This is a genomic window from Rhizobium leguminosarum bv. viciae (genome assembly GCF_012276115.1).
GTDB classification, from domain to species: domain Bacteria; phylum Pseudomonadota; class Alphaproteobacteria; order Rhizobiales; family Rhizobiaceae; genus Rhizobium; species Rhizobium leguminosarum_T.
The window spans coordinates 1-56721 of sequence record NZ_WIEU01000023.1; the positions used below are offsets into that span (position 1 = coordinate 1).

The 56721-nt window shown below is 60.7% G+C and carries 56 protein-coding genes and 1 tRNA gene (1 of these 57 only partly in view); 33 read left to right on the forward strand and 24 right to left on the reverse strand.

What is annotated here, in order from left to right:
- The 3 genes from GFM02_RS28545 to GFM02_RS28555 form a co-directional block, all read right to left on the reverse strand.
- Window positions 1–182 (reverse strand): hypothetical protein (locus GFM02_RS28545; RefSeq protein WP_205930513.1); only part of this gene is annotated, 182 nt, incomplete at its 3' end.
- Between the two features lie 382 nt (window positions 183–564).
- Complete coding sequence (locus tag GFM02_RS28550; protein ID WP_168323519.1) at window positions 565–1167, reverse strand: DUF6538 domain-containing protein; 603 nt, start codon at window positions 1165–1167, stop codon at window positions 565–567.
- 66 nt (window positions 1168–1233) lie between these two features.
- Window positions 1234–1309: transfer RNA gene (locus GFM02_RS28555), tRNA-Ile, on the reverse strand.
- Window positions 1310–1508: 199 nt separating this feature from the next.
- Between GFM02_RS28555 and GFM02_RS28560 the strand changes: the two genes are divergently transcribed.
- A complete protein-coding gene (locus GFM02_RS28560; protein ID WP_168323520.1) occupies window positions 1509–1877 on the forward strand; it encodes a response regulator in 369 nt (122 codons plus the stop codon).
- A gap of 100 nt (window positions 1878–1977) precedes the next feature.
- Here the strand turns inward: GFM02_RS28560 and GFM02_RS28565 are convergent, their stop codons facing one another.
- From GFM02_RS28565 to GFM02_RS28575, 3 genes are all read right to left on the reverse strand, one after another.
- Entirely contained in the window at window positions 1978–2181 is a 204-nt protein-coding gene (locus GFM02_RS28565) for a hypothetical protein (protein WP_131664653.1), read from the reverse strand.
- The gene (locus tag GFM02_RS28570; protein ID WP_003541559.1) at window positions 2178–2843 is read right to left on the reverse strand and encodes an acyl-homoserine-lactone synthase; all 666 of its coding nucleotides are present in this window, start codon (window positions 2841–2843) and stop codon (window positions 2178–2180) included. The genes GFM02_RS28565 and GFM02_RS28570 overlap by 4 nt, the downstream gene beginning before the upstream one ends.
- A 157-nt stretch (window positions 2844–3000) precedes the next feature.
- Window positions 3001–3726, reverse strand: coding sequence for a LuxR family transcriptional regulator (locus tag GFM02_RS28575; protein WP_168323521.1), 726 nt, complete (start codon window positions 3724–3726; stop codon window positions 3001–3003).
- Window positions 3727–3849: 123 nt separating this feature from the next.
- Here GFM02_RS28575 and GFM02_RS28580 point away from each other — a divergent pair, with 123 nt between their 5' ends.
- Both GFM02_RS28580 and GFM02_RS28585 read left to right on the forward strand, forming a co-directional pair.
- Window positions 3850–4044, forward strand: coding sequence for a hypothetical protein (locus GFM02_RS28580; RefSeq protein ID WP_017961375.1), 195 nt, complete (start codon window positions 3850–3852; stop codon window positions 4042–4044).
- 337 nt (window positions 4045–4381) lie between these two features.
- Window positions 4382–6307 (forward strand): DUF5054 domain-containing protein, encoded by a 1926-nt coding sequence (locus tag GFM02_RS28585; protein WP_168323522.1) that lies wholly within the window; start codon window positions 4382–4384, stop codon window positions 6305–6307.
- Between the two features lie 18 nt (window positions 6308–6325).
- Here GFM02_RS28585 and GFM02_RS28590 read toward each other — a convergent pair whose 3' ends face one another.
- Window positions 6326–6565 (reverse strand): DUF2934 domain-containing protein, encoded by a 240-nt coding sequence (locus GFM02_RS28590; RefSeq protein ID WP_163883496.1) that lies wholly within the window; start codon window positions 6563–6565, stop codon window positions 6326–6328.
- A gap of 25 nt (window positions 6566–6590) precedes the next feature.
- Complete coding sequence (locus tag GFM02_RS28595) at window positions 6591–6797, reverse strand: hypothetical protein (RefSeq protein ID WP_017961372.1); 207 nt, start codon at window positions 6795–6797, stop codon at window positions 6591–6593.
- 360 nt (window positions 6798–7157) lie between these two features.
- Here GFM02_RS28595 and GFM02_RS28600 point away from each other — a divergent pair, with 360 nt between their 5' ends.
- Complete coding sequence (locus GFM02_RS28600; protein WP_168272149.1) at window positions 7158–7541, forward strand: hypothetical protein; 384 nt, start codon at window positions 7158–7160, stop codon at window positions 7539–7541.
- A 220-nt stretch (window positions 7542–7761) separates the two neighbouring features.
- The gene (locus GFM02_RS28605) at window positions 7762–8175 is read left to right on the forward strand and encodes a DUF4174 domain-containing protein (RefSeq protein ID WP_131639542.1); all 414 of its coding nucleotides are present in this window, start codon (window positions 7762–7764) and stop codon (window positions 8173–8175) included.
- Window positions 8176–8238: 63 nt separating this feature from the next.
- On the opposite strand, the gene GFM02_RS28610 is transcribed toward GFM02_RS28605, so the two are convergent.
- Window positions 8239–8949, reverse strand: a complete 711-nt coding sequence (locus GFM02_RS28610) for a GntR family transcriptional regulator (RefSeq protein WP_065280732.1) — start codon at window positions 8947–8949, stop codon at window positions 8239–8241.
- A gap of 266 nt (window positions 8950–9215) precedes the next feature.
- Between GFM02_RS28610 and GFM02_RS28615 the strand changes: the two genes are divergently transcribed.
- The 7 genes from GFM02_RS28615 (at window position 9216) to GFM02_RS28645 (ending at window position 15769) form a co-directional block, all read left to right on the forward strand.
- Window positions 9216–10304, forward strand: a complete 1089-nt coding sequence (locus tag GFM02_RS28615; protein ID WP_168323523.1) for an ABC transporter ATP-binding protein — start codon at window positions 9216–9218, stop codon at window positions 10302–10304.
- 54 nt (window positions 10305–10358) lie between these two features.
- A complete protein-coding gene (locus tag GFM02_RS28620; RefSeq protein WP_131639539.1) occupies window positions 10359–11657 on the forward strand; it encodes an ABC transporter substrate-binding protein in 1299 nt (432 codons plus the stop codon).
- 163 nt (window positions 11658–11820) lie between these two features.
- The gene (locus GFM02_RS28625) at window positions 11821–12735 is read left to right on the forward strand and encodes an ABC transporter permease (protein ID WP_168323524.1); all 915 of its coding nucleotides are present in this window, start codon (window positions 11821–11823) and stop codon (window positions 12733–12735) included.
- 1 nt (window position 12736) lies between these two features.
- Complete coding sequence (locus tag GFM02_RS28630; protein ID WP_151519562.1) at window positions 12737–13558, forward strand: ABC transporter permease; 822 nt, start codon at window positions 12737–12739, stop codon at window positions 13556–13558.
- Between the two features lies 1 nt (window position 13559).
- A complete protein-coding gene (locus GFM02_RS28635; RefSeq protein WP_168323525.1) occupies window positions 13560–14294 on the forward strand; it encodes an aspartate/glutamate racemase family protein in 735 nt (244 codons plus the stop codon).
- A gap of 221 nt (window positions 14295–14515) precedes the next feature.
- Complete coding sequence (locus tag GFM02_RS28640; RefSeq protein ID WP_168323526.1) at window positions 14516–15013, forward strand: heme-degrading domain-containing protein; 498 nt, start codon at window positions 14516–14518, stop codon at window positions 15011–15013.
- Between the two features lie 132 nt (window positions 15014–15145).
- The gene (locus GFM02_RS28645) at window positions 15146–15769 is read left to right on the forward strand and encodes a DUF2799 domain-containing protein (protein ID WP_168323527.1); all 624 of its coding nucleotides are present in this window, start codon (window positions 15146–15148) and stop codon (window positions 15767–15769) included.
- A 9-nt stretch (window positions 15770–15778) separates the two neighbouring features.
- Here GFM02_RS28645 and GFM02_RS28650 read toward each other — a convergent pair whose 3' ends face one another.
- Entirely contained in the window at window positions 15779–17038 is a 1260-nt protein-coding gene (locus GFM02_RS28650) for an AGE family epimerase/isomerase (protein WP_168323528.1), read from the reverse strand.
- A 272-nt stretch (window positions 17039–17310) separates the two neighbouring features.
- Here GFM02_RS28650 and metH point away from each other — a divergent pair, with 272 nt between their 5' ends.
- The 3 genes from metH to GFM02_RS28665 all read left to right on the forward strand — a co-directional run bounded on the left by metH (window position 17311) and on the right by GFM02_RS28665 (window position 22024).
- Window positions 17311–21084, forward strand: a complete 3774-nt coding sequence (gene metH, locus GFM02_RS28655) for a methionine synthase (protein ID WP_168323529.1) — start codon at window positions 17311–17313, stop codon at window positions 21082–21084.
- A gap of 308 nt (window positions 21085–21392) precedes the next feature.
- Window positions 21393–21626: a type II toxin-antitoxin system Phd/YefM family antitoxin gene (locus tag GFM02_RS28660; protein WP_020050887.1), complete on the forward strand. Its 234-nt coding sequence runs from the start codon at window positions 21393–21395 to the stop codon at window positions 21624–21626.
- The gene (locus GFM02_RS28665) at window positions 21623–22024 is read left to right on the forward strand and encodes a type II toxin-antitoxin system VapC family toxin (RefSeq protein WP_020050886.1); all 402 of its coding nucleotides are present in this window, start codon (window positions 21623–21625) and stop codon (window positions 22022–22024) included. The genes GFM02_RS28660 and GFM02_RS28665 overlap by 4 nt, the downstream gene beginning before the upstream one ends.
- A 3-nt stretch (window positions 22025–22027) precedes the next feature.
- Here GFM02_RS28665 and GFM02_RS28670 read toward each other — a convergent pair whose 3' ends face one another.
- Together GFM02_RS28670 and GFM02_RS28675 are read right to left on the reverse strand one after the other, a co-directional pair.
- Window positions 22028–22792: a GntR family transcriptional regulator gene (locus tag GFM02_RS28670; RefSeq protein ID WP_020050885.1), complete on the reverse strand. Its 765-nt coding sequence runs from the start codon at window positions 22790–22792 to the stop codon at window positions 22028–22030.
- Window positions 22789–23673, reverse strand: coding sequence for an N-acetylglucosamine kinase (locus GFM02_RS28675; RefSeq protein WP_168272138.1), 885 nt, complete (start codon window positions 23671–23673; stop codon window positions 22789–22791). Before GFM02_RS28675 ends, GFM02_RS28670 begins: the two co-directional genes overlap by 4 nt.
- 526 nt (window positions 23674–24199) lie before the next feature.
- Here GFM02_RS28675 and GFM02_RS28680 point away from each other — a divergent pair.
- The 5 genes from GFM02_RS28680 to GFM02_RS28700 all read left to right on the forward strand — a co-directional run bounded on the left by GFM02_RS28680 (window position 24200) and on the right by GFM02_RS28700 (window position 29545).
- Complete coding sequence (locus tag GFM02_RS28680; RefSeq protein ID WP_168272137.1) at window positions 24200–25459, forward strand: ABC transporter substrate-binding protein; 1260 nt, start codon at window positions 24200–24202, stop codon at window positions 25457–25459.
- A gap of 222 nt (window positions 25460–25681) precedes the next feature.
- The gene (locus GFM02_RS28685; protein WP_168272136.1) at window positions 25682–26629 is read left to right on the forward strand and encodes a carbohydrate ABC transporter permease; all 948 of its coding nucleotides are present in this window, start codon (window positions 25682–25684) and stop codon (window positions 26627–26629) included.
- A gap of 9 nt (window positions 26630–26638) precedes the next feature.
- A complete protein-coding gene (locus tag GFM02_RS28690) occupies window positions 26639–27478 on the forward strand; it encodes a carbohydrate ABC transporter permease (protein ID WP_017961350.1) in 840 nt (279 codons plus the stop codon).
- A complete protein-coding gene (locus GFM02_RS28695; RefSeq protein ID WP_168272135.1) occupies window positions 27475–28533 on the forward strand; it encodes a Gfo/Idh/MocA family oxidoreductase in 1059 nt (352 codons plus the stop codon). The genes GFM02_RS28690 and GFM02_RS28695 overlap by 4 nt, the downstream gene beginning before the upstream one ends.
- A gap of 10 nt (window positions 28534–28543) precedes the next feature.
- Window positions 28544–29545 (forward strand): ABC transporter ATP-binding protein, encoded by a 1002-nt coding sequence (locus GFM02_RS28700; RefSeq protein WP_017988986.1) that lies wholly within the window; start codon window positions 28544–28546, stop codon window positions 29543–29545.
- A 73-nt stretch (window positions 29546–29618) separates the two neighbouring features.
- Here the strand turns inward: GFM02_RS28700 and GFM02_RS28705 are convergent, their stop codons facing one another.
- The 6 genes from GFM02_RS28705 to GFM02_RS28730 all read right to left on the reverse strand — a co-directional run bounded on the left by GFM02_RS28705 (window position 29619) and on the right by GFM02_RS28730 (window position 35110).
- Complete coding sequence (locus GFM02_RS28705; protein ID WP_168272168.1) at window positions 29619–29924, reverse strand: NIPSNAP family protein; 306 nt, start codon at window positions 29922–29924, stop codon at window positions 29619–29621.
- A 195-nt stretch (window positions 29925–30119) separates the two neighbouring features.
- Window positions 30120–31181 (reverse strand): ABC transporter ATP-binding protein, encoded by a 1062-nt coding sequence (locus tag GFM02_RS28710; RefSeq protein WP_168272134.1) that lies wholly within the window; start codon window positions 31179–31181, stop codon window positions 30120–30122.
- A 12-nt stretch (window positions 31182–31193) separates the two neighbouring features.
- Window positions 31194–31982: an ABC transporter permease gene (locus GFM02_RS28715; RefSeq protein WP_026265357.1), complete on the reverse strand. Its 789-nt coding sequence runs from the start codon at window positions 31980–31982 to the stop codon at window positions 31194–31196.
- Complete coding sequence (locus tag GFM02_RS28720; protein ID WP_003561109.1) at window positions 31979–32872, reverse strand: ABC transporter permease; 894 nt, start codon at window positions 32870–32872, stop codon at window positions 31979–31981. Before GFM02_RS28720 ends, GFM02_RS28715 begins: the two co-directional genes overlap by 4 nt.
- A gap of 71 nt (window positions 32873–32943) precedes the next feature.
- Window positions 32944–34047, reverse strand: coding sequence for an ABC transporter substrate-binding protein (locus GFM02_RS28725; RefSeq protein WP_020050875.1), 1104 nt, complete (start codon window positions 34045–34047; stop codon window positions 32944–32946).
- Between the two features lie 190 nt (window positions 34048–34237).
- On the reverse strand, window positions 34238–35110 hold the full coding sequence (locus GFM02_RS28730; protein WP_020050874.1) for a MurR/RpiR family transcriptional regulator: 873 nt from the start codon (window positions 35108–35110) through the stop codon (window positions 34238–34240).
- A gap of 179 nt (window positions 35111–35289) precedes the next feature.
- Between GFM02_RS28730 and GFM02_RS28735 the strand changes: the two genes are divergently transcribed.
- The 6 genes from GFM02_RS28735 (at window position 35290) to GFM02_RS28760 (ending at window position 42918) form a co-directional block, all read left to right on the forward strand.
- Complete coding sequence (locus GFM02_RS28735; RefSeq protein WP_168272167.1) at window positions 35290–36060, forward strand: N-formylglutamate amidohydrolase; 771 nt, start codon at window positions 35290–35292, stop codon at window positions 36058–36060.
- Between the two features lie 119 nt (window positions 36061–36179).
- On the forward strand, window positions 36180–37730 hold the full coding sequence (locus tag GFM02_RS28740) for an amino acid permease (RefSeq protein WP_168323530.1): 1551 nt from the start codon (window positions 36180–36182) through the stop codon (window positions 37728–37730).
- A gap of 145 nt (window positions 37731–37875) precedes the next feature.
- On the forward strand, window positions 37876–39240 hold the full coding sequence (locus GFM02_RS28745; protein ID WP_168272133.1) for a glutamine synthetase family protein: 1365 nt from the start codon (window positions 37876–37878) through the stop codon (window positions 39238–39240).
- A 201-nt stretch (window positions 39241–39441) separates the two neighbouring features.
- Complete coding sequence (locus GFM02_RS28750) at window positions 39442–40827, forward strand: aldehyde dehydrogenase family protein (protein ID WP_168323531.1); 1386 nt, start codon at window positions 39442–39444, stop codon at window positions 40825–40827.
- A complete protein-coding gene (locus tag GFM02_RS28755; protein ID WP_168323532.1) occupies window positions 40824–41975 on the forward strand; it encodes an iron-containing alcohol dehydrogenase in 1152 nt (383 codons plus the stop codon). Before GFM02_RS28750 ends, GFM02_RS28755 begins: the two co-directional genes overlap by 4 nt.
- A 229-nt stretch (window positions 41976–42204) precedes the next feature.
- Window positions 42205–42918, forward strand: coding sequence for a ParA family protein (locus tag GFM02_RS28760; protein WP_168288012.1), 714 nt, complete (start codon window positions 42205–42207; stop codon window positions 42916–42918).
- Window positions 42919–42991: 73 nt separating this feature from the next.
- Here the strand turns inward: GFM02_RS28760 and GFM02_RS28765 are convergent, their stop codons facing one another.
- Complete coding sequence (locus GFM02_RS28765; protein WP_168323533.1) at window positions 42992–44392, reverse strand: L,D-transpeptidase family protein; 1401 nt, start codon at window positions 44390–44392, stop codon at window positions 42992–42994.
- A gap of 359 nt (window positions 44393–44751) precedes the next feature.
- Between GFM02_RS28765 and GFM02_RS28770 the strand changes: the two genes are divergently transcribed.
- The 3 genes from GFM02_RS28770 to GFM02_RS28780 all read left to right on the forward strand — a co-directional run bounded on the left by GFM02_RS28770 (window position 44752) and on the right by GFM02_RS28780 (window position 46418).
- Window positions 44752–45591 carry an aldose 1-epimerase family protein gene (locus GFM02_RS28770; protein ID WP_168323534.1) on the forward strand — a complete coding sequence of 280 codons (840 nt, stop codon included), beginning with the start codon at window positions 44752–44754 and terminating at the stop codon, window positions 45589–45591.
- Window positions 45592–45662: 71 nt separating this feature from the next.
- Window positions 45663–46001, forward strand: a complete 339-nt coding sequence (locus tag GFM02_RS28775; RefSeq protein ID WP_017961334.1) for a TIGR01244 family sulfur transferase — start codon at window positions 45663–45665, stop codon at window positions 45999–46001.
- 72 nt (window positions 46002–46073) lie between these two features.
- Window positions 46074–46418 carry a RidA family protein gene (locus GFM02_RS28780; RefSeq protein ID WP_131639520.1) on the forward strand — a complete coding sequence of 115 codons (345 nt, stop codon included), beginning with the start codon at window positions 46074–46076 and terminating at the stop codon, window positions 46416–46418.
- Between the two features lie 143 nt (window positions 46419–46561).
- Here GFM02_RS28780 and GFM02_RS28785 read toward each other — a convergent pair whose 3' ends face one another.
- Genes GFM02_RS28785 through GFM02_RS28800 form a run of 4 tightly spaced genes read right to left on the reverse strand, consistent with a single transcriptional unit; the run spans window position 46562 to window position 51394 of the window.
- The gene (locus GFM02_RS28785; RefSeq protein ID WP_168323535.1) at window positions 46562–48220 is read right to left on the reverse strand and encodes a thiamine pyrophosphate-binding protein; all 1659 of its coding nucleotides are present in this window, start codon (window positions 48218–48220) and stop codon (window positions 46562–46564) included.
- A gap of 13 nt (window positions 48221–48233) precedes the next feature.
- Window positions 48234–49436, reverse strand: a complete 1203-nt coding sequence (locus GFM02_RS28790; RefSeq protein ID WP_168323536.1) for a CaiB/BaiF CoA transferase family protein — start codon at window positions 49434–49436, stop codon at window positions 48234–48236.
- 39 nt (window positions 49437–49475) lie between these two features.
- Window positions 49476–50432, reverse strand: a complete 957-nt coding sequence (locus GFM02_RS28795; RefSeq protein WP_168272126.1) for a DMT family transporter — start codon at window positions 50430–50432, stop codon at window positions 49476–49478.
- Between the two features lie 32 nt (window positions 50433–50464).
- Window positions 50465–51394 carry an alpha/beta fold hydrolase gene (locus tag GFM02_RS28800; RefSeq protein WP_168323537.1) on the reverse strand — a complete coding sequence of 310 codons (930 nt, stop codon included), beginning with the start codon at window positions 51392–51394 and terminating at the stop codon, window positions 50465–50467.
- 159 nt (window positions 51395–51553) lie between these two features.
- Here GFM02_RS28800 and GFM02_RS28805 point away from each other — a divergent pair, with 159 nt between their 5' ends.
- The 4 genes from GFM02_RS28805 (at window position 51554) to metF (ending at window position 56152) form a co-directional block, all read left to right on the forward strand.
- Window positions 51554–52312 (forward strand): ribonuclease T2 family protein, encoded by a 759-nt coding sequence (locus GFM02_RS28805; RefSeq protein ID WP_168323538.1) that lies wholly within the window; start codon window positions 51554–51556, stop codon window positions 52310–52312.
- Window positions 52313–52410: 98 nt separating this feature from the next.
- Window positions 52411–54060, forward strand: a complete 1650-nt coding sequence (gene ettA, locus GFM02_RS28810; protein ID WP_011652822.1) for an energy-dependent translational throttle protein EttA — start codon at window positions 52411–52413, stop codon at window positions 54058–54060.
- 162 nt (window positions 54061–54222) lie between these two features.
- Entirely contained in the window at window positions 54223–55248 is a 1026-nt protein-coding gene (locus GFM02_RS28815; RefSeq protein ID WP_020050858.1) for an ArsR/SmtB family transcription factor, read from the forward strand.
- Between the two features lies 1 nt (window position 55249).
- Window positions 55250–56152 carry a methylenetetrahydrofolate reductase [NAD(P)H] gene (gene metF / locus GFM02_RS28820; protein WP_168323539.1) on the forward strand — a complete coding sequence of 301 codons (903 nt, stop codon included), beginning with the start codon at window positions 55250–55252 and terminating at the stop codon, window positions 56150–56152.
- Window positions 56153–56632: 480 nt separating this feature from the next.
- Here the strand turns inward: metF and GFM02_RS28825 are convergent, their stop codons facing one another.
- On the reverse strand, window positions 56633–56721 hold the 3' end of the coding sequence (locus GFM02_RS28825) for a DMT family transporter (RefSeq protein ID WP_168323540.1). The gene runs 817 nt beyond the window's last position; 89 of the gene's 906 nt are visible here — the last part of the coding sequence; the start codon falls outside the window, past its right edge; the stop codon is at window positions 56633–56635.

The window sequence follows — 56721 nt, forward strand, 5'->3', positions numbered from 1 at the left end:
CGACGTGATGCGGTGCTGCGCAGCCGAAATGGCTCCGCACCGCAACCCGCCGCTACCGAACCAACAACAGCAACCAAAAACCGCTGGAGCGAACTCAAAACTGGATAAAACTTGGGGGCAAGGTCAAGCTTACCTTCGATCTTTCTATTAATCCGGTCGACAGTGTCGTTATAGTTAGCCATTGCGTTCTCTCCTAGTGTGAGTCACTATTAATTCAATCTTCAGGCGATAATAAAGGTTAAGGTAAAATGATTTTTCCAAAAAGAATAGGCGTTTATTGGAAGACGGAGACTTTCATCGGCTTTAGCGACAGAGCGAGAACCGTAACGATAAAAGAAAACGCGGTGTCTATTATGCTAAGGCTGTAACCTTTTTGGGGACATCACCACATATGTTTGAATTTTTTGAATACCGTGGAGCAACTGAGGTAAATAAGTTCTACCTGTCTGCTGCTGATGTCGAGCACTATCTAAAAAAGGCGATTTATACAGCATAGCGGACATGGATACAGAGAAGTTGCTCTACGGAAACTCGGACACATCTCCACGGTAACGCTGCTGTTATTTATATACCAAATCCGGGCTGGGCCATCTCTGCGATGGATGAAGCTGGGCCGGTATCGAAATCATAACGTTGCAACGACTTGTCGTGAGCAAGAACTGCCTTCAAGAAACCATGGAACGACAGCTTCATTTCCCGGTCTAGCCAACCGTATTCCGAACTGCCTTCTTTTATGTCGAGGTCGTACTTCTCGATGAAGCGGGCCAAAAGATCATCATCGGATTTGACGAGGGAGAGCGGAGCATCTGTTTTCCTTGCATGCTTGGCGACACGCTTGCTGGTCTCGTAAGTCTGTCTATCCAACTCGCTCAGAGGCCCAGTATCGTTCATCTCGGCCTTAGCATCGTTCAACAACTGGCGAAAATGCTCAGTCAGTACGCTTCTCAGTTCCTCGTGCCGCATCCCGTATGCAATTCCATACTCGTTCAATCGTTCGCCTATCTGGCTCAGAGAACGGGACAAGCGCAATGCTTTTCGTGGGTCGCGGGTCTGTAGAGAAAGCTTGAGCGTAGATGCTTTTTTCTGTGGATGTAGCTGCTTTGGTATGGGCCAACGCAGATAGAAAACGCCGCACCGCGACTTTACGAGATAGACCGGATTGAACAAACCAATGTTCCCCTTGGATGTTTCCCCAAGAAAAACTGGTTTCTAAGTCATTGATTTTAAACGGAATGGTGGGCCCGGAGGGACTCGAACCCCCAACCAAGCGGTTATGAGCCGCCGGCTCTAACCATTGAGCTACAGGCCCTTGGCGCCGTGTCCGGCGCTTGGGTGCCGGGGCAATGGTTCCCGCAGCACGGTTTCCGCTCTAACGCAAATCCGAGGGAGCCACAAGCGGGGAGCGCACGCATCTGTGGACGATGCATAATTCGTGGGCAGCCACTGGAACCTTCTGGCGCGGGCTACACTTACTCAAGTCACATTCCGCATGAAGAGGGCGATCGCAGATGGTGGCTTTGAACAGTGCCGTGGTGCTCATCGTGGAGGATGAGCCGCTGATCCGGTTCAATATCCTCGATGTGCTGGAGGATGTCGGTCATGTGGCGCTGGAGGCGGCCAATGCCGACGAGGCTCTGGTGGTGCTGAAGGGCAGGCAGGATGTCGATATCCTGTTCACCGACGTCAACATGGCCGGTTCGATGGACGGTCTCCAGCTTGCCAAGCGGGTGAGGGCGATGCGGCCGAATATCGGCATCATCATCACCTCGGGCATGGTGCGGCTCGATCCGATGGCGCTGCCCGCCAATACCGCCTTCCTGCCGAAGCCTTATCTGCACGACACGCTGATTTCAACGATCGATACGCTGATGACGTAAACACGCCGCGCAGCCGCAAAACGGGGACTGTTTTTGCGGCTGCGCGCGAGGCGCCGGGAGACTTGCTCGTCTTCAGGCGGGGCGGAGGGGAACCACACCCTCAGCTGAAGCTGCTCTTCAGCGCCTCGTTCTCGTGATGGGCCTTCTTCTCGTAGATCGTGAACAGCGCCATCGAAAGGAGATAGGAGAGGAAGGGATCCCCTATCTGCGTGGCGATGTCGCGGGATGCGAGAACATGGCGCTCCAGCGCGCCGATATCCTTCTGCATTGCGGTCTGCGGGGCGGTTTCAGCGAGGCGGTTCATGCTGCCATCTCCAGGAATTGAGTCACGACCGAGCGGGCCGGCACGTGCCTGACATAAAGGGGTAGGGTGAGGCCGAGGGCGGCGCGCATCTTGCGCAGCACCCGGTCCGATACTTCGAAGGCGCCGCAGCAGACGGGGTATTTGCCGTAGCCGTCTGCACGGCCGAGTTCTTCCACTTCGGCGCCGGCGCGCTTGTAGACGCGCTTGAGGTAGGGCTCGTAGTTGGAAATCATCGTATGGATGCCGTGATCGAGCGCGCATTCGCAAAGCGCAAGCAGCATCATGGAGAAGGCGCGACCGGCATCGACATTGGAGAAATCCTTGGCGATCGCCTCCTCGTCAATGCACATGCGCGTGCCTTCCCAGATGCCGGGGGCGATAAGATTGGCGGCATCTGGAAAAGTCTCGCGGAAGACGTCGTAGAGAAGGGTCGGGCCGGTCGTCGGCATCAGGCGCATCCCGCCATAGAGGCGGGTGCGGCTATCGTTGCACCAGACGAGATAGGCGGGGGCGAGCGAATCGTAGCTGTCGCGTTCGTAAGGGCCGATGACGGGAACGTCCCAGCCGAGCGTATCGGCGAAGACCTTCTTGCGCAGGCGAAACATCTGGTCGAGTACGGCAGCGTATTTCTGATACTCATGTGCCTGAATGATAACGAACATTTTGCCCTCCAGCGTTTTCAAGTTCGTGGAAAGCACAATGGTTCAAGCGGGCCGGTTCGGAAATTCCCTCAGATGGGCCCCCTCAAATGAGGGGGGCAGAGCATGTCGCGCAAAAGTGTGCAGCGGTTTTGCGAGAACGACATGCGCCAACAAAGACCTAGGGATTGATGATGCGCAATTGCACGGCCCGCGAAGCGGCGGCCGAGATCGTGGCGCAGCCGAGTTTGAAGCGGGCGGTCTTCAGATAATCGCGCGTGGTGTGTTCGGATATGCCGAGGATGACCGAAATATCCTTGTAATCCTTGCCCAGCGCCGTCCAGTGCAGACACTCGATCTCGCGCGGCGACAATGCCGGCACCGGATCGTTTTCGCCATGCAGCTCGTAGACGGCCTTGCGGTGGATGAGATGGGCGATCTCGATCCATTCGTTGCGGCAGCGGCGGACGAGTTCGGCCCATTCCTCGGCCGGCATGCGGGCATTCAGCGACAACAGCGCGCGGCGCTGCGCCTTGTCGGCGACGGGAATGGAGTAGCCGTTGCCGCCGATGCCGTGCTTCTGGGCATCGACCAGCATGGCATAGGCCTCCGGCGTCGGTTCGACCTCGCTCCAGTCGAAGGGTAGCTGGCGTTCGAAGCCCTGCTTGACGATCGGATCGACCTTCACATAGCTGTTCAGGAGGTAGCGGGAGACCCAGGAATCCGGATAGGTGGTGCGTACGAAGGGCGAATCGATCTTGGCCGCGATCGTCTGGGCGAGATGGTAGGTGACGAAATCGAGGCCATATTCCGCCTGGAGAATGCGGATGGCGGCATCGACATTGGCCGCGGCCTTGATCTGTTCGAAAGCGGACTCGAACTTTTCGCTATAGGTATTCTCAATCATTTCCACTGCCCCAATCCCCTCAATCCTACCGCGAGGGCTGTCACAAATACAAGGCATCCCCACATATGCGGGGAATGACAATCCGGGTCCCATCTGTTAGCGCCTTTCATGAGGAGACCTCATATGGACAGCAAGAGACCATTCGCGATTGCCGAATGCCAACAGGCCGCCAAGGGCCTGAAATCCAGCTGGCAGGACATGGCGGGCTCCGAAGCGCTGATCCGCGCCCTTGTTGCCGAACGCAACGGCGACACGCCGCTGGCGCTATTCTGGACGGAGGTCCACCGGGCGCTCTGCCAGGAAACCAACGCCTTCTGATAATCGGCTTTCACGAAAGGCTCAGGCTTTTCTCCTTGGCTAAACAGCGCACCACCCGGGCGCGGCAGCAAGGAAGTCCTGCCGCCTTTCTATGCAATTATCGATGAACACGTCTTCATTCTTGTCGCGATTCGATTCTACGATGAAAGCGTCGGACGATAGCCTTTTAGGATATATAGTTAATAAACCCGCACGATTTCATCGATTTGTGCCAAAACGGGTTGACGAAGAATTTACGGCAGGAGCAATGATGTTTGTGGAAACGGTTACACTCCTCACCTGTGCCGCCACTGGCTGCAGAATGTCTCGACTGTCATCACCGATGTAGTGGAATGGAATGACTGAAAAGCGCGTGCATCTGGTTTTCAAGACCCATCTCGATATCGGCTTTACCGATCATGCCGAGAAAGTCCGCCGGCAATATCACGAGCGCTTCATTCCGCAGGCGATCGAAACCGCCAAGCATTTTCATGCCGAAAATCCCGACGAGCCGAAATTCATCTGGACGACGGGCGCCTGGCTGATCTGGGACCATCTGAATTCGCGCTCGGCGGGAGAGGTGGCAGCGCTGGAACAGGCGATCGAGCGCGGGCTGATCCGCTGGCACGGCCTGCCGTTCACCACACATACGGAGCTGATGTCGCCCGACCTTTTCCGGGCCGGGCTTTCCTATTCGCAGGAGCTCGACCGGCGCTTCGGCAAGACGACGATCGCGGCGAAGATGACCGATGTGCCCGGCCATACGCTCGGCATGGTGCCGCTGCTTTCCGAGGCGGGCATCCGCTTCCTACATCTCGGCGTCAATACGGCCTCACCGCCGCCCGATGTGCCCGACATCTTCCGCTGGCGGGCGCCCGGCGGCGAGGAAGTGGTCGTCATGTACCAGTGCTCCTATGGCGAGACCTGTTTCCCCGACGGTTTTGCGGACGGCCTGAGCTTTGCCCATACCAACGACAATATCGGACCGCAGAGCGTACCGCAGGTGGCCGAGGCCTATCGCGAATTGCGCGCCCGTGAGTTGGATGCGTTCATCCGCGCGGCGACGCTCGAGGATTACGGCGCCATTCTCTGGGACGCGCGCGAGCGTTTCCCCGTTATCGAGCTGGAACTCGGCGACAGCTGGATCCATGGCAGCGGCAGCGATCCTGTGAAGACAGCGCGGTTCCTCGCGCTGCAGCGGCTCTACGATCGCTTGGCGGCGGATGGGCTCGACGCGCGGCGTCTCGCCTTCGGGCGCGGACTGGCGATGGTGGCCGAGCATACCTGCGGCGTCGATATCAAATCCTATCTGCGCGACGACAAGGCATGGTCGCGGGCCGATTTCGAGGCCGCACGCCGATCCGATTACCGCTTCGCCTATACCGAAGCCTCATGGGACGAGCAGCGCGCCTATCTCGACCAGGCGGTCTCGGAACTCGACGAGGCGGATCGGAAGGCGGCCCAGGCGGTGCTTGCCGAATTCGCCACGCCCGCCGTCATCGAGGGTAGTGGACGGGAGCTCCGCCTGCAGACCGGTGGCTGGTCGATCGGGCTCGACGGTGCGAGCGGCGATGTGGCCGAAATCACCTCTCCCTCCGGCAGAACGGTCTGCGGCCGCGACGGCTCGCTGATCGCCTATCGATATGAGAGCTACGATGCCGGCGACGTTATCAGGCATATGGAGACCTACCTGACCCATCGCCAGGAATGGGCGGTGCTCGACCATGACAAGCCGGGGCTTGCCCGGTCGGGGGCAGCACTTTCGAAGGTTTTCCTGCCGGCGCTGGAAGCGACTGATGGGGCGGGCATCCTTCTGTCGATGCCGGCCGAGGCCGTGCAGAAATATGGCGCGCCGCCGCAGGTGATGCTGCATTTCACCGCCGAGGGCGATCGCCTCGACCTGCGTCTGACGTTGCATGACAAGCCGGCCAACCGCATGCCGGAGGCAAGCTTCCTTTCTTTCACGCCTGATGGTGCCGGGGACTGGAATTTCAGGAAGATGGGCCTTTGGCACCGATCGGGGAATATTGCGACGAGCGGCGGCGGGCAATTACAGGCGGTGACATCAGCACGCCGTGATCTTGCCGATGGTCCGCTGACGATCGAAACCTTCGATGCGCCGCTCGTTGCGCCGCAAGGCTCGGATTTCATGACGTTTTGCAGGACGCTGCCGGATTTTAGCGCCGGCATCCGTTTCAATCTGCACAACAATAAGTGGGGAACCAATTTCCCGATGTGGTGGCAGGGAGATTTTCAGGCGCGCTTCCGGCTCAGCCTGAGCTGAGCCGGCACGAGGGAAGGGTCAGCCGACCTTTGTCGAAGGATTGACCCAGTCCTGACGTGGCGCTTCGGGCCGCTGCGGTTTCGGACGAAACTTCACCAGCACCTCGCGGCCATCGGAAGAGGCCTGCGTGCGCTCCAGCGCCTCGCGTTCGGCAACTGCCTGGCGCCAGTGCTCGTCGTCGCGGCCATCAGGCCGGCCCTGTTCTTCCCAGATCGCGTAAGCTCTTTTGCTGATCCATTCGTGGCGTCTGTCGCTCATCGATCCATTCCATTCATCAAAAGTGTTATTCGGCAATTCTGTCCTGCAAAACCGGCGGCCGGCGCTTGGCTGCCATCAGCAGGTCGAGTTCGATCGAGGAGGGCCCGAAACGGGTAAACAGGCTTTCTGCCTGCTCGCCGCGCAGGCCATATTTGGCGGCGAATTCATCAAGGCTATAGGGACGGCCGCGCAGGATCCTGCTTCGGCGCTCCGGTTCACGGATTTGCGTCATTGGTGGTAACCCCAGTCGGTTTGGCGAATGTGAGAACAAAACAGATTACAGCGCCAAAAGTTCCGTGATTTCGCAGCGATTTCTGCCCTTTGTGCCATTCCGGACCGATGGCAGGCGGGAGGCAAAAATATTTGACGGATGGCGCATGCCGAGAAAATTTCCACTAAAACATGCAAGAATATCATGGCGTTATGGAATTCGCTTCCATGCGCGCTGATAAATGGGCTTTACCCCAGCGCGTTACTCTATAGAATCAATAGTGTTATTCGGTTCGCAGGGGCAGCAAAACGTTCCGTTCCCCGCGTTTGGCGCGACCGATACCGGAGGACTTTGGCCTCAACCCATCAAGAGGAGACAGACATGATGAATGCACTGCCGCCACTTCATGACGGCCATGCGCCGTTCGACCTCCAGCAGCTGTTTCGCGAAGCGCTCTACGCGTTCGAGGAATGGGACAGTGAATTGACCGAACCGATCGTGACCCACGAAGGACGGGTCATCCCCATCAGCTTCGTTTTCGAAGCCATGCGCGAATGCACCGACATCGTGCCGATGAACATCGTCGGCGCCGTCACCGAACGGCTGACCAAGCCGTGGGAGGGCGAAGGCCCGCTCGACCAGATGACCTTCTCGACGGCGGCGCGTGTCATGCGCGTTTTGGTGCGCAAGCGCCTTCACGTCACTGGGGCTGCAGATCTCGTCGCCGTTTCGGCCCACGCGTCCGAAGACCAGGGCCGCGATTGACAAAGTGAGGATCGCGGCCATGGCTGCGATCCTTTTCCGCTTTTTGGCGGAACCTCGCTTATTCCCAGCCGTTTAATTCGGCAGGCACAGCCCGCCACTACAGCGCCCTTTTCGACAGTCGCAAAGGGCGCTGTAGCACTTCGAATTGCTGCATAATCTATCCTTAAATCGATCCCGATTTAAGAATTATGCAGTGGTGACGGGCGAGGAATGAAGCACCATGCTGAAATCTATTGTTCATGAAATCATCGGTACACCCAGGCGTGAGCCTGAGCTTCCGCAATCGCTCGAGCAGTTTCGCGACAGGAAACGGGTGCTGATCATCTTTGCAGATGCGCAAGATGACCGCGCGCTCATCCAGGACGAATGGCTGCGCAAGGCGCATATGCGGTTGATCGAGGAAGACGTCGAGGTGTTCAGCATCGCCGGCGGCGGCGCGTTTGCGCTGTTCGACGATGACTGGGAACTCGATGCCGACGATATTCGCGATAGGCTGCAGGGACCGCCGTCCGGCGAGTTCGGGCTGATCCTGATCGGACGCGACGGAACCGTTAAGCTGCGCTCGAGCGAGCCGATGAGCGCCGAGGATATCTTCGCTGCCTTTGAGATGTTGCCGAAGAAGACGCCTTGGTAGCGTTTCGAGAGCCCGTTTGAAGCGGGCGCGGTGAAGCATCCGCGTCCCGCGTCTTTTGCATGTTCAGAGTTCGAAGGCTTCCTTGAGGCCCAGGCTCTTGCGTTCGCGCAGGTCGAGATCTGCCTCGATATGGGCGATGTGATGCAGCATCAGCTGGCAGGCGCGGTCGAGTTCGTCGGCTTCGATCGCCGAGATGATGTCACCATGTTCGGAATGGCCGCAGCTCGATGCGGTCGACTGCCCGTAGAGCGCAATCACCAGAGACGATCGGGCGACAAGCTCTTCCATGAAGCGCTGCATGATTGAGTTTCCCGATATGGCCGCCAGCATCAAATGAAAATCGCCCGATGCCTTGATTTCGGCGCGGCGCGCCGTCTGGCCACGCTCGCTCATCAGGCGGCCTTCTTCCAGCAGAAGCTGTCGCAGATGGGTAATGTCATCAGGCGTGATCCGCGCCGCTGCCTCGCGCAAAATGCCGGGTTCAACCAGCCGGCGGGCGGAAAAGATCTGACGAGCCTCTTCCGGCGAGGGATAGGCGACGAAGGCGCCGCGGTTCTTCTCGACGCTGACAAGACCTTCATAGGACAGTGCCTGCAGGGCGGCGCGGGCAAGCGTGCGGCTGACGTTGAAGAGATTGCCGACATCGCTTTCCGAAAGCTTGGTGCCGGGCGAGAGCCTGCGCTCGACGATCGCTTCGCGAATGGCATCGCGGATCTGTTGCGCGCCTGTTTCGGCGGAGTCTTCGGCCTGCTGAGCCTTGGCGGCGGATTTCATGAAATTTATTTCCTGATGGTCGGCAAACCATACCCGGCTTCGCAGCAAAAGTTAAACAGAATTTGTGCCCGAAATGATGGCGAAATTGTATACGATGTTTTGCACAAATTGCGCACGAAGCCTAAATCATGTGCAGATAACGCTACGCCTATAATTTGCTCTCTCAATGGCGGTGTTGATAAAATCGTTATTTCGCAACGGTTTCCTTTAAGCAGCGGAGTTTGGCACGGCAGATGCATCGTCTTTTCCGAACAGGGGAAGGCATGATGTCGAAAGCGGCAGAGATCGATATAGTATCCGTTTCGAAGGTCTATGGCGCGACGACGGCGGTCCATGCGATCAGCCTGAAAATTCCAGCCGGCTCCTATTGCTGCTTCCTCGGCCCGTCGGGCTGCGGCAAGACTTCGACGCTGCGTATGATCGCCGGCCACGAGAGTATCTCGTCAGGCGACATCAGGCTCGGCAATGCCGTCGTCACCGATTTTCCGCCGGCCAGGCGTGGCACGGCGATGATGTTCCAGTCCTACGCGCTGTTCCCGCATCTCGACCTGATCGACAATGTCGCCTTCAGCCTGAAGATGAAGGGTGTCGACAAGCAAGAGCGGCGGGCCAAAGCGCTCGAGATGCTGAAGCTGATGCAGATGGAGGCCTATGCCGCCAGGCGTCCGGCCCAGCTTTCCGGCGGCCAGCAACAGCGCGTGGCGCTGGCGCGTGCGCTGATCACCGATCCGGAAGCGCTGCTGCTCGACGAGCCGCTGTCGGCGCTCGATCCGTTCCTGAAGATCCGCATGCGCGCCGAACTCAAGAAACTCCAGAAGTCGCTCGGCATCACCTTCGTGCACGTCACCCACAGCCAGGAAGAGGCAATGGCGCTCGCCGACGTCATCGTCATCATGAATGACGGCCGGATCGAGCAGGCGGCAGCCCCGCGCGAGGTCTTCGAGCGTCCGGCGACGGCCTTCGTTGCGCGGTTCATGGGCGACCACAACGTGCTGTCCGGCCGGGTGACGTCGAGCGAGAACGGCGTGCTCGTCATGACCGTGCCGGAAGGCCAGAGCTTTTCCGTGCGCGGGACGGGCAGGGAGGTCGGCGAGCCCATCGATATCGGCATCCGCACCGACCGCGTGCGCCTGCAGGTGGCGACCGAATGGACGCTCGGCTTCGACGGCATCGTCTCCAACATCGAATATCGCGGCTCTTCGGTGAAGATCACCGTTATCGGCGCCGGCAGCGACGACTTCACCGTCATTGCCGACGACGGCGAATATTTCGCCCGGCCGTTCGCCGTTGGCGACACCGTCTCGCTCAGCTGGGCGCTCGAGGATGCCGTGCTTCTCGGCCGCTCGTCCGCATGAGCCATCACCATCAAGAACACTGAACCTTCCATATCCAAGAAAAGGGGAACTGACATGACGACTGAAACGATATCGACCAAGGCGGAGAAGGGTCTTTCCCGCCGCGCGCTGCTGAAGACGGGTGCTGCCGCCGTCGGCGCCATCGCCGGCTCCGGCGCCATCACCGGCTTTCCAACCATCTGGGCGCAGACGAACATCACGCTTCGCCAGTTCGGCACCGGCGTTTCGAACATCAATGCCATCGCCGAGAAGTGCAAGGCCGATCTCGGCATCACGCTGGAGATGACGGCGACCGATTCCGACGCCGCCGCCCAGCGCGCCGTCACCCAGCCTGACAGCTACGATATTGCCGACATCGAATACTGGATCGCCAAGAAGGTGTTCCCGACCGGCGTGATGCAGCCGATGGATGTCAAGAAGCTGAAATATTACGACAAGATCGTACCGCTCTTCATCAACGGCAAACTGAAGGCAGACAGCGTCATCGCCCAAGGCACGGCGCCGCACACGGTCGGCTTCGTCGAAGCGCAGGATTCCAAGAAATTCGCCAAGGAAGCGACACAGTGGATGACGATGGTTCCGACCATCTACAATGCCGACACGCTCGGCATCCGCCCCGATCTCGTCGGCCGCGACATCACCAGCTGGGCCGACATCATGGATCCGAAGTTCAAGGGCAAGACCTCGATCCTCAATATTCCGTCGATCGGCATCATGGATGCGGCGATGATCATGGAAGCCATGGGCAACATCAAATATGCCGACAAGGGCAACATGACCAAGGAAGAGATCGACAAGACGATCGAATTCCTGATCAAGGCCAAGGGCGAGGGCCAGTTCCGTGCCTTCTGGAAGAGCTTCGACGAGTCGGTGAACCTGATGGCGTCGGGCGAAGTCGTCATCCAGTCGATGTGGTCGCCGGCCGTCGCCGCCGTCCGCTCCAAGGGCATCGCCTGCAAGTATCAGCCGCTCAAGGAAGGCTATCGCGCCTGGGGCGGCGGTCTCGGCCTTGCTTCGCACCTCAAGGGCGCGCAGCTCGACGCCGCCTATGAATATATCAACTGGTACACATCGGGCTGGGTCGGCGGCTATCTCAACCGCCAGGGTTACTATTCCGCCTGCATGGACACCGCCAAGAACTTCATGACGGCGGACGAGTGGGGCTACTGGATCGAGGGCAAGCCTGCAACCGGCGACATCATGTCGCCTGAGGGCAAGGTCATGGAGAAGGCCGGCGCCGTTCGCGACGGCGGCTCCTTCGAAGCCCGCATGGGTGCGGTCGCCTGCTGGAACTCGGTGATGGACGAAGACCGCTACATGGTCCGCCGTTGGAACGAGTTTATCGCTGCTTAAGGCCAAGTAGGCGTTGTCGCCTTCCCCTCCCCAACCCTCCCCACAAGGGGGAGGGAGCCCGGCGAGGGTGCGGCAAAACTTTCCCTCCCCCTTGTGGGGAGGGTTGGGGAGGGGTCTTTGATGATCCCTCCTTTCATTACTTCGACGAACGAAAGGGCAAAGGATGGCGACCATCGCAGCGGAAACGGAGGAGGACGGCCAGGGCGCGCGCGGCGGGCGCGGACTGAAGCTTTCCCCATCGGCGATATCCTATCTCCAGGCGACGCCGCTGTTCGTCATTCTCGGCTTGTTCTTCCTGCTGCCGATCGCCATGATCGCGGTCGTCAGCTTCTGGGACTACGACTTTGCCGGTCTCTATCCCGACTTCCTGACGATGAACTACACCGACACGCTCGGTTCGTGGGTGACGTGGAAGATCTATCTTAACACGCTGAAATTCACCGCGATCGTCTGGGCGCTGACGCTCGTCATCGGTTTCTGGGTCGCCTATTTCCTGGCCTTTCACATCCGCAAGACATCGACGCAGATGATCCTCTTCCTGGTCTGCACCGTGCCGTTCATGACGTCGAACATCATCCGCATGATCTCGTGGATCCCGGTGCTCGGGCGCAACGGCCTCGTCAACTCGACGCTGATCAAGATGGGCATCATCCCGCAGCCGATCGAATGGCTGCTCTATTCCGATTTCGCCGTCGTGCTTGCCATGGTGCATCTCTATACGCTGTTCATGGTGACGCCGATCTTCAATACGCTGATGCGCATCGACCGGTCGCTGTTCGAGGCGGCGCGTGATGCCGGCGCCTCCGGCTGGCAGGTGTTGTGGAATGTCGTCTTCCCGCTTGCCAAACCCGGCATGGCGATCGGCACGATCTTCGTCGTTACGCTTGTGATGGCCGACTTTTCGACGGTGCAGGTAATGTCCGGCGGCCAGAGCGCCTCGGTGGCGCTGATGATGAAGAACCAGATGTCGCTGCTGCAATATCCGGCCGCTGCCGCCAATGCCGTGGTGCTGCTCGCAGTCGTGCTGTTGATGGTCGCGGCCATCCTGCGCATCGTCGATATCCGCAAGGAGCTTTGAGATGAGCCACGAAAAACGCGGCCTGGAATTCTACCTGCTGGCGCTCTTCTTCATCATCTTCGTGCTGTTCCTCTACGGGCCGCTATCGGCGATCCTGATCCTCTCCTTCCAGGGGCCGGATGGCGGCCTGACCTTCCCGATGAACGGTGTTTCCACGCACTGGTTCTTCAACCTGTTCGAGAAGCAGGCGGTCGGCGATTTCGGCGCCTCGTTCCGCCGCTCCTTCACCCTCGGACTGATGGTGATGGCGGTGACTGTCGTCGTCTCTCTGCTCGCCGGCCTTGCTTTCCGCCGCCGTTTTCGCGGTTCGACGGCGCTGTTCTATGCCACGGTCGCAAGTCTCGTCGTGCCGTCGATCATCATCTCGCTCGGCATCGGTGTCGTCTTCCAGGAGGGAGGGCTCAAACCCGCTTGGTATTCGTCGGCCTTCGGCGCGCATCTCACCTGGACGCTGCCCTTTGGCGTGCTGATCATGTTTGCCGTCTTCAACCGCTTTTCGCCGGCCTATGAAGAGGCGGCGCGCGACCTCGGCGCCAGCTCCTGGCAGACGTTCCGCCATGTCGTGTTGCCGATGATCGCCCCGAGCCTCGTCGGCGTCGGACTGTTCGGCTTCACGCTCTCCTATGACGAATTCGCCCGCACGCTGATGACATCAGGCACCTACAATACGTTGCCGCTCGAAATCTACGGCATGACCACCAATGTCACGACGCCGGTGCTCTATGCGCTCGGCACGGTGACGACGCTGTTTTCCTTCACCATCATTCTCCTCGCGCTCGGCATCATGACGATGCTCAGCCGGCGGCAGGCAAAGATAAACTGACATGCGCATCCTCATCGTCAATCCGAACACCACGGCCTCCATGACCGAGAAGGCCGCGACCGCTGCGCGGGCGGTGGCGGCATCCGGCACGGAGATCATCGCGGCCACCTCGCGCATGGGGCCGGTTTCCATCGAGGGGCATTACGACGGGGCCTTAGCGATCCCCGGCCTGCTCGCCGAACTCAAGGAGCGGCAGGGTGTGGATTATGACGCGGCTGTTATCGCCTGTTTCGACGATACCGGGCTCGAAGCGGCGCGAACCTTTTCCGATGTGCCGATCCTCGGGCTTTGCGAATCCGCCGTGGTGACGGCGGGCTTCCTGGCGCAGCGCTTCACCGTGGTGACGACGCTGGAGCGCTCGCGGGTGCTGATCGACAATCTGGTGCGCCGCTACGGAATGGGCGACCGCGCCAAGGTGCGCGCCTCCGACATCCCGGTGCTGGAGCTGGAAGATGCAGGCTCGGGCGCGATCGGCAAGCTTAGGGCCGAGATCGAGCGGGCGCTTTTGGAAGATGGCGCCGAGGCGATCGTGCTCGGTTGTGCCGGCATGACCGATCTGGCGCGCGAACTGCAGGAAATCTACGGCGTGCCCGTCGTCGACGGCGTCGCCGCCGCCGTCAAGCAGGCCGAAGCGCTGGTGTCGCTCGGACTTTCCACCAGCAAGCGCGGCTCCTATGCCTCGCCGCTGCCGAAACCCTTCATCGGGGCGATGAGCGGTTTCTCGCCGGTCCTGTGACCGTTTTCGAGATGCTGACGCCGAAGCTCTGACGAAGAGCATTTCCGTTTTCTTCGAGTCACGAAAATGCTCCATCTCTTTGTCTTCGCGCAATTCCGGACGCAAAACCGCCGCGCAGTTTTGCTGGAATTGCTCCAGCGGTAGGCCCAAGTTTTTGCTTTACTTTTTTGCTCCCCGCGAGAATGGTCTGCACGGATCATCGCGCAAGAGGAACGCTTATCATGACAACCGAGGACGATCTCAGCCGGATCGTGGAGCAGGAGAAAGTGCTGAGCTTCGACGCCTTCGACCTGACGACGGCATGGCAGCTCGGCAAACTCCTGCAGGAACTCGCCACCGAGCGCGGCCTCGGCATTGCGATCGACGTGACCCTGCATTCGATGCCCGTTTTCTATGCGGCACTCCCGGGTGTGACGCCCGACAACGTCAATTGGGTCCGCCGCAAGCGCAACATGGTGCTGCGTTATTTCCGCAGCAGCTATGCCTCCGGTCTGAAGCTGCAGAGGGACGGCAAGACGGTCGAGGATAACGGGCTTTCCGGCGCCGACTTTGCGCCGCATGGCGGCAGTTTCCCGATCAACGTCAAGGGCACCGGCTGCATCGGCGCCGTCACCGTCTCAGGACTGCCGCAGCGTGACGACCACAATCTCGCGGTCGAGGCGCTGGCGCTGATGCTCGCCAAGGATCTGGATACGCTGCGGCTCGCTCCGCTACTCTGACGCGGTCTCCCCCGCCGTAATTTTGACAGAAAAAAGCCATGAAAACTGCAAATTCGCGTCGCCGTGCCGGTGACGCGGGCTTGTCCTGTGGCTAAGCTGCGGCATCGCACTCCTCATTTACCCCGGGACGCCATGATCCGCTTGTTCCTTGCGCTTGCCGCCACCATCGGCTTCGGCCTTTTCCTTGCCTCCTGCAACACGCTGTCCAAGGAGGAATGCGTCGCCGCCGACTGGCGGGTGATCGGCGAGAGCGACGGCGCGGCGGGCCACGAGCCGCAACAGCGCTTCGCCGCGCATGCGAAATCCTGCGAGCGGGTCAAGATCGTGCCCGATCAGACGAAATGGTTTCAGGGCTACCAGGCGGGCCTGGTGCGCTATTGCACGCCGCTCAGCGGGCTTGCGCGCGGCCAGGCGGGCAGCGGCTACGCCAATGTCTGCCCGCCGGAGACCGCGCCCGGTTTCCTGCGCGGCTTCGGCCTCGGCAGCAAGCAGCACGAGCTGCAGGCGCGCCTCAACTCGATGCAGAACGACTATAGCTCCAAGGAGGCGAGCATAGACGAGCTTTCCGACAGGCTGCGGGATGCAAAAGACGATGAGAAGTCGGAGCTGCGCCGACGGATCGAGGATCTGGAGGACGACCTGCACGACATCCGCCGAGACCAGCGCGACGTGCAGGACGATCTCGACCGCGTCAACGAGGATGTCGAGTGGTTCCAGCGGAACCCGAACGGCGAACTGCCGGCGCCGGGTTACTGATCTCCAGCCTTATATACCGCCGCCGGCCTCAGTGATGCCCTTTGTCAGGCTGCCCGTTGCCGGGAAGAGCGGGATGAGGCAGGCCTGCAGCGCGTGGTAGATATCGCCCTTGCCGGGGAAGAGCGAGTGAGAGGGAACGAGATCCTCTGTCAGTTCCTCGTGCCAGCCGCCGTTCTTATGGTCGATGAAGGCGCGCTCGATCACGTTCCAGATCTTGCGATAGCTTTCCTCGTGGAAATCGCTCGGCAGGTGCTCGTTGAGAAAATGTGCGGCGGCCGCACCTTCGCAAGCCGGCCACCAGAGCTTGTTGCGCTTGGCGGGCTTGTCGTCCCAATCGAGCGTATAGAAGAAACCGCCCTTATCGTTGTCCCAGCCGAGCGCCATGGATTGGGCGAAGAGCGCTTTGGCCGCATCCGGCATCCACTCGATGCGTTTGCCACCGAGCGCCCAGAGCTGCAGGATGAGGCGGGCCCATTCCAGCCAGTGGCCGGGCGTCGTGCCGGCCGGGCGGAACATTTCATTCGGATGATAGTAAGTCTTGTCGAGGTTCCATTCGGCGTCGAAATGCTCGGCGACGCGCCAGTCGACCGAACCGGCGGCGCGGCGGATGACGAGATCGGCGATGCTTTCGGCCTTGGTCAAATATTCCCTGTCGCCGGTGGCTTCGAAGGCCGCCATCAGCGCTTCGGTCAGGTGCATGTTGGAGTTCTGGCCGCGATAGGCGCCGCCATCGAGCGGCTGCCAGTCGGCGGTGAATTCCTCGGCGATCGCGCCGTGCTTGGCTTCCCAGAACTTCGTGTTGAGGATCTCGGTGATATCGGCGAGCATGCCGTCGGCAAGCGGATGACCGATCGTCTTTGCCGATGAGGCGGCGAGCAGCACGAAAGCATGGCCATAGCCCTGCTTGTTGGAATCAATAGGACCGTCATTGTTGAGCGACCAGAAATAGCCCCCGTATTTCCGGTCGCGGTGGTGGTTCCAGATATAGTCCATACCGTGATCGACGACATCGGCTGCACCTGGGCGGCCGAGCAAGGCGCCGATCGAGAAGCAATGCACGGCGCGCGCCGCGATATGGATGCCGCGAACCTGGCCCTCGGCGTCGAGAGGCCTACCTTCGGCGTCGAGATCGTAGAAGCCGCCCTTGGGATTGACCGAATTGTGCTGGAAGAAATCGAAGAGGCCGTTTGCCTGCGCCAGCAGCCAGCTACGGTGATATGCGCGGCTCGCCCAGTTTCCAAGCACGGCGTTGCCGATTGCGGGTGCCATGATACTCCTCCAATTTCGTGCACAAAGCGTTGTAAACGCCTATATAGGGGTCGGACGAGTCTGTCATCCGGCTATCGCATTGGCCCGCAAAGCGGGATCGGTTTTCGGAGGCACGATGCGTCGATTCAAACTGTTACAACGTCCTTTGCGCGTCTGAAAAGACGCGCGGCGCTGTAGCCTTGCTAAGCACGAAATCGACAGGCATATATTGACATAAAGATATCTTTATGTGATTTGGACTGTCTGGTCTTACGACGTCAAGGAGCCTTCCCGTGTTTGACAATCTCTTTGGTCCGGAAACGGGCAAACGTGACGGCAGTGAAGTTTTCGCAGCTTTGAGACAAGCCGCGAGCGAACGCATCCTTGTTCTCGACGGCGCCATGGGCACGCAGATCCAGGGGCTCGGCTATGATGAAGACCAGTTCCGTGGGACGCGCTTCATCGGCTGCGCCTGTCACCAGAAGGGCAATAACGACCTTCTGATCCTGACCCAGCCGGACGCGATCGAAGAGATCCATTACAGATACGCCAAGGCCGGCGCCGACATCCTCGAGACCAACACCTTCTCCTCGACCCGCATCGCGCAAGCCGATTATGAGATGGAAGGCGCTGTCTACGACCTCAACAAAGAAGGCGCCGAGATCGTGCGACGGGCAGCACAGCGCGCCGAACGCGAGGACGGCCGCCGCCGCTTCGTCGCCGGCGCCATCGGGCCGACCAACCGCACCGCCTCGATCTCGCCCGACGTCAACAATCCCGGCTTCCGTGCCGTCACCTTCGACGATCTGCGTTCCGCTTATGGCGAGCAGATCGATGGGCTGATCGACGGGGGCGCCGACATTATCCTCATCGAGACGATCTTCGACACGCTGAACGCCAAGGCTGCGATCTTCGCCTGCGAGGAGCGCTTCGAGGCCAAGGGCGTGCGCCTGCCGGTGATGATCTCGGGCACGATCACCGACCTTTCCGGCCGCACCCTGTCCGGCCAGACGCCATCTGCCTTCTGGAATTCGGTGCGCCATGCCAATCCCTTCACGATCGGACTCAACTGCGCACTCGGCGCCAATGCGATGCGCCCGCACCTGCAGGAGCTTTCGGGTGTTGCCGATACCTTCATCTGCGCCTATCCGAATGCCGGCCTGCCAAACGAATTCGGCCAGTATGACGAAACGCCGGAGTTGATGGCGGCGCAGATCGACAGCTTCGCCCGCGAAGGCCTCGTCAATATCGTCGGCGGCTGCTGCGGCTCAACGCCCGAGCACATCAAGGCAATCGCCGAGATCGTTGCGAAATACAAGCCGCGGCCGATCCCCGAGCATCGCCCGTTCATGTCGCTGTCGGGCCTCGAACCCTTCGAGCTGACCAAGGACATTCCTTTCGTCAATGTCGGCGAGCGCACCAACGTCACCGGCTCGGCCCGCTTCCGCAAGCTGATCACCAATGCCGATTTCACCGCAGCGCTCGATGTGGCGCGCGACCAGGTCGAGAACGGCGCGCAGGTGATCGACATCAACATGGACGAAGGCCTGATCGATTCCGAAAAGGCGATGGTCGAGTTCCTCAACCTGATCGCCGCCGAGCCTGACATCGCACGTGTGCCTGTGATGATCGACTCGTCGAAGTTCTCGATCATCGAATCCGGACTGAAACGCGTTCAGGGCAAGCCGATCGTCAACTCGATCTCGCTGAAGGAAGGCGAGGAGAATTTCCTCGCCCAGGCGCGGCTGTTGCACAATTATGGTGCCGCCGTCGTCGTCATGGCCTTCGACGAGACGGGGCAGGCGGACAGCTACGAGCGCAAGGTGGAAATCTGCACGCGCGCCTACAAGCTGCTGACCGAAAAGATCGGCTACCCGCCGGAGGACATCATCTTCGACCCGAACATCTTCGCGGTCGCGACCGGCATCGAAGAGCACAATAATTACGGTGTCGACTTCATCGAGGCGACGCGGACGATCCGCGAGCGCATGCCGCTGGTGCATATTTCGGGCGGCGTGTCGAACCTGTCCTTCTCGTTCCGCGGCAACGAGCCGGTGCGCGAGGCGATGCATGCCGTGTTCCTCTATCACGCCATCCAGGCAGGCATGGACATGGGCATCGTCAATGCCGGCCAGCTTGCCGTCTACGACAATATCGATCCCGAGCTGCGTGAGGCCTGCGAGGACGTGGTGCTGAACCGTCGTCCCGATGGTACCGAGCGGCTGCTCGAAGTGGCGGAGAAATTCCGTGGCGGCGCCGCACGCGAAGGCCGCGTCCAGGATCTTTCCTGGCGCGAATGGAGCGTCGAGAAACGTCTCGAGCATGCGCTGGTCAACGGCATCACCGAATATATCGAGGCCGATACCGAGGAGGCGCGCCAGCAGGCCGCGCGGCCGCTGCACGTCATCGAAGGGCCGCTTATGGCCGGCATGAACGTCGTCGGCGACCTGTTCGGCTCGGGCAAGATGTTCCTGCCGCAGGTGGTCAAGTCGGCGCGCGTGATGAAGCAGGCGGTGGCCGTGCTGCTGCCCTATATGGAAGAGGAGAAGCGCCTCAACGGTGGCGACCAGCGTCGGTCGGCCGGCAAGATCCTGATGGCGACGGTCAAGGGCGACGTGCACGATATCGGCAAGAACATCGTCGGCGTCGTGCTTGCCTGCAACAATTACGAGATCGTCGACCTCGGCGTCATGGTGCCGGCGACGAAGATCCTCGAAACGGCGATCGCCGAGAAGGTCGACGTCATCGGCCTCTCCGGCCTGATCACGCCGTCGCTCGATGAGATGGTGCATGTTGCCGCCGAGATGGAACGCCAGGGCTTCGAGATCCCGCTGTTGATCGGTGGGGCGACGACCAGCCGCGTGCATACGGCCGTGAAGATCCATCCGGGCTACAACAAGGGGCAGACGGTCTACGTAACCGATGCGAGCCGCGCCGTCGGCGTCGTCTCGGCGCTGCTGTCGCCGGAAACGCGGCAGAGTTATGTCGATGATATAAGAGCCGAATATGCCAAGGTGGCGGCCGCCCATGCGCGCAGCGAGGCCGAAAAGGTGCGCCTGCCGTTGCCGCGGGCTCGCGAGAATGCCCACAAGATCGACTGGTCTGCCCACCAGCCGGTGAAGCCGCAATTCTTCGGCACGCGGGTGTTCGAGGATTACGATCTGGCCGAGCTTGCCAAATACATCGACTGGACGCCGTTCTTCCAGACCTGGGAATTGCGCGGCCGTTATCCTGCCATTCTCGAAGACGAGAAGCAGGGCGAGGCGGCGCGTGCGCTCTGGGCTGATGCGCGGGCGATGCTGAAGAAGATTATCGACGAGAAGTGGTTCCGCCCGCGCGCCGTCATCGGCTTCTGGCCGGCCGGCGCCGTCGGCGACGACATCCGGCTGTTCACGGACGAGAGCCGGAAGCACGAGCTTGAGACCTTCTACACGTTGCGCCAGCAGCTTTCGAAGCGGGACGGGCGGCCGAACGTGGCGCTCTCCGATTTCGTGGCGCCGGTCTCAAGCGGTGTTCAGGATTATGTCGGCGGCTTCGTGGTGACGGCCGGTATCGAGGAAATCGCCATCGCCGAGCGTTTCGAGCGGGCGAACGACGATTATTCCTCGATCCTCGTCAAGGCGCTGGCCGACCGCTTCGCCGAAGCTTTTGCCGAGCGTATGCATGAGCAGGTGCGACGCGAATACTGGGGCTATGCCAAGGACGAGACGCTCAGCAAGGAGGATCTCATTACCGAAGCCTATGCCGGCATCCGTCCGGCGCCCGGTTATCCCGCCCAGCCCGACCACACCGAAAAGGCAACGCTGTTCAAGTTGCTCGATGCCGAAAAAGCGGCCGGCGTGACGCTGACGGAGAGTTATGCGATGTGGCCCGGTTCCTCGGTCTCGGGCCTCTATATTGGCCATCCCGACTCCTATTATTTCGGCGTCGCCAAGGTGGAGCGCGATCAAGTCGAGGATTATGCGGCGCGCAAGCAGATGGCGGTGTCTGAAGTCGAGCGCTGGCTCGGGCCGGTGCTGAACTACGTGCCGCGCAAGACGGACGAGCAGATCGAAGACGCGGCCTGATTGCCGAGGCTTCGCGGTCGCTTAGAGCATGATGCCGAAAAGTGTGAGCGGTTTTCGGACGACATCATGCTCTCACTATTTAATTTAGGACAGGATTCAGATTTTAGGCCGGCCCGGCCTAAAATCATCCTGTTCTATAGCGGCGTCCTCAGAGGTTGATTCGATAAATGAAAAGCCGGAAGGGTTCACCTTCCGGCTTTATGATTTTGATTCGGCTCAATAATTGCCCGCATTCAGGCTGTTTGAATTTGATAGCGGAATTGACGATGAGGTGGTATGCTTAGCCAAGTTAGCTAATGAGGGCGACGATGCAAGTTACTATCCATGTCGCAAAGACCAATCTGTCGAAATTGATCGACGCTGCCCTTTCCGGTGAGGAAGTGGTGATCGCCAAGGGGCGCAAGCCTGTCGTGAAGATCATTCCGATTGTGCAGTCTTCCTTCAAGATCGGGTTGCTCAAAGGGCAAGTTGTTGGAAATGGACCCGACTTTTTTGAGCCCATGGATCAGGGCGAGCTTGCGGCTTGGGAAGGGGGCGAGTGAACTCGCTCTTGCTCGACACCCATGCGTGGGCATGGTCGCTGACCGGCGACGGGCGGCTCTCGGCCAAGGCGATCGCTCTGATCGAAAAGGCGGAGACGATTTTCGTCAGCCCAATATCCCTATTTGAAATCGGGCAGAAGGTTCGTCTCGGCAAATGGCCGGAGATGGAGCCTTTCATCGGCCGGCTGCCGGAACTGCTGCACGAGCAGGGTGGCATTGCCGCGGCATTGACACCGGAAATCTGTCTGACCGCAGCCATGATGGACTGGACACATCGCGATCCGTTCGACCGGTTTCTTGCCGCGACCGCCATGCAGAATGGGATACCGCTTATCTCCGCCGATGCGATCTTCGATGATCTTGTCGGAAATCAGCTTTGGATCGCCCGCTTCTGGTAGGGCTTACGTCACTGCGATCGTCAGCTCCGCGACAAAGTCATAGGCGTCGCCGCGATAGAGCGAGCGGGTGAATTCGACGGCGCGGCCGGAGCCCAGATAGGAGATACGCTCGATCGACAGGCCGGCCGCACCCGCGGAGACGCCGAGAAGCTGGGCGTCGGCTTCCTTCATATTGGTGGCGGAGATGCGCTGCACGGCGCGCACCGGGCGGACTTGGAGGCGTTCGAGTTCGGCATAGAGCGAATTGGTGACGGCCGAGGGATCGGGCAGGAATTCGCCGGAGACGCTGGCATTCTCGATCGCCAGCGGCTGGTCGTCGGCGATGCGCAGGCGGGAAAGGCGCGAAACCTTGACGTCGGTACCGAGGCCAAGGATCATCATCTCGTCGGGCGAGGGGGTGTGGACGCCCTTGTGCAGCCATTCGGAGCGGGAGGACATGCCGCGGCGCGCCATATCCTCGGTGAAGGAGGTGAGCTGCGACAGGCGCTGCTCGACCTTGGAGACCGGCTTGGCGACGAAGGTGCCTGAACCGTGACGGCGCACCAACAGGCCATCGGCGACGAGTTCGTCGATCGCCTTGCGCACGGTGACGCGGCTGACGGCGGCGAATTCGGCGATGTCGCGTTCCGGCGGCAGCGCATCGCCGTGCCCGAGCGTGCCGGTGCGCACGGCTCCTTCGAGCGTGCGGCGCAGCTTGACATAGAGCGGACCTGTGCCGGCTGCCTGCAGGCGCTCCAGGGAAAGGAGGGTGGCGAGGTCGTCGGTCATGCCGCACCTCTCTGCTTGTCGTTCAAGAGCTTGACCGCAAGTTCCACCGCGCCCTGCAGGGCATCGCCTTTCGGTCTGGCAAGCAAAGGCCTGTAGCGTTCGGAAAGCCACGGCTCATAAGCTTCAGCAAGACCGCCGAGCAGGCAGATCGATGGGCATTCGGGCCAGAGCAGCGCTTCGAGACTTTCGCCGATCGCCGCTGCCGCATCCGTGACGATGCCGACTGCCACGGCATCGCCCTTAGCCGCATGTTCGAAGACGGTGGGGGCGTAACGGGCAAAATCCTTCGGTCTTGCCGAATGGGCGAATTCGACGATGCGCTCGGGATCATTTCCGTATTCAGTCATGACCGCGTCGGTGATCGGCGATGCCGGACGCACCCCGTCATGGGCAAGCAGTGATCGTTCCAGGAGATCGCGGCCGAGGCGGGCACCGCTTGCCTGGTCGCCGACAACGAAACCCCAGCCGCCGATGCCGTTCAGCCGGCCATTCTTGCGGGCATTATAGACCGAGCCGGTGCCGAAGGCGCCGACGATGCCGTCGGCATCGCCGAGCGCACCCTGCAGGGCGATCAACGCATCGGTGACGACGCGGCCTTCGGCAAAGGGCAGGGCCTTTTCGATTCGCCTGCCGTAATCGCCGACGTTCGCCCCAGCGACGCCGACGACCGCTGCGACGGAGGAAAGGGTTTCAGCGGTAAGCCCGGCATCACCTAGCGCCTGCCGGGCGGATTCGACAATGTTGAGAAGAGAGTTTTCCAGATCCGACAGGATGTTGGCAGGGCCCGATTTGCCGCGGCCGATAACATTGCCGTTCCTGTCCGCGACTGCGGCCCGGCAGCTCGATCCGCCGCCGTCTATGCCGATTGCAAGCTCCGTCATCGGGCCCTCCGAATATGCCGTTCCCCATGGTTTTTAATACAATACCAAAAAAATACCATTTACCAAGTGGGAATGATGGAGAAAATTCGTCTTTTTATCATATTGATTTTACTAGATAAAATTTTTTAATCAATTTTATCCGGCCAAAAAGTTAAATTCGGCTGGACAATTGGTATTTTTTTGGCCTTAATTCGGCAAAAGGGAACAGCACTTCGAGGCCCACGAAAACCGGCAGTTAAACCAAGCCGGAACCGCTTCGAGGATGATCGAGATGACGACCCGCCGGCCCGTCAAGCTGGTGGCGAAGGTCAGGCATCCATCGGCTTTCCCCGCCATTTCGTCACCCCGGTGCAGTCGCCGGGAAGGTGCGCAGTTCGGCCGCAGGCGTCCGCCTTCGTGTCCGTTGAGCTTTCGGGACCGGCTTGCTGACGGTCCTCCAAGGGGCGTTGGGTGTTACCTCAAACACGCCAATTGCTTGTTTCAGATCGAAAACAGCGCCTAACGGCGCTTAAAACAGGAGAGGGAAATGAAAAACACTGCTCTGAAAAGCTTGCTGCTTGCCTCCAGTCTGCTGACTTCAGCGGGCCTCGTCCATGCCGCCGACGTCACGCTGACGGTCGAAAGCTGGCGTAACGACGACTTGCAGATCTGGCAGGAAAAGATCATCCCGGCCTTCGAAGCGAAGAACCCGGGCATCAAGATCGTCTTCTCGCCGACTGCGCCGACCGAATACAACGCCTCGCTGAACGCCAAGCTCGATGCCGGCTCCGCAGGCGATATCATCACCTGCCGTCCGTTCGATGCCTCGCTCGAACTCTTCAACAAGAAGCAACTCGCCGACATCACCAGCCTTCCTGGCATGGAGAACTTCTCGCCGGTCGCCAAGGCCGCCTGGAGCACCGACGACGGCAAGTCGACCTTCTGCGTGCCTATGGCTTCGGTCATCCACGGCTTCATCTACAACAAGGACGCCTTCGACAAGCTCGGCATCTCCGTGCCGAAGACGCAGGACGAGTTCTACGCAGCGCTCGACAAGATCAAGGCCGACGGCACCTACATCCCGCTCGCCATGGGCACGAAGGACCTCTGGGAGGCCGCCACCATGGGCTACCAGAACATCGGCCCGAACTACTGGAAGGGTGAAGAGGGCCGCGAAGCCCTGATCGCCGGCAAGCAGAAGCTGACCGATGCCGAGTGGGTCAAACCCTATGAAGAGCTTGTCAAGTGGAAGCCCTATCTCGGCGACGGTTTTGAAGCCCAGACCTACTCCGACAGCCAGAACCTGTTCACGCTCGGCCGTGCAGCGATCTATCCGGCCGGTTCGTGGGAAATCGCGCTGTTCAACAGCCAAGCCCAGTTCAAGATGGGCGCCTTCCCGCCGCCGGTTCCGAAGGCAGGCGACACGGGCTACATCTCCGACCATCCGGATATCGGTGTTGCCCTGAACGCAAAGAGCACCCATGCCGAGGAAGCCAAGAAGTTCCTCAGCTGGGTCGCTTCGCCGGAGTTCGCCGATATCTACGCCAACTCGCTGCCGGGCTTCTTCAGCCTGAACTCCACCCCGGTCAAAATGTCCGATCCGCTCGCTCAGGAATTCGTTTCCTGGCGCGGCCCGTACAAGTCGACGGTGCGCTCGACCTACCAGATCCTGTCGCGTGGCACGCCGAACCTCGAAAACGAGACCTGGGTCGAATCGGCCAACGTGATCAACGGCACGGATACGCCTGCGGTTGCCGCCAAGAAGCTGCAGGACGGCCTCGACAGCTGGTACAAGCCGGCCAAGTGACAGCGTGTGAGAGGGGCGGCGTTGGCCGCCCCTCATCCGGCCTGCCGGCCACCTTCTCCCACTTCAGGGGAGAAGGAGACTCGCAGCGACCTCCCAGCCCGACATGGCATCAAAGCAGGGCACGTTCCTTCTCCCCGCAGCCGGAGAGAGGGTCAGGGGTGAGGCGCAATGTTTCCATCTGCGCTGCACCTTGCGGCCAGTCGACAAGAACAGGCAAAAGCCATGAGCGAAACCGACAACACGGTCGATATCGTCCCGATCAGGCGCCCGGTGCGCTGGCATATCTTCGTCTTCATGCTGCCGGCCCTGATCGTCTATTCCGCCGTCATGGTGCTGCCGCTCATCGAAACACTTCGGCTGTCGCTCTACAATACGGTCGACGGGCAGCCGGCCTTCGTCGGACTGGCGAATTTCAAGGTGCTGTTCGGCGATGCGCGCTGGGCGCGCGATTTCTGGAATGCGCTGGTCAACAACCTGATCTTCTTTGCCATCCACATGTGCGTGCAGAACCCGATCGGCGTGGCACTTGCCGCCCTGCTTTCGGTGCCGAAGCTGCGCGGCGTCGCCTTTTACCGCACGGCGATGTTCCTGCCGACGCTCTTGTCCTTCGTCATCGTCGGCTTCATCTGGAAGCTCATCCTTTCGCCGATCTGGGGCGTGGCGCCCTGGATGCTCGATCTCGTCGGGTTGAAATTCCTGTTCGCGCCCTGGCTCGGCAAGTCCGGTTCGGCGCTGATCGCGGTGTCGCTGATCTCGAACTGGCAATATATCGGCATTCCGATGATGCTGATCTATGCCGCACTGCTCAGCATTCCCGAAGAGGTGATCGAGGCGGCCGAATGCGACGGCATTACCGGTTGGGCCCAGTTCTGGAAAATCAAACTGCCGCTCATCCTGCCGGCGATCGGCATCATCTCGATCCTGACCTTCGTCGGCAATTTCAACGCCTTCGACCTGGTCTATACCGTGCAGGGGGCGCTTGCCGGGCCTGACATGTCGACCGACATTCTCGGTACGCTGCTCTACCGCACCTTCTTCGGTTTCCAGCTTCAGCTCGGCGACCGCTCGATGGGCGCGACGATCGCCACGGTGATGTTCCTCATCATCCTCGCCGGCGTCTCGCTTTATCTCTTCGTCATCCAGCGGCGCATGCGTCGCTACCAGTTCTGAGGAGCGCGCATGTCCAAGGCACGCACATCTCCCATCCGCACCGGCCTCGTACATCTGGCGCTCAGCGCCTATACGCTGGTCGCGCTGTTTCCGGTCTTTCTGACGATCGTCAACTCGTTCAAGGATCGCGCTTCGATCTTCCGCGAGCCGCTGATGATCCCGACGCCGTCGACCTTCAGCCTCGTCGGCTATCAGACGGTGCTGGGGCAGGGCGATTTCGCCACCTATTTCCAGAACAGCTTCATCGTCACGATCGTCTCGATCCTGCTGGTACTGCTCTTCGGCGCCATGGCGGCCTTTGCGCTTTCCGAATACCGTTTCCGCGGCAATATGCTGCTTGGGCTCTATATGGCGATAGGCATCATGATCCCGATCCGTCTCGGCACGGTGGCGATCCTGCAGGGCATGGTGGCGGCTGGCCTCGTCAATACGCTGACGGCGCTGATCCTCGTCTATACCGCGCAGGGCATACCGCTGGCGATCTTCATCCTGTCGGAATTCATGCGCACGGTTTCGGACGATCTGAAGAATGCCGGCCGCATCGACGGGCTGTCCGAATATGCGATCTTCTTCCGGCTGGTGCTGCCGCTGGTGCGCCCGGCCATGGCGACGGTTGCGGTCTTCACCATGATTCCGATCTGGAACGATCTGTGGTTCCCGCTGATCCTGGCGCCCTCTGAGGCGACCAAGACGGTCACGCTCGGCTCGCAGATCTTCATCGGCCAGTTCGTTACTAACTGGAACGCGGTGCTGGCGGCGCTGTCGCTGGCGATCCTGCCGATCCTCGTCCTCTACGTCATCTTCTCGCGGCAGCTGATCCGCGGCATCACGTCAGGAGCCGTCAAGTGACCGAAAAACCGATCCGCGTCCTCGTTGCCGGCCTCGGCAACATGGGCCGCAGCCACGCGCTCGCCTATCACAATAATCCCGGCTTCGAGATCGTCGGTCTCGTCAACCGCTCGACGCCGGAGCTGGCGGCCGAGCTGCAGGGCTACACGATCCGCCCCGACTTCACGATGGCGCTGGCCGAGCTGAAGCCGGACCTCTGCTCGATCAACACCTATTCCGACAGCCATGCCGATTATGCGGTCGCCGCCTTCGAGGCCGGCTGCGACGTCTTCGTGGAAAAGCCGCTGGCGACCACTGTCGCCGATGCCGAGCGCGTCGTTGCCGCAGCCAGGAAGGCCGGGCGCAAGCTGGTGATCGGCTATATCCTTCGCCATCATCCTTCCTGGATGAAGCTGATCGAAGAGGCGCGCAAGCTCGGCCCGCCTTACGTCTTCCGCATGAACCTCAACCAGCAGTCCAGCGGCCCGACCTGGGCGACGCATAAGTCGCTGATGCGCACGACCTCGCCGATCGTCGATTGCGGCGTGCATTATGTCGACGTCATGTGCCAGATCACCGATGCGAGGGCCGTCGAGGTGCGCGGCATGGGGCTGCGCATGTCCGACGAGATCGCTGCCGACATATATAATTACGGTCACCTGCAGGTGCTGTTCGAGGATGGTTCCGTCGGCTGGTACGAGGCCGGCTGGGGGCCGATGATCTCGGAAACAGCCTTCTTTGTGAAAGATGTGATGTCGCCGAAGGGTGCGGTGTCGATCGTCATGGATCCGAACGCCAAGTCCGACGATATCGATACGCACACCAAGACCTCGGTGATCCGTCTGCACACGGCCGAGACCGGCCCGGACGGCAAATTCATCCGGCCCGACCAGGACATGACAATGGAAGGAGAGCCCGGTCATCAGGCGCTCTGCGACCTGGAACAGGCCTTCATGCTGAGGGCGATCCGCGAGGATCTGGACCTCAACCGCCATATGGCGGATGCGGTGGCGTCGCTGCGCATCTGCCTTGCCGCCGACGAGAGCGTGCGCACCGGCCAGCCGGTCAGATTATAAGGAAAGACCCGTGGGATCGCTTCAACTCAAATCCATCCGCAAGACCTATGGCACGCATGAGGTGCTGAAAGGCATCGACCTCGAGGTCAAGGACGGCGAATTCGTCATCTTCGTCGGGCCGTCGGGCTGCGGGAAATCGACGCTGTTGCGCAGCATTGCAGGCCTTGAAGACGTCACATCAGGTGCCGTCGTCATCAATGGCCGCGATGAGACGTTGACGCCGCCGGCCAAGCGCGGCATCGCCATGGTGTTTCAGTCCTATGCGCTCTATCCGCATCTGACGGTCAAAGACAACATGGGGCTTGGTCTCAAGCAGGCCGGCACCGCCAAGGATGAGATCGATAAGCGTGTCGGCAAAGCATCCGGCATGCTGTCGCTGGAACCTTATCTGGCGCGCCGGCCGGCCGAGCTCTCCGGTGGCCAGCGGCAGCGCGTCGCCATCGGCCGCGCCATCGTGCGCGAACCGGAACTCTTCCTGTTCGATGAGCCGCTGTCGAACCTCGATGCGGCGTTGCGCGTCCAGACCCGCCTCGAAATCGCCCGGCTGCACCGTAGCCTGAAGGCGACGATGATCTATGTCACCCACGACCAGGTCGAGGCGATGACGCTTGCCGACAAGATCGTGGTGCTGAATGCCGGCGCGATCGAACAGATCGGTTCGCCGATGGAACTCTACAAACGACCGGCCAACGTCTTCGTCGCCGGCTTCATCGGCTCGCCGCAGATGAATTTCATCGCGGCCGAGAAGGTCGGCGACCACAGCGCCAAGACGATCGGCGTGCGTCCCGAACACCTGACGTTGTCGCGCGAACAGGGGACTTGGGCTGCGAAGGTCGTGCATGTCGAGCATCTCGGCGCCGACACGATCATCTATCTGGAATCCGACCAGTGCGGCCTGCTGACCGCACGTCTGTTTGGCGAGCATCAGTACGAGCCGGACGAGATCGTCTATGCGACGCCGGACCAGGCGCACGTGCATCGCTTTGATGTAGACGACCAGGCGATCCGATAAGCGGATGACAGAACGAGAATGCCCCGCCAGCCAGCCTGGCGGGGCATTCTCGTTCCCGTCGTGCGCGGTTCGATCAGCCGAGCACGGGCCGCATGAAGCTGCGTTCATAGCTGACGATACTGCGGTTATGTTTGTCGAGTTCGAAAGCCGCCTGACATTCCTGATCGCTTGCCATGCGTGTGCGATAGTCCTCGTAGGCGGCAAGGCTCGGGAAGGAAAACAGCGCAATGGCAATATTGTTGGCGCCTTCGGATGGCAGGAAATAACCGTGATGGGTGCCGCCCATCCTGTTGACGATCGGAATCCAGAGCCGGGCATATTCCTCGAATTCGGCAAGCTTGTACGGATCGATCACATAGCGCAGGTGGCAGGTAATCATTGACATATCCCATTTCTTAAAGTGCCAAGCAGGGGGCTACCCGGCTCATTTGGTTCGCTCAACTTCTGGCACCGACGTCGGAGAGTTCAAGTGCCTTGTGGTGATGGCTGCATCACGATTGCTGACGGGTCGGATGACCTGAAATGAAAAAGGCGCCGTTTCGCGGCGCCCTTTGTCTCAACAGTATTGGCGAAATCAGTCGCGGATGATCAGCAGGTCGGCTGCCATGAAGCGCAGGGTTACCGTTTCGCCGGCCTGCGGCGGGGTAGTGCCCGGGCTGTTGAACATGTCGAAGGAGATGACGTTGCCCCCAACATTCATGCGGGTGCGGATGACCGACCCCAGGAAGTGGGCCGAAACGACCTGGCCGGTCAGCGCCGTGTCGCTCTTGACGCTGTCGGAGAGCGAGCCGGCTTCCGGACGCAGCGCCAGCGAGATGGTTTCGCCAGCCTTGTGAGCTGCGACCGACTGCTTCAGCGTGATACCCTGATCGCCGATCTGGATGCGGTTGGTGTCGGGATCGACGACCGTGGCTTCGATGAGGTTCAGCGTGCCGACGAAGGAGGCGACGAAGCGCGTCGCCGGCGTGTTGTAGATCTCGAAGGGCGAACCTATCTGGTCGGCCTTGCCGGCATTCATGACGACGATGCGGTCGGAGATCGACAGGGCTTCTTCCTGATCATGGGTGACGAAGACCGTGGTGATGCCGAGCTGCTGCTGGATCTGGCGGATTTCCTCGCGCAGCGAAACGCGGATCTTGGCGTCGAGCGCGGAGAGCGGCTCGTCGAGCAACAGCACCTGCGGCTTGACGGCAAGCGCGCGGGCAAGGGCGACACGCTGCTGCTGGCCGCCCGATAGTTGATAGGGGAAGCGGTCGGCCAGATGATCGAGCTTGATCAGGCCGAGCATTTCCTTGACGCGGGCGTCGATCTCCGGCTTCGGCGCGCCGGCGACCTTGAGGCCGAAGGCGACGTTGTCGTGCACGGTCATATTGGGGAACAGCGCGTAGGCCTGAAAGACCATGCCGATATTGCGCTGGTTCGGCTTCAGCGCGCTTTGGTCCTTGCCGTTGATGGTCAGCGTGCCGCCGGTCGGCGTTTCGAAGCCGGCGATCATGCGCAGGACGGTCGTCTTACCGCAGCCTGAGGGGCCGAGAAAGGAGATGAACTCACCCTTTTCGATCGTCATGTTGAAGTTCTTGACGACCTGCACCGGGCCGAAGGATTTCTGAATGTTGGTCAGTGTGAGAAAGGACATGAGCCAGTTACCTTAAGCCTTTGCCGGGCGGGCTTTGCCGACGCGGGAAACGAGGTTGAGCAGGCCCATGCTGAGCCAGGTGATCGAGAAGGCGATGACGGCGAGCGCCGAAGGCTCATAGGCCTTGTTGGCACCGACGAGCTGCAGGTAGGGACCGAAGGCCGGACGGTTGAGCAGTGCGGCGAAGGTGAATTCACCCATGACGATCGCGAGCGTGATAAAGGCGCCTGAGAGCACGCCGCTCATGACGTTGGGGAAAATGCACTTGAACATGATGGTCGTCCAGCTGGCGCCGAGACTTTCGGCTGCCTCCGTCAGGGTGCGGACGTCGATGGCACGCATGGCGGTATCGACGGCGCGGTACATGTAGGGCAGGGACAGGGTGATATACGAGAAGACCAGCAGGATGTTGGTGCCGGTCGTTGAACCTGTCAGCGGCAGGTAGGACGACGAATTGTACATCCTGAGGTAACCGAAGACGATGACGATTGCGGGAATCACAAGCGGCAGCAGCGTGATGAATTCGACGACGGGGCGCATCTGCGGCAATCGCAGCCGCACCCAATAGGCCGTCGGCACGACGAGCAGCATGCCGAAGACGATGGTGAGCAGCGCCATCAGCATGGAATAGCCGAAGGTCTCCCGGAACTGAATGTCGGAGAAGACCGACTCATAAGCATCGAGGCTGTATTCGCCGCGACGCATGCGCAATGAAAACTCGATTGTGCCGATCAGCGGGATGACGAAATAGGATGCACCTAGAATGACGGCGATCCAGGCTCCGAGACGCTGAGCTTTCATTTCTGCCACCGTTCTGCGCGCATGCGCAGCATGAGGTAAAGGACGTTGGAGACGCCGGTGATGACGATCATGCCGAGCGCGATGGCGTAACCGAGGTTGGCATTGTGCAGAACGTCGCCGCGGATCTGCGCATAAAGCAGGATCGGCACGATGTTCAGCGAGCTACCGGTCAGCGCAAAGGCTGTGGCGATGGCGCCGAAGGCATTGGCGAAGAGCAGCAGCGTCGTGCCGAGCAGGCTTGGCCAGAGGATCGGCAGCGCGACCATCGTCCAGTACTGACGGTTGGTGGCGCCGAGAATCTGCGATGCTTCGCGCCATTCCTTCTTCATGCCGTCGAGGGCCGGCGTCAGGATCAGCACCATTAGCGGAATTTGAAAATACATGTAGGTGATGGTGAGGCCGAAGAAGGACAGCAGATTAAAGCCGGTGCCGTAGAGATTGAAACCGAACCATTCGCGCAGGAAAATCGTCACAAGCCCGGTGCGGCCGAGCGTTGCGAGGAAGGCGAAGGCGAGCGGCACGCCGGCGAAATTCGAGGCGACGCCGGAGAAGGTCAGCAGTGTCGAGCGGACGGAGGCGGGCAGGCCGCCGAGCACGACGGCCCAGGCGAGGAAGAAGCCGATCAGCGCACCACCCAGAGCCGACGCCACCGACACACGGATACTGATCGAGTAGGCGCTCATGATGGATGGGGTAAAGAGATCACCGATATTCTTCAGCGTCAAATCGCCCTCGGGCGTCAGGAATGCGCCCGCCACAAGATAAAGCGTGGGGATGATCAGGAACAGCAGGGAGAAAATGATGAAGGGTGCAATGCCCAGCCAGTCGATCACGCGATCTCTGTTGATCAAGGGGGCACTGCGCACCATAGGCGTTGAAACGGTGCTCATGGAAAAGCTCATCCTGGGGCGTCGGAGTGAGAAAACCTCCCCGCCTTGCGACGGGGAGGCAGGATCAGAGGTTACTTGACGGCGGCGCCGACGACGGAATCCCAGTTCTTGGTGATGGCTTCCTTGCCAGCAGACTGTTCTTCGAGCGTCGGGAAGACAGCCTTTTCATAGGATGCAGCCGGCGGCAGCTTGTCGAGCAGTTCCTTCGGGATCTTGTTGTTCTTGGCAAGATCGTTGAAGCGGATCGGGTGGCAATAGCCCTTCAGCCAGCCGAGCTGACCTTCGTCGGAATAGAGGTATTCCATCCAGAGCTTCGCAGCGTTCGGGTGCGGAGCGAAGGCGGAGATAGCCTGGACGTAGACGCCGGCAACGACGCCTGTCTTCGGAACGACGACCTCGAACGGAGGATTGCCCTTCAGGCTTTCGCCCCAGGAGAGGGCGTTGTAATCCCAGGCAATAATGATCGGCGTGGAGCCCTGGGCGAACGGAGCTGCCTTGCCGACGACCGGCACGAAATTGCCGCTCTTGTTCAATTCGGCGAAGAACTTCAGGCCTTCTTCGCCTGCCTTTGCCGCGTCACCGCCGGATGCGGAAAGACCAGCGGCATAGACGCCCTGGACAGCCTGGTTGGCGGCGCGCGGATCGCCCGCGAGGGCGACGCTGTTTGCGTAGTCGCTCTTCTTCAGATCGGCCCAATCGGCCGGCGATTCCTTGACGAGATCCTTATTCACGAGGAACGAGAGAACGCCATAATAATCGCCGTACCAGTAGCCTTCGGCATCCTTGGCGGTATCCGGGATGGAGTCCCAGGTGGAGACCTTGTAAGGCTGGATCAGGCCGTCTTTCTTGGCGGACGGGCCGAAAGAGAGGCCGACGTCGATGACGTCAGGAGCCTGCGGGCCGGTGTTGCCCTTGTTGGCCTTGATGGCTTCGATTTCGTCGCCCGAACCCGCATCCGGGTTGAGCTCGTTGACCTCGAGGCCATACTTGGCCTTGAAGCCGGCAATGACCTCGCCGTAGCCGCACCAGTCGTGCGGAAGAGCGATCGTCGTCAGGGTCCCTTCCTTCTTGGCAGCGGCGATAAGTTCGGCGCTCGGCTCGGCAGCGGCAATCGCGGTCGAAGCCACGATCATCGCAGTAGAAAGCGACAGTAGTCGAGAAATGTTAGAGATCACTGTTGTTCTCCTTCGGGTTTTCAGTGTCTGGCGATGCTGTTAATGAGATTACGTGAAGCTTGTGTGACAGTTCGATGACGTTAATTCTGCTGTGAATAGTGGGGGTTGCGACAAATGTTTTATTTGCGACAACGCCGTCTGTTCCGCGAAAAATCCGCCATTGTTTTTCTTCTGCTTTAGTCTTGTCCTCCTAACCCGGTTTGCGGAAAAGCCTGGTCTGCTCGAACAGGCCTTCCAGTGTCTTCATGCGCTCCTTCGTCTCGTCCCAGGTCGAATTCTGAACGGCCTCGATCAGCGCTTCGACGATGAAAAGGGTAACGACGGAAGAATCCCAGGCCGACGGCGCCTCGATCCGGACGCGAAAGGTATGCCTGGCGAGCTTGGCGGCGGGCGATCCCCATTGGTCGGTGAAAACGACGATTTCGGCGCCGCGTTTGCGAGCGGCGGTCGCAAGGCTCACCATCTCCTGCTCATAGCGGCGGATGTCGAAAATGATCAGGATGTCGCCGGCATTCATGTTGAGGACATATTGCGGCCAGCTGCTGGAATTCGACGATAGCAGCGTCGTTGCCGGCCGGATCACCTGCATATGGGTGAAGAAATATTCGGCAAGCGCGCCGGTGATGCGGCCGCCGACGAAATAAAGGCCGCGCTTGCGGTCGGAGAGCAGCGCGGCGACGCTGTCGAAAGTCGCGGTGTCGAGATCGGTCAGCGTCTGGCGCAGATTGCCCATGATGGCATCGGCGAAACGGTTGAGAATATGGGTGCCGGGCGCGTTCTGCGCCCAGCGGTCGTGCTTGGCGATCGGGTTCGAGATCGTCGCCTCGACTTCCTGATGCAGATGCGCCTGAAAGTCCGGATAACCCTTGAAGCCGAGCTTCTGCACCATGCGCACGACGGTCGGCGTCGAGACGCCGGCGTTTTCGGCGATCGTGGTGATGCTGCCGAGGCCGGAAACCGGATAATTGTCGAGCAGGCTTTCGGCCAACTGCTTCTCGGCGCGCGTCAACACCCCCAAATGCGAGTGTATGACGTCCGAAACCGTCTTCGACGCAACTGTCACGTAACTATGCTCCCCGGGATGGTCTGGCGCCACTTTCCCACTCAAAGTTAACAACGCTGTCACAATCCATGTCAACCACTGTCATGAAAAGAAATTTTCAGTCCATGCTTGACACTGGCCGAAACCTGAAGAATTCTTTTCTTCATCAAGAATTTGTTAAGGGATAAGGAGTGGCGCCTTTGGTGCTGGCCCGGCCGAAAATCCTCAGCGAAGCGGACGGTGACTGCGTCGGGATCGAGCGCATTGGCGGGCGAAGCCCGGTGCTTCTTATCTGTGAGCACGCTTCGAGTGCGCTTCCAGCCGTTTTCGGCGATCTCGGCCTGCCTAACGAAGCGCTCTCTAGTCACATTGCCTGGGACCCGGGCGCGCTGGCGGTCGCCCGCAGCATATCGGAAGCGCTCGACGCGACGCTCGTTTACCAGCGGTTCTCGCGGCTTATCTATGACTGCAACCGGCCGCCCAGTTCACCCGGCGCCATGCCGGAGACCAGCGAGATCTACGCCATTCCCGGCAACAGGGATTTGAGCCCGGAAGAACGACTTGCGCGCACCGACTCGCTTTATGTGCCTTTCCACGACGCCATTCGCGGGCTGATCCGTGATCGCCGGGCGAGGGGGCAGGACAGCATCATCGTGACGATGCACAGCTTCACGCCGGTCTATCACGGGCGCGAACGCGCCGTCGAACTCGGCATATTGCACGATGAGGACAGCCGGCTCGCCGACCGCATGCTGGAGGCTGCGGCCGAGGCGCCGCTTTACCGAACGGAACGCAACGAGCCTTACGGGCCTGAGGACGGCGTGACCCACACGCTGATCCTGCACGGGCTTTCGAACGGCTTGCGCAATGTGATGATCGAGGTCCGCAACGACCTCATCGCAGACGATATCGGCCAAGGGGTCATGGCCGATTATTTGAAAGGGCTGCTCCAGCAAAGTCTGGACGCCTGAATAAAAAGAAGACCCGAGGGAGCAGTTTAACTGCGAACGTCCGCACGGCGCAAATGCCGCGGACAATTGGCACTGAACCGGCCCGCAATTCCGCGGCCGGTCGTGAACAGGGGGAAGTCATGTCGGACTATACCGAACTGGACAAGAAGCAGGATGTGCACATCCTGCATTCCATGGGCTATGCCCAGGAACTCGAACGACGCATGAGTTCGTTCTCGAATTTCGCAATCTCGTTTTCGATCATTTGCATCCTTTCCGGCGGCATCAATTCGCTCGGGCAGGCGACTTCGGGCGCCGGTGGTGCTGCGATCGGTATCGGCTGGCCGCTCGGCTGCCTAATATCGTTCATCTTCGCCCTCGGCCTCGCACAGATCGGCTCCGCTTATCCGACTGCCGGCGGGCTTTATCACTGGGGCTCGATCCTCGGCAATCGCTTCACCGGCTGGCTGTCTGCCTGGCTCAACCTGCTCGGTCTCGTCACCGTGCTCGGTGCCATCAATGTCGGCACTTTCTACTTCTTCTTCGGCGCCTTCGGTCCGCAGTTCGGCATCGAGGACACGCTTCTTCACCGAGTCGTCTTCGTGGCGATTATCACGGCGCTGCAGGCCGGCATCAACCATTTCGGCATTGGTCTCACCGCCAAGCTCACCGATTTTTCCGGGTATCTGATCTTCGCGACGGCGCTGCTGCTGACGATCGTCTGCCTGGCGGCTGCTCCTAGCTGGGATATTTCGCGCCTGTTCACCTTCGCTAATTATACCGGCACCGAAGGCGCATCGCTGGTTTGGCCGGGCACCGTCTCGACCGGCATGGCATTCCTGCTCGGCCTGCTGCTGCCGATCTACACCATCACCGGCTACGATGCCTCGGCGCATACCTCAGAAGAGACCGTCAAGGCGGCCGTCTCCGTACCGCGCGGCATGGTTTCGGCGGTACTCTGGTCGGCGCTTTTCGGTTACATCATGTTGTGCGCCTTCGTGCTGATGATCCCGAACATGGACGATGCGGCAAAGCAGGGCTGGAACGTGTTCTTCTGGGCGATGGACGCGCAGACGAACCCAGCGATCAAGAGCATCTTCTACTTCCTGATCTTTGTCTCGCAGTTCCTCTGCGGGCTTGCGACCGTCACCTCGGTTTCGCGCATGATCTTCGCCTTCTCGCGCGACAAGGGCCTTCCGGCATCGTCTGCCCTCGCCAAGGTCAGCCCAAATTTCCGCACGCCGGTCGCCGCCATCTGGACGGGCTCGATCCTTTCGGTCCTCTTCGTTTGGTTCACCTCGGCAATCACCATTGCCGGCACGCCGGCCTATTCGATCGTCGTGTCGTGCACGGTCATCTTCCTGTTCCTGTCCTTCGCGGTGCCGATTGCGCTCGGCCTTGTTTCGATCGGAACGGCGAAATGGCCGACGATGGGGCCGTGGAATATGGGAATCGGGCTGTACAAGGTGATCGCAGTTCTTGCCATTATTTCGATGATCCTGATCTTTTATATCGGTATCCAGCCGCCGAACGACTGGGCGCTGGAGATTACCGTCGGCTTCCTCGTGCTGACAGGCATCGTCTGGTTCGCATTTGAAAACCGCCGCTTCAAGGGCCCGCCGATCGGCGCCGATATCGCGAAGCGTCAGGCTGAAATCGCCGCGGCTGAAGCGGCGGTCGGCGAAGCCTGAGAAACAAGCTTCTCTCTCAAATGGCGGGGCCGCATCCTGCGGCCCCATCACCGGTTCAACGAAAAGGCATCGGGCCGCAAAGTCCGGCCGAGCGCATGCGATTTCGTTGCCCCGATTTTTCAATCCCAGTTCAGGCGGATCAATCATGAGCAGCTACACAATCGACGATCTCAGAAAGGATGTTGCCGAAGGGCGCATCGACACGGTTCTGGCCTGCCAGGTGGATATGCAGGGCCGGCTGATGGGCAAGCGTTTCCAGGCGGAATATTTCGTCGAGAGCGCGTGGAAGGAAACGCACAGCTGCAACTACCTGATCGCCACCGACATGGAGATGGAGACCGTCTCCGGCTACAAGGCGACGAGTTGGGAGAAGGGCTACGGCGACTACACGATGAAGCCGGATCTGGCGACGCTGCGTCGTATTCCCTGGCTGGAAGGCACTGCGCTGGTGCTCTGCGACGTGCTCGATCATCACACGCATGAGGAGGTTGCCCATTCGCCGCGCGCGATCCTGAAGAAGCAGGTCAAGCGCCTCGAGGATATGGGCATGAAGGCCTACATGGCCTCCGAGCTCGAATTTTTCCTGTTCGACCAGAGCTACGAGGCGGCGCAGGCTTCCGGCTACCGCAACCTCAAGCTCGCCAGCGCCTATAATGAGGACTACCACATCTTCCAGACCACCAAGGAGGAAGAGGTAATGAGGGCGATCCGCACCGGGTTGCAGGGTGCCGGCATCCCGGTGGAGAACTCCAAGGGCGAGGCTTCGGCCGGCCAGGAGGAGATCAACGTGCGCTACGCCGATGCGCTCGCCATGGCCGACCGGCACGCGATCATCAAGAACGGCTGCAAGGAGATCGCCTGGTCGAAGGACAAGGCCATCACATTCCTGGCCAAGTGGAATTACAATGCCGCCGGCAGCTCCTCGCATATCCACCAGTCGCTTTGGAGCCTGGAGGAAAAGCCGCTATTCTTCGACCATACCGGCAAATACGGCATGTCGCCGCTGATGCACAATTACGTCGCCGGGCTTCTCGCCCATGCGAGCGAGATCACCTATTTCCTGGCGCCTTACATCAACTCCTACAAACGCTTCATGGCCGGCACGTTTGCGCCGACCAAGGCGATCTGGAGCAAGGACAACCGCACCGCCGGCTACCGGCTCTGCGGCGAGGAGACGAAGGCAATTCGTATCGAGTGCCGCGTCGGCGGCTCCGATCTCAATCCCTATCTCGCCTTTGCGGCACTCCTTGCCGCCGGCATTGACGGCATCGAGAACAAGCTCGAACTCGAAGCCCCCTTCGTCGGCGATGCCTATGGCGGCAAGGGCGTTCGCGAGATCCCGCGCACGCTACGCGCGGCCACGACTGAAATGACGGAATCGGCAATGCTGCGCAAAGCCTTCGGCGACGACGTGATCGACCATTACACCCGTGCTGCCGAATGGGAGCAGGAAGAATACGACCGCCGCATCACCGACTGGGAAGTGGCGCGCGGTTTCGAAAGAGCTTAATAGGCATTTGCGGTTGCTTGCCCGTCACGCTAGCCCTCTCCTCTTTTGAACGGGAGGGGACGTGCCCTGCGCGGGGTTTGCGGTTGAGGAAAACGGTGTTGCATATTCCCTTCCCCCCGCAGGCGGGGAGAAGGTGCCGGCCGGCGGATGAGGGCCCCGGCCCCACTCAAATTTTGAAGAATACGAGGACAGGAACAGATCATGGCAATGATCCAATGCATTTCACCGGTTGACGGTTCGGTCTATGCCGAGCGCGCAGCCCTTTCTCTCGATGCCGCCAAGGGCGTGGTGGCGCGCGCCCGCAAGGCGCAGAAAGCCTGGGCGAAACGGCCGCTCGAAGAGCGTGTGCAGCTGGTGCTGAAGGGTGCTGCGCGGCTGAACGAAATGTCCGACGTCGTCGTGCCGGAGCTTGCCTGGCAGATGGGCCGGCCGGTCAAGTATGGCGGCGAATACAAGGGTTTCAACGAGCGTTCCAACTATGTCGCTTCGATCGCGGCGGATGCGCTGGCGCCTGTTGTGGTCGAGGAGAGCGAGCGTTTCGAGCGTCGCATCGAGCGCGAGGCGCATGGCGTCGTCTTCGTCGTCGCGCCGTGGAACTATCCCTATATGACGGCGATCAATACGATCGCGCCGGCGCTGATGGCCGGCAATACCGTGGTGCTGAAACATGCCTCGCAGACGCTGCTGGTCGGTGAACGGCTGGTGCAGGCCTTCATCGAGGCCGGTGTTCCCGAGGATGTGTTCCAGAACGTATTCCTCGACCATGAAACGACATCGGCTTTGATTGCCGCCGGCAGCTTCAATTTCGTCAACTTCACCGGATCGGTCGAAGGCGGGCGCTCGATGGAGCGGGCGGCTGCCGGCACCTTCACCGGCCTTGGCCTCGAACTCGGCGGCAAGGATCCAGGTTATGTCATGGAGGACGCCGATATCGAGGCGGCCGTCGACACGCTGATGGACGGCGCGACCTATAATTCCGGCCAGTGCTGCTGCGGCATCGAGCGCATCTACGTGCATGAATCGCTCTATGACGCCTTCGTCGAAAAATCGGTTACCTGGGTGTCGAACTACAAACTCGGCAATCCGCTCGATTCCGATACGTCGCTCGGGCCGATGGCGCATAAGCGCTTCGCCAAGGTGGTGCGCGAGCAGATCGCCGATGCGATTTCGAAGGGCGCCAAAGCGCTTGTCGATCCCAAACTTTTCCCCGAGGATGACGGCGGCGCCTATCTCGCACCGCAGGTTCTCGTCGACGTCGACCATTCCATGGCCTTCATGCGCGAAGAGACTTTCGGTCCGGCGGTCGGCATCATGAAGGTGAAGAGCGACGAGGAGGCGCTCGCTTTTATGAACGACAGCCAGTATGGGCTGACGGCCTCGCTCTGGACCAGGGATGCCGAGCGGGCAGGGCGGCTCGGCCGCGAGATCGAAACCGGCACCGTTTTCATGAACCGCGCCGACTATCTCGACCCGGCGCTTTGCTGGACCGGTGTCAAGGAAACCGGCCGCGGTGGCTCGCTGTCGATCATCGGCTTCCACAATCTGACGCGTCCGAAATCCTTCCATCTGAAGAAAGTCACAGCATGAGCAGCAACATCACCGCAAACTGGAGCTATCCGACATCGGTCAAGCTCGGTCGGGGCCGCATCGCGGAAGTGGCCGACGCCTGCAAAAGCCTCGGCATCAAGAAGCCGCTGCTCGTCACCGACCGTGGCCTTGCCTCGATGGCAATCACCAAGACTGCGCTCGATATCCTCGAAGATGCCGGTCTCGGCCGCGCAATCTTTGCCGATGTCGATCCGAACCCGAACGAGAAGAACCTCGAAGCCGGCGTCAGGGCTTTCAAGGACGGCGGCCATGACGGCGTCGTCGCCTTCGGCGGCGGCTCCGGCCTCGATCTCGGCAAGTGCGTCGCCTTCATGGCCGGCCAGACGCGGCCGGTCTGGGATTTCGAAGATATCGGCGACTGGTGGACGCGTGCGAGCCTCGAGGGCATCGCCCCGATCGTCGCGGTGCCGACAACAGCAGGCACCGGTTCGGAAGTCGGGCGCGCCAGCGTCATCACCAATTCCGAAACGCATGTGAAGAAGATCATCTTCCATCCGAAGTTCCTGCCTGGCGTCGTCATCTCCGATCCTGAACTGACCGTCGGCATGCCGAAGATCATCACGGCCGGCACCGGCATGGATGCCTTCGCCCATTGCCTGGAGGCCTATTCCTCGCCCTTCTATCACCCGATGTCAGCCGGCATCGCGCTCGAAGGCATGCGGCTCGTCAAGGAATTCCTGCCGCGCGCCTATCGGGAAGGCACCGATCTGGAAGCCCGCGCCAACATGATGGCCGCCGCCGCCATGGGCGCGGTCGCCTTCCAGAAGGGGCTCGGCGCCATCCACGCGCTATCGCACCCGATCGGCGCCGTCTACAACACCCATCACGGCATGACCAACGCGGTGGTGATGCCCGCGGTGCTGCGCTTCAACCGCAAGGCGATCGAGGAGAAGATCGGCCGTGCCGCGGCCTATCTCGGCATTTCGGGCGGTTTCGACGGGTTCTACGATTATGTGCTGAAGCTCCGCTCCGAACTTGGCGTGCCGGAGACGCTGTCGGCGATGGGAATCGCTGACGACCGCATCGACGAATTGTCGGCCATGGCGATCGAAGATCCGAGCGCCGGCGGCAACCCGGTTGCAATGACACTCCAAAATACCAAGGCCCTGTTCAGGGATTGCTTCTGACAACATAAAAGCGGACCTACAGACTGGCCTGGAAAACCTCGGTTTTCCAGGCTTTTTTCGTTTCGGTGGCATCCCTATTTTTAGGGATGTGAAAAATACCGGCTGCAATTTCGCCGCGCGTGTTTCGAATTTGTTAACCATGATTAGAAAGGATGGATTAACCGCACGATGCTCCGACGGTGCGTAAGAGAGCGATTCCAGCTCGCACCATTCCTTCCGAGGACCGAACATGCCTGTCATCACATTCGCAAATACCAAGGGCGGCGCCGGCAAAACGACCGCTGTTCTGCTGCTCGCGACCGAGCTTGCCCGCAAAGGTTATCGCGTCACCATTCTCGACGCCGACCCGCAGCACTGGATTTCACGCTGGCACGAAATATCAGGTCATGTGCCCAATGTTTCGGTGATCGATTTCGTGACGACTGCGTCGCTGCCGCTGCATATCAGCGAGAACAAGCACAATACCGACTATTTCATCGTCGACCTGCCGGGTGCGCGCAATCCGCTGCTCGCCACCGCCGTCGGCCTTTCCGACCATGTGCTGATCCCCATTCAGGGCTGTGCGATGGATGCGCGCGGTGGCGCGCAGGTGCTCGAACTGCTGCAATATCTGGATGAGAAGGCCGGCATCAAGATCGGCCATTCGGTGGTGCTCACCCGCGTCAACTCGATGGTGACGACGCGGGCGCTGCAAGTCGTCAAGTCGCTGCTCAGCGAGCGGCATGTGCCGGTGCTCGATACGGCTATCATCGAACGCTCCGCCTTCCGCGACATCTTCGACTGTGGCGGCACGCTGCACACGATCGATCCCGCGCGCGTCAGCAACCTCGACAAGGCCCGGGAAAACGCCACCTGTTTTGCAGAAGAAATAATGCGCAAGCTGCCGGTGAGGCTGACGGCATCCGCCCGCGTGACGAGCCCGATGGTCCGCTCCGCCGCCTGAATATCCCCCACCTGAAACGACAAGGCCGCCGGAGCGATCCGGCGGCCTTGTCGTTGTTATCGTGATAATGATTTCAGTCGACGAACTCGACCGTCACTCCCGGCTTGACCATCTTGGCAAGCTCGGTGGCATCCCAGTTGGTCAGACGGATGCAGCCGTGGCTCTGGGTGCGGCCGATCTTCGAGGGCTCGGGCGTGCCATGAATGCCGTAGGTCGGCCTGGAAAGCGCCATCCAGACGGTGCCGACCGGACCGTTCGGGCCGGGTGGAATGTTGAGGATCTTGTCATTGGCGCCCTGCTGGAAATTGATCTTCGGATTGTAGGTATAACCGGGATTGAGGGCGACACGCTCGACGTTGACAGTGCCTGACGGTGAGGGGGTGTCGGTGGAGCCGATCGATGCCGGATAGGCGGCGAGAAGATTGCCGGCGCCGTCATAAGCGAAGACCTGCTTACGGCCCTTGTCGGCGATGATGCGGGCGACCGCGCCGCTCTTCGGCTCGCCTGGATTGACGACCTTGATGATGGTGCCGGGAACGGTGAAGTCGGCGCCGGCGTTCATCTCCTTGAGGAAAGCCTCATCCATGTGGAAACGCTCGGCGAGCATCTCGGTGGTCGAGGTGTAAGCCAGCGACGGCAGCAGCGCCTTATGCGAATAGTCTTCCGGAATCTCGGCGACGAAGGGGCCGGCCGCATCGGCCGGCGTGATCGTATAGCTGACGACGGGCAGCCCGCCGGTCATGCGCAGCTCTTCCAGAATGGCGTCGGTGTTGTTCGGATCGAGCTTCGAGCCGGTCATCTGATCGTAGGCATAGATCGCCTTGGTGACGTTCGAACCCATATGGCCATCGATGACGCCGGGAGAGACGCCGGCGCGGTCGAGGAAGACCTGCAAAGCGACGATCTCCGGCTTCGATTTGTTGTTCAGCGTGATGACAGGTTCATCGGGTGCGGCCTTCGGCTGATCGGCGGGCGGGATCTGCTGGTCGGGATCGATTGAGGCATAATCGTCGCCGGGCTGCGGATTGCCGATGCTGTTATCCTCGGGGTAGGGCTGGTCGCCGAGCGGCTGGCGCTCGATCGCGGCATCGCGTGGAATGCCGCCGGTGACGGCGCCGCGCTCGGAATAACGCGTATCGCCATAGGGATTGTTGTCGGAATAATAGGGGTCGTTGCCGTATTGGTCGTTATAGACTTCGCGCGGGCCGGGCCGCGGCGGATAGTAGCCGCGGGCGCGCATCTCGGTGGCGACGACGTTGCCATAGTCGTCGATCAACACACGATTGCCGCTACGGTCGCGTGCGTAGATATAACCGGCTGGAATATAGTCGAGGATTTCGCCGCTCGGCGTCACAAGCACGATATCGCTCTGGCGGCGATCGCGGAACTGCTGCGCGCCTGCCTCTGGCGCGGTAACCGCAATGGCGGCCACGACGGCCGCGAGGCAAAATGCCGACTTCAAAAAGCGATCCACGTATCATACCTCGAACAGTGACTGGGCAGACACACACCTGCGAATTTTGACGCTAGTGTGGAATTTATGAAAGCGTGCTGAACAAAATATGAAAATCACTAAGATTTCCTTTTACTCATAAACGTTTGCGTCCTTGTGTCAGTTCCGCAAAGTCCACGGTTGCGGCAAAAACACAAGATAGGAGCCGCACCGATTGACGAATGGCGGCGTGAAACCTAACGCTAGCGCATCGTCCTTTCCGAAAATCGGAATCGATTGTCGGAAAAGGACGATGCGACGATTCAAAGAGTTAGGGCGTCCTTTGTGCGTCCGGAAGGACGCACGGCGCTAAAGAGCCGATAATCCCTGAGGAGACCGCGATGATCGAATTTGCCGCCGCAAGCGGGCCGCGCCTGATGCTGGATGAAACATCGGTGCTGGATATCGGCGGATGCATCGTCGAAGGCGTCGACATCGCTCCGAAACGCGCCATTCCCGACGATGGCGATCCGCGAATCGATCACTCGCTCGAAGGCTTCCTGTTCACCTGCGGGCCGGACCATATCCGCCACCGCCAGCCGATCCCCGGCCGAGACGACGGCAAGGTCTATCCGCTGCACGGATCGGCCTCCGGTCATGCGGCGAAGGTGCTGTGGACGAAGTTCGAGAACGGCAATGCCGAATGCCGGGCCGATATCGACATCACCACCGTCGAGGGACTGCCGCAGCGCATCGAGCGGCTGTGGCGGATCGATGGGGCAACCGGCGAAGTGCGGCTCGAGGACCGGGTCGTCAATACGAGCGATCGGACGGTTCCGACCTTCCTGATGTACCACATGAACACCGGCGGCAAATGGCTGGACGAGGGCACGCGGCTCGAAGGCCGGATGCTGGAAAATGGAGGTTTCCCCTGGACGTTCGGCGAGGAGCCGGGCGGCATCTTCTGCGTCGCCGCGCCGGCGACGGAGGCGGGGTTTGCGGAGGTCCGCCTCGGACCGATCGCCGCAATCGGCGGCCGGACGCTGCGGGTGCGTTTCCGCGCCGACACGCTGCCCCATCTGCAGGTCTGGCGGAACCAGAAGGCGCCGGCCCACATCATCGGCATCGAGCCGGTTTCGCATCGCTGGATATCGCGCGACGAGCTTGAGGCAGCTGATGAGTTCGACATGCTGGCGCCCGGCGAGAGCCGCAGCTATGCGCTGACCTTTGCCTTCCTGTGAGCGAAGTGTTGTTGACGCTGGCACACCTCCGTCGTAGACCTTCAGCCCACGATTTTTGAGGAGACAAGAGGATGGATATTCGCCAGATCGACGATGAATATTCGGTTTCGGGCCAGATCACGCTCGAGGAACTCGACGAGATCAAGGCGCTGGGGTTCAAATCGATCGTCTGCCACCGTCCCGACCACGAAAGTCCCGACCAGACGTCGTTCTCCGTCATCGAGGCGCGCGCGAGGGAGCTAGGTCTCGAAATTGCCCATGTGCCTGTTGGGCCGATGGGCGTGACCGAGGAAGCCGTGCAGGGCATGGTCGACGCGCTCGACGAATTCCCGCGGCCGATGCTCGGCTATTGCCGTTCCGGCGCACGCTCGACGGCGATCTACCAGAAGACCCACCATATCCGCAATTGAGCCCCCGTTCCGGGCGCCATTTCCGGCGTTGAGCCCCAGCGCCACCACCTTCCATTCACTCAGGAGATTATGATGAGCATCAAGCGTATCGACGTCGGCTCGCGCATGAGCGGCGCCGTCATTCACGGCAATACAGTCTATCTCGCAGGCCAGGTCGGCGAGGGCGAAAGCGTCACCGATCAGTGCAAGTCCTCGCTTGCCGAAGTCGACCGCCTGCTGGCTGCATCAGGCAGCAGCAAGTCGAAGATCCTGCAGACGATCATCTACCTCGCCGACATCGCCGATTTCGCCGAGATGAACGCCGTCTGGGAAGGCTGGATCGATCCGGCCAATCCACCGGCCCGCGCCACCAGCGAAGCCAAGCTCGCTGCGCCGAAATACAAGGTCGAGTTCATCGTCACGGCCGCACTCGACTGAAGTCGCCGCGTCCCTAAAGCGCGTCGCGATCTTTCAGATTCGCTCCTTGCGCTTTAAGTCTTTGTTTTTACGCATGTCGTTGTCGCAAAACCGCTGCACATTTTTGCGCGACATGCTTTATCCTTCAAGGCCGGTGAGTTTTCTCACCGGCTTTTTGTTTGGGCGATTTCCGAGAGCGTGCGCGTCGGCGTAATCGCCTCTGGATCGAGCTTGACCTCGATGATCGCGGGTTTGCCGCTGGCGCGGGCGCGCTCGAAGGCCGGGGCGAAATCCGCCGTCGTCTCCACCGTCTCGCCGTGGCCGCCATAGGCTCGGGCAAGGGCTGCGAAGTCGGGATTGGTCAGATCGGTGCTGCTGACGCGGCCGGGATACTCGCGCTCCTGATGCATGCGGATCGTGCCGTAGATGCCATTGTTGACGACGACTGCGATGATCGGCAGGCCGTAGCGGATGGCGGTGGCGAATTCCTGGCCGTGCATCAGGAAGCAGCCGTCGCCGGCAAAGCAGATAACCTCGCGCTCGGGAAAGAGCCGCTTGGCAGCGACGGCGGCCGGCAGGCCGTAACCCATCGAGCCGGAGGTGGGGGCGGCTTGGGTGTTGAAGCGGCGAAAACGATGGAAGCGGTGCACCCAGGTGGCGTAGTTGCCCGCACCATTGGTGAAGATCGTCTCCGGCCCGGTATTGGCCTCCAGCCATTCCATGATCGGCCCCATATGGACGGCGCCCGGTCCGCTCAAGGGCGGCTTCGACCAGGCGAGATAGGCCTGGTGCAGGCGCGCGGTGCGCTCTGCCCAGAGCGGTTCGGCCGGCGCTTCCAGATCGGCGAGTGCTGCGACGAAATCGGCAGGTGCCGCGCAGATGGCAAGATCCGGGCGATAGATGCGGCCAAGCTCGGAAGCGTCGGGATAGATATGCACCAGCGATTGCTGGGGATAGGGGATGTCGATCAGCGTATAGGACGAGGACGGCATTTCCGACATGCGGCTGCCAAGCAGGATCAGCAGGTCGCTCTCTTTGATCTCCTTTGCTAGCGCCGGATTGATGCCGATGCCGACATCGCCGGCATAGCAGGGATGGAGATGATCGAACAGCATCTGCCGGCGGAAGGAGCAGCCGGTGGGCAGTTGGAAACGCTCGGCAAAGCTCTGAAAATCGGCGACGGCATCAGCATTCCAGCGTGTGCCGCCAAGGATTACCATCGGCCGCTCGGCTTTTAGCAGGCGGAGATAGAAATCGTCGATCTGGCGGCGGCCGGGATGGGCCTCGACGCTGGCATAGTGCCTGGCGCGGGGTGCCTCGACCTCATCGCGCAGCATGTCCTCCGGCAGCGTCAGCACGACAGGGCCGGGACGGCCGGAGGTTGCGACCGCAAAGGCGCGGGTGACGAACTCGGGAATACGGCCAGCATCGTCGATCTCACCCACCCATTTGGCGAATTCGGTGAAGGCGCGGCGGAACTCGACCTCCTGGAAGGCTTCGCGCTCGCGTGCTTCCCGCTGCACCTGGCCGATGAACAGGATCATCGGGATCGAGTCCTGCTTGGCGATATGCAGGCCGGCGGAGGCGTTGGTGGCGCCGGGGCCACGGGTCACCATGCAGATGCCGGGTTCGCCGGTCAGCCGGCCCCAGCAATCCGCCATCATTGCCGCTCCGCCCTCCTGGCGGCAGACGAGGACGTCGATATCGCTGTCGCGCAACGCGTCGAGCACGGCAAGGAAGCTCTCGCCGGGCACGCAGGAGAGACGCTTGACGCCGTTCGCCTTCAGCGCCTCGACGATCAGTTCCCCGCCCGTCTTCTTCATGACAATGCCTTCTTCATAACGATGCCTTTCTCTCGCGCTCGGCGAGTTCCGCCAGAATTTCTGCCTGGTGTTCGCCGAGACGCGGGCTCGGCCTGATATACCGCAGCGGCGTCTCCGACAGGACCACAGGCGTCCTGACACCGGGGATCACCGTTCCGGCTGCATCCGCAAGGTCGATGCGCAGGCCGCGAGCCTGTACCTGCGGATGGGCGAACATTTCCTCGATCGTGTTGATCGCGCCTGATGGAACCGCGTTCTCTTCACAGGCCTTCAGCAGATCCGCCTTCTGCCATTTCAACGTTTCGGTGGAGACGAGGCGCCGCACTTCGCCGCGATTGCCGACGCGGGCCTTGTTGGTGGCGAAACGCTCGTCGCCGGCGATGGTCTCCAGGCCAAGGATGGTGCAGAGGCGGCGGAACTGGCCGTCGTTTCCAACCGCGAGAATGAGGTAACCGTCCGCCGTCGGCACGACCTCATAGGGCGAGATATTGGGATGGGCATTGCCGAGGCGGGTCGGCGCCTCCCCGGAGACCAGGTAATTCATGTTCTGATTGGCGAGCACGGCCGATTGCACATCGAGCAGGGCCATGTCGACCAACTGGCCTTCGCCTGATTTCAGGGCATGGATCAGAGCGGCTTCGATCGCCGCGACGGCATAGATGCCGGTGAAGATATCGGCGATGGCGACACCTGCCTTCATCGGCTGGCCGCCAGGCTCCCCGGTAATCGACATGAAGCCGGACATGCCCTGGACGATGTAATCGTAACCGGCGAGGCTGGCATAAGGGCCGTTCTGGCCGAAGCCGGTGATCGAGCAATAGACGAGCTTCGGGTTGACTTTACGCAGGCTGTCATAATCGAGCCCGTATTTGACGAGGCCGCCGAGCTTGAAATTCTCGATCACCACATCGGCGGTGGAGACCAGGCGGCGGACGAGATCCTGACCTTCGGCGCTCTTCAGGTCGGCAGTGACGGAGCGCTTGCCGCGATTGGCAGCGTGGTAATAGGCGGCCGAGAGATTTTCGCCGTCGGCGCCTTCGACGAAGGGTGGTCCCCATTGGCGCGTATCGTCGCCGCCGTCGGGATTTTCGACCTTGATGACGTCGGCGCCGAGATCGGCGAGCATCTGTCCCGCCCAAGGGCCGGCGAGCACACGGGCAAGCTCGATCACCCGGATGCCGGCAAGCGGCGGTTTTTTCGTCACGGTCTCCGTCATGTTCCTCCGGGCTCTCGTTCTTAGATCTAGGGCTTAGATCTAGGGCGCCAGCGTCGCCTCTGATGTACCGGATACCGGTTTCGATGCAAAGCGACGCTCGCGCCAGACAATGTAGAAGCCCGACGCCATGATAATCATAATTCCGAGCCATTTGACCGCATCCGGGAAGTCGCCAAAGACCAGCCAGGCGAAGATCGTCGCTGAGACGATCTCGAAATATTGCAGCGGTGCGAGCGTCGAGGCTGGTGCTGCGCGATAGGCATAGACGCCGAGGATGCCCGATATCGCGGCCATGGCGCCGACGCCGGCGACATAGAACCAGGCGCGGCCATCCGGCATGACCGGGTCGAAGATATCGGAGCCGGTTCCCTGGCCCAGGAAAAGCAGGATGGCGCAGAAGAGCAGGCCCCAGATGCTCATCTGGAACTGCATCGCCCAAGGGTCCTCCCTGTGCGAGAGGACGCGCGTCATCAGCACGAAGATGGCAATGCAGAGCGCGCTGACGACAGGCAGAAGCGCGATGTAGCCGACTTCTTCGAAACTCGGCTGGATGATCAGCATCGCCCCGAAGAAGCCGACGCCGCAGGCGCTGTAGCGCCGCCAGCCGATCGTCTCCTTCAGGAAGATACCGCCGAGGATCGTCAGCATGATCGGCTCGACGAAGAAGATCGCAATCGCGTCGGCGACCGCCATATATTTCAGCGTGGTGACGAAGGAGATCATCGAGACAGTGATTATCGCGCCGCGGATGGCATGGAACAGGTTTTGGCGCCAGGAAAAATCGGCAAAGCTGCGCCGCCATATTACAATCGGCAGCATGCAGATCGCCTGTACGGCAAAGCGGCCGGCGGTGATCTCCGCGGACGGGACTGTGACGATGGCAAGCTTGGCGAAAATATCGATGAGCGGCGAGAACATCACCGAGATAAACATCAGCACAAGCCCCATCGTCACGTCGGAGGCGGACGAAACGCGGCGGGCGGAGGTGCTGTTCATGATGAAATCCCTGTACTCAGGATATTGGTCACTCAGGATCTTGCGACGGCCCTGTCGCACCAGTCCGCAAAGGCTGCGATCGCCGCATCCGCGCCGATCTCATTCAGTGTTTCGTGCCGCACGTCCTGATATATCTCAGTGCTGATACGGGAGAAGCCTCGGCCTTTCAAATGGTTTGACAGCCAGAGCACGGCTTTTCCACGCTCCGTCGCCGGGTCTTCTCCGCCGCCGACGAGATGGATCGGCATGTTCCGAGGCAGCCGGTCGAGGTGGATTTTCTGCGGCGCCCGGAAGGTCAACTCGAAGAGATCGAGCCAGAGGGAGACCGAGGCATCGAAGCCGCAGAGCGGATCGGCGACATATTTGTCGACTTCATCAGGAAGACGCGACAGCCAGTCGAACTCGGTGCGGCGCCCGGGGATGGATTTGCCCCAGGTGCCGAAGGTGAGTTTGGGCAAGAGGCCGCTCGGCACGTCGGAGCCCTTCAACATGCGCTCGGCAAGCAGGATCGCCTGGGCGGCTCGGCCGGCGAGACCGACGGCGAAATTCGAATTCCAGACGGCGACGGCATCGAAGTCGGCCGGAGCCGTGACGGCAGCATTGAGGGCGATGAGGCCGCCCATCGAATGGCCGAAAAGGATCACCGGCAGACCGGGATGGCGGGAGGCCGCATGGCCGCGCATGGCGATGACGTCGCCGATCACTCGTTCGACGCCGCCGCGGCGGGCGAAGCGGCCGATCGGCGCATCGGGCGCCGCCGTCTCGCCGTGGCCGCGATGATCATGGGCATAGACGTGATATCCGCGCGCCGCCATCGTCTCGGCAAAGACGCGGTATCGTTTCGAGTGTTCGGCCAAGCCATGCGATATCAACAGGATGCCGCGTGCCGGGGTGATCGCCTCAGCATGGTGATAGGCCAGCGACGCCACTGGCACGGCGAGCCTTTGCGTTTCAGAAAACATGTGGGTCCTCCCGGCGGCAACAGACCAGATCGCCGGGTAATTGCAACATGGGCATTTGATTATCTGATAACAATTTGCAGCCGTGTTGCGATTCAGGGTTGCGGCCTTTTGATTTTGATGCTTATTTGTTCCTGTATTGTTCTTTTTTTGGGGGTTGAAATGAGCAGCATGCAGTTGCGTACCTTGTCGTTCGCCGTGTCAATGGTTATTGCCGGCGCCGCCGTGGCGCAGGAGGCTGGCGGGGCTGGCGGGGCTGGCGGGCGCACCCGCTTCATTCTGGCGGCGAGCTGGCAGCCGGCCTTTTGCCAGACGAACCAGAAGAAGGCCGAGTGTGCGAGCCAGACCGGCGAGCGCCCCGATGCGACGAGCTTTTCGTTGCACGGACTTTGGCCGATGCGGCAGGATTATTGCGGCGTGAGCGCCGAGCAGAAGGCCGCCGACAAGGATGGCGACTGGAACAAGCTGCCGGAGGTCACGCTTGCGGCCGAGACGAAGACGGCGCTGGCAAAGGCGATGCCCGGCACGCAATCCGGCCTGGAACGCCATGAATGGGTGAAGCATGGCACCTGCACGAAGATGAGCGCCGACGACTATTTCGGCGTCGGCGTGCATCTCGTAAGCGCGCTCAACGCGTCGGCGGTGCGCGATCTTTTCGCTGCCAATATAGGGAAGCCGGTCAAGGCCGACGCGATCAAGGCGGCTTTCGACAAGAGCTTCGGGCCGGGTGCCGGCGACCGCGTCAAGATGAGCTGCCGGCGGGCCGGCAATGTCAGGATGATCAGCGAGCTGACGATCGGGCTTTCGGAAGCCGCGGGGGCGGCATCGGCGAAAAGTGCCGGCCTCGCCGATCTGATCCAGGGCGCTGGAAAAACATCGTTCGGCTGTGACGAGGGCGTCGTCGACGCTGCGGGCTTTTGACCGGAAATCCTGAGTAAACCGGGTTTCGGCGTTGCCCGCAGGCGCTGTTTCGCCTACATAGCGGCACAATCGAAGTTTCCCGCCCGGAGCAGCGCAGCATGGCACGTCAGTTCATCTATCATATGTCCGGCCTCAACAAGGCCTATGGCAACAAGAAGATCCTGGAGAATATCCACCTTTCGTTCTACCCGGATGCCAAGATCGGTATCCTTGGTCCGAACGGCGCGGGTAAATCCACCGTGCTGCGCATCATCGCAGGCCAGGACAAGGAGTATACCGGCGAAGCCTGGCTCGCCGAAGGTGCGACGGTCGGCTATCTGGAGCAGGAGCCGCATCTCGATCCCAACAAGACGGTGTTCGAGAATGTCATGGAAGGCGTTGCCTCGAAGACGGCCGTCCTCGATCGCTACAATGAATTGATGATGAACTATTCCGACGAGACGGCGGAAGAGGGCGCCAAGCTTCAGGATGTCATCGACAGCCAGAATCTTTGGGATCTGGAAAGCCAGGTCGAGATGGCTATGGAAGCCCTGCGCTGCCCGCCGCGCGACGCCGAAGTCACCAGCCTTTCCGGCGGTGAGCGCCGCCGTGTCGCGCTCTGCCGCCTGCTGCTTTCGCAGCCGGATCTGCTGCTGCTCGACGAACCGACCAACCACCTGGACGCCGAAACCATCGCCTGGCTCGAAAAACATCTGCGCGACTATCCGGGCGCCGTGATGATGATTACCCACGATCGCTACTTCCTGGACAACGTCACCGGATGGATCCTCGAACTCGACCGCGGCCGTGGCATTCCTTACGAAGGCAACTACTCGGCCTACCTGCAGGCGAAAGCCAAGCGCATGCTGCAGGAAAGCCGCGAAGACGCATCGCGCCAGAAGGCGATCAGCCGCGAACAGGAATGGATCGCGTCCAGCCCGAAGGCTCGTCAGGCCAAGTCCAAGGCGCGTATCAAGTCCTACGAGCAACTGGTGGATGCCGCCGAAAAGCAGCGTCCCGGCGACGCCCAGATCATCATTCCGGTCAGCGAGCGCCTCGGCCAGGTGGTCATCGAGATGGACGGCATCACCAAGGGTTTCGAGGGCCGCACGCTGATCAACGACCTGTCGATCAAGCTGCCGCCAGGCGGCATCGTCGGCATCATCGGCCCGAACGGCGCCGGCAAGACGACGCTATTCAGGATGATCACCGGCCAGGAAACGCCGGATGGCGGTTCGATCCGCATCGGCGAGACCGTGCATCTCGGTTATGTCGACCAGAGCCGTGACACCCTTGCGGCCGACAAGACGGTCTGGGAGGAAATCTCCGGCGGCGCCGAAATCATCAAGCTCGGCAAGTTCGACATGAATTCCCGTGCCTATTGCGGCGCCTTCAACTTCAAGGGCGGCGATCAGCAGCAGAAGGTCGGCAATCTCTCTGGTGGTCAGCGCAACCGTGTTCACCTTGCCAAGATGCTGAAGGCCGGCGGCAACGTTCTGCTGCTCGACGAACCGACCAACGACCTCGATACGGAAACGCTGGGTGCCTTGGAAAACGCGCTGGAGAACTTCGCCGGCTGCGCCATCATCATCAGCCACGATCGCATGTTCCTCGACCGCCTGGCGACGCATATCCTCGCTTTCGAAGGCGACGGCCATGTCGAGTGGTTCGAAGGCAACTTCGAGGATTATGAACAGGACAAGGTTCGCCGCCTCGGCCCCGATGCCCTCAACCCGGGCAGCCAGGCCCACAAGCGCCTGACACGCTGATTTCACTCATTTTTCTTTGCAAAAGCCCCGGTTCGGCCGGGGCTTTTTCACGTCACGCCTTGTCGCAATCTGAGCAGCCAATTTCGCGGAGAGTGCGAATTGCCGCTTGCCACGGCTTTTCAAATCACATAAAGATATCTTTATATCTTGATTGGATCAAAGATGAGCGAACCGTTGAAGCTTGGACTGGATGCGCTGGTGGACGTCTTGAAGGCGGCCGGCGAGCCCACGCGCCTGCGTCTTCTGGCGCTTCTTGACGGCGGCGATCTGACGGTGACCGATCTTACCGAAATTCTCGGCCAATCCCAGCCCCGCATCTCGCGCCACCTGAAGCTGCTTGGCGAGGCCGAACTGATCGAACGCTACCAGGAGGGCGCCTGGGCCTATTTCCGTCTCAAGCAAGACGGTAAGGCCGCTATGCTGGTGCGGGCGTTGCTGAAGCATGTTTCCGAGAACGATCCGACCATCCTTCGTGACGGCGAGCGGCTTTCGCAGGTCAAGCGCCAGCGCGCCGAGCGGGCACAGGCCTATTTCAGCCGCAACGCGGCCGAATGGGACGAGCTTCGCCGCCTGCATGCGGCCGATGAGGAGGTCGACGCTGCCGTCATCCGGCTGCTCGGCAGCCAGCCGATCGACTCGCTGCTCGATCTCGGCACCGGCACCGGCCGCATCCTCGAACTCCTGTCCGGGCTCTACCGCCGGGCGACCGGCGTCGATGCCAGCCGCGACATGCTGAGCGTGGCGCGCGCCAATCTCGACAAGTCCCGCATCACCAAGGCCACCGTGCGCCACGCCGATATCCTGAACCTGCCTTTCGAGGGACAGGATTTCGATCTGGTGACGATCCATCAGGTGCTGCATTTCTTTGATCAGCCAGAGATTGCGATCGCGGAAGCGGCGCGCATGCTCCGGCCGGGCGGCCGGCTCGTGGTCATCGACCTTGCGCCGCACACGCTCGAATATCTCCGCGACGAGCATGCGCATGTCCGTCTCGGCTTTTCGCACCAGGCGATGTCCGACTGGTTGCGCAAGGCCGGGCTCGACGTCGAGCAGGTCGTCGATCTTCATCCGGGTCAGCAAAGCGGGCAGGGGTTGACGGTCACCGTCTGGCTCGCGCGCGATCCGAGGCGCCTCATGGCTTCGCAGACGAGCGAAGGCGCCGAACCTACATTTGCCGGGAGGGTATGACATGGCTTTGAAAAACGATGCGCGCGGTCGCAACATCAGGGTCTCTTTCGAATTTTTCCCGCCGAAATCGGAGGAGATGGAAGGGCAGCTCTGGCATACCGTCAGCGAACTGCAGGACTGGGACCCGGATTTCGTGTCGGTAACTTATGGCGCCGGCGGCACCACCAGAGCGCCGACGCTGACCACGGTCACGCGCTTCCTATCGCAGACGCCGCTTGCCACCGCTTCGCATCTCACCTGCGTCGGCGCGACGAAGGAAGAGACGCATCAGGTGGTCGACACCTTCCGCAAAGCCGGCGTGACGCATTTCGTGGCGCTGCGCGGCGATGCGCCCGGTGGTGCCGGCGCGCCCTACCAGCCGCATCTCGGCGGTTATGCCAATGCGGCGGAGCTGGTGGCCGGCCTGAAGGAAATCGGCGATTTCGAGATTTCGGTTTCCGCCTATCCGGAAAAACACCCGGAAAGCCGCGATACTGCGGCCGATATCGACATGCTGAAGCGCAAGGCCGACAATGGCGCCGACCGGGCGCTGACGCAGTTCTTCTTCGACAACGACAATTTCGAGCGCTACCTGGAACGGGTGCGCGGTGCCGGCATCTCGATCCCTGTCGTGCCCGGCATTATGCCGATCCAGAATCTGACGCAACTGAAGCGTTTCGCCGGGGCTTGCGGCACTGTTATCCCCGCCTTCCTCGACGAGCGCTTCGCGGGCTTCGACGACAAGCCCGAGGAGCGGGCGAAGGTCGCCGCCGAAGTCGCTGCCGAACAGATCGAAGATCTAGTCCGGCGCGGCATCCACGACTTCCATCTCTATACGATGAACCGTGCGCCGCTGGTTTCCGCCGTGCTCGACAATCTCGGCCTCTCCCGCCGGCAAACAAAAAGTGCTGGCGCAGCCGCCTGATCTTTGCGCGTCTGAAAGACGCGCGGCGCTGTAAAAGTGAAAAGCGCATGTCGGGCGGGACATGCGCTTTTTCGTTGGCGGATTGATCAGTTATTCAGGAGTTTAGGCACTATCAGTCATTACACTTTCGTCGGCCAGCTCAGATGAAGAGCATGGACAAGACGAAAGCAAACGCTGCACTGACCAACAGAACATTCAAGGATTGCGTGAGTCCCATGTCTGTCTCCTCGCGTTAACCGGCCGATAATATGTCTGAAATATGTCGGTTGGGAAGCAGATCTTATGCTGCGCTGCAGAAGGGTTCAGTGGATAAGTCGAATAGCGTTTCGGCAAGTATTTGAAATTATTTGTTAATTTTCAACAGATTTTTGTTCACAGATTTTAACATGCCGTTAAATCGGGCGATTGCGCATTTACCTATGCGCCCAAAACATGGCGGGATCGCAACCGGTTGAAAACATGTGGAATTCGCAACCGGTTTCAGGCGGCCTTGGCCAGCAGGCGATAGGCGCGGCCGTCGAGAATGACGAGGCCGAAACCGATCAGCGCCATGCCGGCAAACTCGCTCA

Excerpts from the sequence above, each read along its gene's own strand:
- GFM02_RS28560 (WP_168323520.1), top strand. The coding sequence starts at position 1,509 with ATGGTGGCTTTGAACAGTGCCGTGGTGCTCATCGTGGAGGATGAGCCG.
- GFM02_RS28565 (WP_131664653.1), bottom strand. The coding sequence starts at position 2,181 with ATGAACCGCCTCGCTGAAACCGCCCCGCAGACCGCAATGCAGAAGGAT.
- GFM02_RS28570 (WP_003541559.1), bottom strand. The coding sequence starts at position 2,843 with ATGTTCGTTATCATTCAGGCACATGAGTATCAGAAATACGCTGCCGTA.
- GFM02_RS28575 (WP_168323521.1), bottom strand. The coding sequence starts at position 3,726 with ATGATTGAGAATACCTATAGCGAAAAGTTCGAGTCCGCTTTCGAACAG.
- GFM02_RS28580 (WP_017961375.1), top strand. The coding sequence starts at position 3,850 with ATGGACAGCAAGAGACCATTCGCGATTGCCGAATGCCAACAGGCCGCC.
- GFM02_RS28585 (WP_168323522.1), top strand. The coding sequence starts at position 4,382 with ATGACTGAAAAGCGCGTGCATCTGGTTTTCAAGACCCATCTCGATATC.
- GFM02_RS28590 (WP_163883496.1), bottom strand. The coding sequence starts at position 6,565 with ATGAGCGACAGACGCCACGAATGGATCAGCAAAAGAGCTTACGCGATC.
- GFM02_RS28595 (WP_017961372.1), bottom strand. The coding sequence starts at position 6,797 with ATGACGCAAATCCGTGAACCGGAGCGCCGAAGCAGGATCCTGCGCGGC.
- GFM02_RS28600 (WP_168272149.1), top strand. The coding sequence starts at position 7,158 with ATGATGAATGCACTGCCGCCACTTCATGACGGCCATGCGCCGTTCGAC.
- GFM02_RS28605 (WP_131639542.1), top strand. The coding sequence starts at position 7,762 with ATGCTGAAATCTATTGTTCATGAAATCATCGGTACACCCAGGCGTGAG.
- GFM02_RS28610 (WP_065280732.1), bottom strand. The coding sequence starts at position 8,949 with ATGAAATCCGCCGCCAAGGCTCAGCAGGCCGAAGACTCCGCCGAAACA.
- GFM02_RS28615 (WP_168323523.1), top strand. The coding sequence starts at position 9,216 with ATGTCGAAAGCGGCAGAGATCGATATAGTATCCGTTTCGAAGGTCTAT.
- GFM02_RS28620 (WP_131639539.1), top strand. The coding sequence starts at position 10,359 with ATGACGACTGAAACGATATCGACCAAGGCGGAGAAGGGTCTTTCCCGC.
- GFM02_RS28625 (WP_168323524.1), top strand. The coding sequence starts at position 11,821 with ATGGCGACCATCGCAGCGGAAACGGAGGAGGACGGCCAGGGCGCGCGC.
- GFM02_RS28630 (WP_151519562.1), top strand. The coding sequence starts at position 12,737 with ATGAGCCACGAAAAACGCGGCCTGGAATTCTACCTGCTGGCGCTCTTC.
- GFM02_RS28635 (WP_168323525.1), top strand. The coding sequence starts at position 13,560 with ATGCGCATCCTCATCGTCAATCCGAACACCACGGCCTCCATGACCGAG.
- GFM02_RS28640 (WP_168323526.1), top strand. The coding sequence starts at position 14,516 with ATGACAACCGAGGACGATCTCAGCCGGATCGTGGAGCAGGAGAAAGTG.
- GFM02_RS28645 (WP_168323527.1), top strand. The coding sequence starts at position 15,146 with ATGATCCGCTTGTTCCTTGCGCTTGCCGCCACCATCGGCTTCGGCCTT.
- GFM02_RS28650 (WP_168323528.1), bottom strand. The coding sequence starts at position 17,038 with ATGGCACCCGCAATCGGCAACGCCGTGCTTGGAAACTGGGCGAGCCGC.
- GFM02_RS28660 (WP_020050887.1), top strand. The coding sequence starts at position 21,393 with ATGCAAGTTACTATCCATGTCGCAAAGACCAATCTGTCGAAATTGATC.
- GFM02_RS28670 (WP_020050885.1), bottom strand. The coding sequence starts at position 22,792 with ATGACCGACGACCTCGCCACCCTCCTTTCCCTGGAGCGCCTGCAGGCA.
- GFM02_RS28675 (WP_168272138.1), bottom strand. The coding sequence starts at position 23,673 with ATGACGGAGCTTGCAATCGGCATAGACGGCGGCGGATCGAGCTGCCGG.
- GFM02_RS28680 (WP_168272137.1), top strand. The coding sequence starts at position 24,200 with ATGAAAAACACTGCTCTGAAAAGCTTGCTGCTTGCCTCCAGTCTGCTG.
- GFM02_RS28685 (WP_168272136.1), top strand. The coding sequence starts at position 25,682 with ATGAGCGAAACCGACAACACGGTCGATATCGTCCCGATCAGGCGCCCG.
- GFM02_RS28690 (WP_017961350.1), top strand. The coding sequence starts at position 26,639 with ATGTCCAAGGCACGCACATCTCCCATCCGCACCGGCCTCGTACATCTG.
- GFM02_RS28705 (WP_168272168.1), bottom strand. The coding sequence starts at position 29,924 with ATGATTACCTGCCACCTGCGCTATGTGATCGATCCGTACAAGCTTGCC.
- GFM02_RS28710 (WP_168272134.1), bottom strand. The coding sequence starts at position 31,181 with ATGTCCTTTCTCACACTGACCAACATTCAGAAATCCTTCGGCCCGGTG.
- GFM02_RS28715 (WP_026265357.1), bottom strand. The coding sequence starts at position 31,982 with ATGAAAGCTCAGCGTCTCGGAGCCTGGATCGCCGTCATTCTAGGTGCA.
- GFM02_RS28720 (WP_003561109.1), bottom strand. The coding sequence starts at position 32,872 with ATGAGCACCGTTTCAACGCCTATGGTGCGCAGTGCCCCCTTGATCAAC.
- GFM02_RS28740 (WP_168323530.1), top strand. The coding sequence starts at position 36,180 with ATGTCGGACTATACCGAACTGGACAAGAAGCAGGATGTGCACATCCTG.
- GFM02_RS28745 (WP_168272133.1), top strand. The coding sequence starts at position 37,876 with ATGAGCAGCTACACAATCGACGATCTCAGAAAGGATGTTGCCGAAGGG.
- GFM02_RS28750 (WP_168323531.1), top strand. The coding sequence starts at position 39,442 with ATGGCAATGATCCAATGCATTTCACCGGTTGACGGTTCGGTCTATGCC.
- GFM02_RS28755 (WP_168323532.1), top strand. The coding sequence starts at position 40,824 with ATGAGCAGCAACATCACCGCAAACTGGAGCTATCCGACATCGGTCAAG.
- GFM02_RS28760 (WP_168288012.1), top strand. The coding sequence starts at position 42,205 with ATGCCTGTCATCACATTCGCAAATACCAAGGGCGGCGCCGGCAAAACG.
- GFM02_RS28770 (WP_168323534.1), top strand. The coding sequence starts at position 44,752 with ATGATCGAATTTGCCGCCGCAAGCGGGCCGCGCCTGATGCTGGATGAA.
- GFM02_RS28775 (WP_017961334.1), top strand. The coding sequence starts at position 45,663 with ATGGATATTCGCCAGATCGACGATGAATATTCGGTTTCGGGCCAGATC.
- GFM02_RS28780 (WP_131639520.1), top strand. The coding sequence starts at position 46,074 with ATGAGCATCAAGCGTATCGACGTCGGCTCGCGCATGAGCGGCGCCGTC.
- GFM02_RS28785 (WP_168323535.1), bottom strand. The coding sequence starts at position 48,220 with ATGAAGAAGACGGGCGGGGAACTGATCGTCGAGGCGCTGAAGGCGAAC.
- GFM02_RS28790 (WP_168323536.1), bottom strand. The coding sequence starts at position 49,436 with ATGACGGAGACCGTGACGAAAAAACCGCCGCTTGCCGGCATCCGGGTG.
- GFM02_RS28795 (WP_168272126.1), bottom strand. The coding sequence starts at position 50,432 with ATGAACAGCACCTCCGCCCGCCGCGTTTCGTCCGCCTCCGACGTGACG.
- GFM02_RS28800 (WP_168323537.1), bottom strand. The coding sequence starts at position 51,394 with ATGTTTTCTGAAACGCAAAGGCTCGCCGTGCCAGTGGCGTCGCTGGCC.
- GFM02_RS28805 (WP_168323538.1), top strand. The coding sequence starts at position 51,554 with ATGAGCAGCATGCAGTTGCGTACCTTGTCGTTCGCCGTGTCAATGGTT.
- ettA (WP_011652822.1), top strand. The coding sequence starts at position 52,411 with ATGGCACGTCAGTTCATCTATCATATGTCCGGCCTCAACAAGGCCTAT.
- GFM02_RS28815 (WP_020050858.1), top strand. The coding sequence starts at position 54,223 with ATGAGCGAACCGTTGAAGCTTGGACTGGATGCGCTGGTGGACGTCTTG.
- metF (WP_168323539.1), top strand. The coding sequence starts at position 55,250 with ATGGCTTTGAAAAACGATGCGCGCGGTCGCAACATCAGGGTCTCTTTC.